The organism is Streptomyces sp. NPDC002324, from assembly GCF_053593335.1.
The window spans coordinates 1-55,399 of sequence record NZ_JBSFCF010000020.1; the positions used below are offsets into that span (position 1 = coordinate 1).

The following is a 55,399-nucleotide window of genomic DNA, read 5'->3' on the forward strand; positions in this document are numbered from 1 at the left end:
CCCTCCGGCCTTGGGCCCCCACCGAACCCCACCCGCCCCGCGCGCCCGGGCAACGCGGGGGGCCCCCCCCCCCGGGCCGGCGGCGCCCCCCCTCCACTCTCGTCCCGTGTCTGACGCACGGGACACGGGTGTCGGCTTCGACACCTGTGCAGAGTCGTTACTTCAGGTGGGTCACAGAGCCACGCCGAGCAGCGCGTCCACGGCACGGGACACGATGCCGGGCGCACCCTCGTCCGTACCGCCCCGCTCCTCCTGGAGCGCGGCCCAGCGGTCGACCGCGGTGAGCGCGGTCGGCGCGTCCAGGTCGTGCGCGAGAGCCTCGCGGATCTCCTCGACGAGGGCCTCGGCGGACGGCCCGTCCGGCCGGGAGACGGCGGCGCGCCACCGGCCGAGGCGGTCGACGGCGTACTGGAGCACCTGGTCCGTCCACTCCCAGTCGGCCCGGTAGTGGTGGGCGAGGAGCGCGAGCCGTATCGCGGCCGGGTCGACCCCGTCGCGGCGCAGCCGGGAGACGAAGACCAGGTTGCCCTTGGACTTCGACATCTTCTCGCCGTGCAGCGCCACCATGCCGGCGTGGACGTACGCCTTGGCCATGGGGAACTCGCCGGTCAGGGCCTGCGCGTGCGAGGCGCCCATCTCGTGGTGCGGGAAGGCGAGGTCGGAGCCGCCGCCCTGGACGTCGAAGCCCATGCCCAGGTGGTCGAGGGCGATGGCGACGCACTCGATGTGCCAGCCGGGCCGGCCGCGGCCGAGGGAGCCGCCGTCCCAGCTGGGCTCGCCCTCACGCGCGGCCATCCAGAGCATCGGGTCGAGGGGGTTCTTCTTCCCGGCCCGGTCCGGGTCCCCGCCGCGCTCGGCCGAGAGCAGCCGCATCGTGGCGGCGTCCAGGCGCGAGACCTTGCCGAAGTCGGGGTCGGCCTCGACGGAGAAGTAGATGTCCCCTTCGAGTTCGTACGCGGCACCGGAGTCGAGGAGCCGCTCGACGAGCGGAACGATTCCGGGGATGGCCTCGACCGCGCCGATGTAGTGGCGCGGCGGGAGCATCCGCAGGGCGGTCATGTCCTCGCGGAAGAGGGCGGTCTCCTTCTCGGCGAGGGCCACCCAGTCGATGGCGTCGCGCGCGGCCCGCTCCAGCAGGGGGTCGTCGACGTCCGTGACGTTCTGGACGTAGTGAACCTGCCGCTTGGTGTCGAGCCACACGCGCTGGACGAGGTCGAACGCGTTGTAGGTCGCCGCGTGACCCATGTGGGTGGCGTCGTACGGGGTGATACCGCAGACGTAGATACGGGCGACGGGACCGGGGTCAAGGGTGATGAGCCCATCGGTCGCGGTGTCGTGGATCCGAAGGTCGCGGCCCTTGCCGGGCAGGGCGGGGACCTCAGAAGCGGGCCAGGCATGCATGCCACGAGCCTAACCCGATCGTTGCGCGGTCATGCGGGGTCCCTCCGGGGGATCGGCCGGGGCGCCTTCCAGTTCGGGGGTACAGGCTGTCCTGCGGCTGCGCCGGCCGTGGCTGGTCTCGCGGTTCCCCGCGCCCCTGACGGGGCGTACTCCGCGGCAGGGGTGGGCCCCAGCGGTGCCCTCAGACCGGGGGCCAGGGGATCGCCGGCCACTCGCCGCTCGGCTCCGGGTGGCGTCCGCTCCTCAGCAACGCGGCCACCCGCTCCCGTGTGGCATCCAGCTCGGCCGGTGTGATCAACGCGACCAGCTTCGCGGCCAGCGGTCCGCCCTCGGCCAGTGCGCCCCGCAGCCGGCTCAGCACCTCGACGGCCTCCTCGGTGAGCGGTTCCCCCGCCCACCCCCACAGCAGTGTCCGCAGCTTGTTCTCGACGTTGAAGGTCACCCCGTGGTCGATGCCGTACAACCGCTCCCCGGCGGGCAGAAGATGCCCGCCCTTGCGGTCGGCGTTGTTGACGACCGCGTCGAGCACGGCGAGCCGTCGCAGCCGCCGGTCGTCGGCGTGCACGAGGAGCGCGGTCTCGCCGTTCCCGACCTCCGCGAAGCCGACGGCCTTCCAGCCCTCCCCCGCCTCCTCGCCCTCCACGAGGGCCAGCAGTTCGGAACCGGCCTCGCCCTCGATCCACAGCTGGCACATGCCCTGGCCGTAGGGCCCGTCGCGCAGCACGGTGGGCGGGACCAGCCCCCAGCCGGTCGCCTCGGACACCTCGTACGCGGCGACCTCCCGCTGCGCGAGCGTGCCGTCGGGGAAGTCCCACAGGGGCCGCTCCCCGGCGACGGGCTTGTAGACGCAGGCGGCCTCCCGGCCGTCGTGGGAGACCGTGCAGTACAGCACCGCGTTGGACGCCTCCCGCACCCGCCCCCGCACGGTCAACTCGCCCTCGGCGAGCAGCTCGACCGACGGCAGGTCGGGCGACGACGAGCCGGCGGAGGCAGCGGAGGCGGAGGAGGTCACGCCCCCCGCCGGTATCCGTTCTGGCGCGGACATACGTGTCCCTCCGGATCGAGCGGCAGACTGCACAGCGGGCACGGCGGCCGCCCCGCGTTGACGACGTCGAGGGCACGCTTGGCGAAGGCACGGGCCTGGGAACCGGTGAGGCGGACCCGGAGCATCGGCGGGCCGTTCTCCTCGTCCTGGAGCATCCGCTCCTCCGCCTCGGCCAGGTCCTCCTCGGAGTCGGCGTCCAGCTCGACCAGGGCCTGGGCCTCGACGATCATCCGCTCCTCGTCGCCGTCCCAGGCCAGCGCCATGGTGCCGACCCGGAACTCCTCCTCGACGGGGGCCTCCAGCGGCGCCGTGTCCGACACCTCGGTGGGGGCGACGGCCGGCACCGCGGCGCTTCCGCCGCTGCGCCGCACGACCTCGTCGAGCAGCTCGTCCATGCGCTCGGCGAGCGCGGCGACCTGGGTCTTCTCCAGGGCGACACTGGTGACACGCTGCCCGGAGGAGGCCTGCAGGAAGAAGGTCCGGCGCCCGGGCAGCCCGACCGTACCGGCCACGAAGCGGTCCGGGGGGTCGTAGAGGAACACCTGACGGGACACGTCCTGTCTCCATTGGAATCGACGTCGGGACCGGTCGCGCCGGCTGCTGACTGGTTCAGCGCCGCCGCGACCGCTTCACCCTACTGCGGTTGACGATCACGGTGCCCCCGCACCGCCCCCGACGGTCGCGTCACCGCTCGGGGGCTGCTCGCGCGGCGCCAGGGACGTGAAGTCCCCGGTGTCGCCGAGACGGACGAGAAACGGCCTGAGTCGGGTGTAACGGATCGCGGTGATGGAACACGGTTCGACAGAGATCCGCTGGAAGAGGTCCAGATGAAGTCCGAGTGCGTCCGCGACGAGCGACTTGATGATGTCGCCGTGCGAGCACATCACATACACGGCGTCGGCCCCGTGCTCGCGCTCCACGCGCGCGTTCCACTCCCGCACCGCCTCGGCGGCCCGGTGCTGCATGGCCCGCATCGACTCGCCGCCCGGGAACTCGGCCGCCGTCGGGTACGTCTGGACGACCTGCATCAGCGGCTCGTCCATCAGTTCGGCGAGCTTGCGGCCGGACCAGTCACCGTAGTGGCACTCACCGATGCGGTCGTCGGTGTGCGGGCTGAGGCCGGGCCGGGCGTCGAGGAGGGGGCGGATCGTCTCCTGGCAGCGCTGGAGCGGACTCGTGACGATCTCGGCGATCGGCAGTCCGTCGAGGCGGCCGGGCAGCGCCGCGGCCTGCGCCGCCCCCCGCTCGTCGAGCGCGATCCCGGGCGTCCACCCGGCGAGCACGCCCTCGGTGTTGGCGGTGGAACGTCCGTGCCGGACAAGGATCAACGTGGGCATGCGTCCCAGCGTAGACGCCCGCCCGACCGCCCCCTCCGGCCCTGTGGACAAAGCCTCCGCGAACGAGACGGCTGTGGACACAGCCCCCGAGAAAGGAACTCCCCGTGATCGTCGACTGTGCCGTCTACCACGACGGGCACCGCACCGAGGGCCCCGAGGACCTCTCCGACGCCCTGGCCGCGGCCCGTGCCTCGGGCGGCTTCGTGTGGATCGGCCTGCACGAGCCGTCGGAGAAGGAGTTCGCCCTGGTCACAGAGGAGTTCGCGCTGCATCCGCTGGCCGTCGAGGACGCGCTGAAGGCGCACCAGCGGCCCAAGCTGGAGGTGTACGACGATTCGCTGTTCATGGTCCTCAAGCCGGTCGGGTACGAGCCCGCCACCGACACGGTGACCACCGGGGAGGTGATGGTCTTCCTCGGCCACGCCTTCGTGGTGACCGTCCGCCACGGCGAGGGCTCGCCCCTGGGCGTCGTCCGCAGCCGGCTGGAGCGGGAGCCCGAACTGCTCGGCAAGGGGCCCACCTCCGTGCTGTACGCGATCACGGACGCCACCGTCGACCACTATCTGGACGTGGCGACCGAACTCCAGACGGACCTGGAGGAGCTGGAGGCGGAGGTCTTCTCGCCCGATGTCGGCGGCTCCCGGAACACCGCCTCCCGGATCTACACCTTCAAGCGTCAGGTCCTGGAGTTCCGCCGGGCGACCGGCCCTCTCGCCGCGCCGCTCAACCGGCTCTCCTCCACCGGCAACGCCGCGGCCGCGGTGCCCTTCGTCGACGAGAAGGCCCAGCCCTTCTTCCGTGACGTCAACGACCACCTCACCCGCGTCAACGAGTCCGTCGAGGGACTGGACCGGCTGGTCTCCGACATCCTCTCCGCGCACCTGGCGCAGATGAGCGTCCGCCAGAACGACGACATGCGGAAGATCTCGGCCTGGGCGGCCATGGCCGCGATCCCGACCATGGCCGCCGGTGTCTACGGCATGAACTTCGAGCACATGCCGGAACTGCACTGGACGTGGTCGTATCCGGCACTGATGGCGCTGATGGTCGTGACGGAGGTGCTGGTGTTCCGCCTCTTCAAGCGCCGGGGCTGGCTGTAGACCTCCCCGTGTCGCCGAGGACCGCCTCGCGCACGCGCGCGTGGGCCCGAGAACCGGCTCCACGCGCGCGTGCGGGTCGTGGCTTCAGGCGAACTCCGGGGCCGCCGTGGCCGGGCCGCCCAGGGCGTCGCGGCGGGTCGGCATCTCCAGGGTGACCATGCGGCGCCAGCCGAGGGCCCGCTCGTACGCGTACACCGCGCGGATGCCCGCGGCGAGGACGGCCGCCTTGGCCTTCGGCCAGCCCAGGATGCGCCCCATGCGGTCCATCACGGCGAGGCTGACGTCCCGGTAGACGGCGATCTCGGCGAGGGCGCACTCACGCAGGGTCCGCTGGATGAAGCGCCCGTGTCCGGCGGCCGCGTAGCGCAGCAGTTCCTCGTGGGTGTAGGCGAGGTGGTTGTCCTCGTCGTCGGAGATCATCCGCACGGCCCTGCCGATCTCGGGGTGACTGCCGAAGTGCTTGCGGAGCATCACCATCTGGTCGGCGGCCCGCTGTTCGGTGACCCGGCTGTGGCACAGGTAGACGATGACGTCCCGCACCGAGAGGGCCTCGTCGGCGTTGAGCTTCTCGTGCGCGAGACCGATCCCGCCCCGCTCCAGGAGCATGGTGTAGTCGGTGTCGGCCGGGACCTCCACGGGCTGGAGGCCGCGTTTCCTCATGAGGGCGTTGAAGATGCGCCCGTGCTTGTCCTCGTCGGCGCCATGGCGGGTGATCTTGGGTGCGAGCGCCCGCTCGCTCGGCGGGACCAGCGCGGCGATGCGCGCGTTCTCCCAGCCGCCCTGGGTCTCCCCGCCGGCGGCGATGGAGCAGAACAGCCGGAACGACTCGTCGTTGTCGACGATCTCCTGGAACAGACTCTTGGCCGAAAGCATCGAAGGACACCTCTCTGCAGGGGCCTGGCAGGGTCCTGCAGAAAACGAGTCAAATGGGGTACCGGGAGCCGGGCAACAGCTGTGTCGGACAAATGCGCCGAACGAATGACGCCGGGGCGGCGATGGGGCGTAACCGAGCGGGGTGATGCCGCGTTGTCCCGGGTGCCGGCCGTGGCGGGGAAGACCCCCGAGCCCCCACCACGGCCGTAGTGCTTGCCGACCGGACCGCCGGGGCCGACTCCCGCCGGTTCCCGGCTCTCGTCGGCCGCTGCGCCGTTCGGGTTACGCGAGACCGGCCAGCTCCATGGCCTGCGAGCCGGCCCGCAGCGAGGCGATCCGCTCGTCGAGGGTGAAGCCCGCCGGCGCGAGCGTGAGGGTGGTGACCCCGGCCGCGGCGTAGGCCGTCATCCGGTCGGCGATGCGTTCCACGGAGCCGAGCAGCGTCGTCTGGTCGATCAGCTCGTGCGGGATGGCGGCCGCGGCCCCGGTCTTGTCGCCGGCCAGGTACTTGTCCTGGATCTCGACGGCCTCCTTCTCGTACCCCATGCGCCGGGCGAGCTGGTTGTAGAAGTTCTGCTTGCGGCTGCCCATGCCGCCCACGTACAGCGCGGTGTAGGGGCGGAAGGTGTCGGCGAGCGTCGTCACGTCCTTGTCGTCGCCGACGGCCAGCGGCACGGTCGGGCAGATGTCGAAGCCGTCGAGGGTCTTGCCGGCCTTCTCCCGTCCCGCCCGCAGGTACGTGACGGCCGTGTCCTCCAGGTGCGCCGCCGAGGGGAAGATCAGCAGGGCGCCGTCGGCGATCTCGCCGGTCTGCTCCAGGTTCTTCGGGCCGATCGCGGCGATGTACAGCGGGATGTGCTCGCGGGTGGGGTGCACGGTCAGCTTCAGCGGCTTGCCGGGGCCGCCGGGAAGGGGCAGCGTCCAGTGCTCGCCGTCGTGCGACAGGCGCTCGCGGGTCATCGCCTTGCGGACGATCTCGACGTACTCGCGGGTGCGGGCGAGCGGCTTGTCGAACTTGACGCCGTACCAGCCCTCGGAGACCTGCGGTCCCGAGACGCCGAGGCCGAGCCGGAAGCGGCCGCCGGACAGCGAGTCCAGCGTCGCGGCGGTCATCGCGGTCATCGCGGGCTGGCGGGCCGGGATCTGGAAGATGGCAGAGCCCACGTCGATGCGTTCGGTCTTGGCGGCGACCCAGCTGAGCACGGTGGCGGCGTCCGAGCCGTACGCCTCCGCCGCCCAGCACACCGCGTAACCCAGCCGGTCGGCCTCCTGGGCCACGGCCAGGTTGTCCCCGTCCATTCCGGCGCCCCAGTAGCCGAGGTTGATCCCGAGCTTCATATAGACCAGCCTTCCCCTTACCGATCAGTAACGTCTTTGTCGCGCCGACCCTACCGGGCCGCCGCCCTCCCGAGCCCGCGAGGCGGGGGTTCGGTGGGACCGGAAAGGGGCGGGCCCAGGGCCTCCGCCTCCGGAAATCGGTTGTCCACAGGCCCCCACGTGGGGAACTCCGGCCAGTAATGTCGCCGTTCATGGAGCAGAGGCATCTCGGCCGTACCGGCCTGCGTGTGTCCCGGATCGGGCTCGGCACCCTGACATGGGGCCGCGACACGGACGAGCACGACGCCGCGGACATGTTGAAGCTGTTCTGGGAGGCGGGCGGCACCCTGGTCGACACCGCCGACGTGTACGGGGACGGCGAGGCGGAGTACCTGCTGGGTCAGTTGATGGACGGGCTGGTGCCCCGCCGCGACCTCGTCATCTCCACGAAGGCCGGCAGCGTCCCGGACCCCGACCGCCGCTTCGACGGCTCGCGCGGCCATCTTCTCGCCGCCCTCGACGCCTCCCTCGCCCGTCTCGGCACCGACTACGTCGACGTCTGGCACATCCACGCCTACGACCCCGAAACCCCGCTGGACGAAACGCTCCAGGCCCTCGACCTGGCCGTCAGCAGCGGCCGGGCCCGTTACGCCGGGGTCTCCAACTTCTGCGGCTGGCAGCTCGCGAAGGCCGCCACCTGGCAGCTCGCGGCCCCCGGCATACGCACGCGCCTGGCCAGTACGCAGTTGGAGTACTCCCTGCTGCAGCGCGGCGTCGAGCGTGAGGTGCTGCCCGCCGCACTGGACCTGGGCATCGGCCTGCTCCCGTCCTCCCCCCTGGGCCGGGGGGTGCTGACCGCCAAGTACCGCCACATCACGCCTCCGGACTCACGGGGCGGCTCGGAGCACATGGCCCCGTTCGTCGCGCCCTACCTCGACGACACGGCGACCAGCATCGTGGACGCGGTGCAGACGGCCGCGGACGGCCTCGCGGTGACCCCGATCCAGGTGGCCCTCGCCTGGGTCCGCGACCGGCCCGGCGTGGCCGCGCCCATCGTCGGCGCGCGCAACGCGCTGCAGCTCACGGGGGCACTGTCAGTGGAGAGCCTTAGTCTTCCTGACGAGATCTGCCGGGCTCTCGACGACGTGTCGGCGCCCGTGCACCGCTATCCCGATCACGACTGGAGCACGCTGTGAGCACGGAGCCCGCGACCACGGAGCCGGACGAGCCGGGGGGACGGGGCGACGGGACGCCCGCCGACGGCACCGACGCGCCCGGCGGCACGTCCGACGACCGGGACGCCGCGGTCACGGCGACGCCGCAGGAGGGGGACGACGGCTCCGGCGACGGCGAGGGCGAGGGCGAGGGCGAGGGTTCCGCCGAGGCCGTGGCCGGCGACGGTGGCGAAGCCACACCCGAAAATTCCGAGGCGCAGGCCGAGTTGGCGGCCCAGCGGCTGGAGCGGGAGCGGATCGAGCGACGCAAGGCGGAGAAGAAGGCGCCGATCACGAGCGGGGCCAAGCTCAGTGGGTCGGCCGCCGATCTGCTGGCCGCCGTACGGGCGGTGGAGGGCGGGCAGAAGCCCACGGCCACCGCCTTCGCCGAGCCCGCCCCAGCTCCGCGCCGGCCGGCGCCGGAGCCCGTGCGGCGACCGGAGCCGATGGCGTCCTCGGGGGGTGCGCCGGCTCCTTCGGGCGAGACCGTCGAGGACGTGCGCGCGGTGCTGGCCGCGGGCGGTGCCCCCGAAGCGCTGGCGGCGCCGGTCGCCGAGGCACTCGGCGAGGGCGCCGGCGCTCGACTGCGCGAGGACCCCTGGCAGTTGCTGCGGGTCGCGGGGGTGCGGCCGGAGCAGGCCGACGGTTTCGCGCGGGCGCTGCTCGGCGCCGAGTGCGGCCCGGACGACGAGCGGCGGGGCCGGGCGGTCACCGTGTGGCTGCTGGAGCAGGCGGCCGTCGCCGGGCACACGGCGCTGGAGGCCCCGGCGCTGGCCGCCGCGCTCGCCCGGTGTTCCGTGCCCGACCCCGACGAGGCCGTCCAGAGCACGGTCGCCGAGGGCGAGGCCCTGGTCTTCCAGGACGCCCTCGACGACACCCCGGCAGCGGCCCGGTCCGCGGCCCCGGCCGACGACGCCGAGGGCGACGAGGCTGATCAGGAGCGCCCGGTGCGTGTCCTCATCGGTCTGGAGCGGTACGCCCTCGCCGAGGAGAGCCTCGCCGACGGACTCGCCCGCGTCATGAACTCCCTGGCCAAGGAGGACACGGCGGACTGGGCCTCGGCGGCGGACTCGGCACCGCGGTCGGCGGCGGAGCTGATCCGCGCCGTCGCCGGACACGGGCTGGTGCTCCACACCGGCGGCGAGGCGGCCCGCGCGGAACCGGCGGCCCTGGTCGCGGCCGCCCGGGCACTCGGACTGAAGGCGTACGCGGCGACACACAGCGCGGACGGAAGGCGGCGCCTCGCCTCCGCCCCGGCCGACGGCGAGGGAGCGGCCGTCGAGGGATCGGCCGGGGCCGAGGGAGTCGAGCCCGCCGCCGTGACGACCCTGGCCGGGCTGCTGTCCGGCGCCGAGGGCCCCGGCCGGGACCGGGACGGCGCCCTCGACCTCGACCTGCTCGCGGTGCTGGACGCGCCCCAGCTGGACGTCGAGACCGCCGCGCTGCTCGCCGAGTCGCTGCCCGACGGGGCCCGGCTGGTGCTCAGCGGCGACCCGGGGGTGCTGTGGTCCGCCGGGCCTGGCCGGGTCTTCGCGGATCTGCTCGCCGCCCGTGCCTGCCCGCAGGTCGCCTCGCGGACACCCGACCCCGGGCCCGTCGGCGAGCTGGTCTCGGGGATCGGGATCGGGGAGCTGAACCAGGTCGACGCGCCCGGCAAGGAGGTGGTGATCGTGCCGGTGCGGGACGCGGGCGAGGCGGTGCACAGGACCGCGCAGCTGGTCGTGGACTCGGTACCGAGGGCGTTCGGGATCCCCGCCGAGCAGGTGCAGGTGATCACTCCCGGGCATGGTGGGGCGGCCGGCACGCGCGCGCTCAACACCGCGCTCAAGGAGCGGCTGAACCCGGGGCCGGGCCGCTTCGGCGGGTTCGACCCGGGCGACCGCGTGGCGTACTCCCCCGCTCCGGGCCGTTCGACGCCGGGCCGGGTGGTGCGGGCCGACGCCGAGGGGCTGCATCTGGAGTGCGCGGGCATCGCCGTCGTCGTGCCGAAGGAGCGGGTCGAGCAGAGCGTGCGGCACGGGTGGGCGCTCACCGCGCACCAGGCCGTGGGGCACCGGTGGCCGGCCGCGGTCGTGGTGCTGCCGGGTGACGCGGCGCAGGCGCTGAGCCGGCCCTGGGTCTACACGGCCTTCGGTCGCGCCGAGCGGCATCTGTCGGTGGTGCACGGCGTGGAGCAGGCCCTGCCCCGCGCGGTAGCCGAGGTACCGGCGAAGCCGCGCACGACCCGGCTCCCGGCGCTGCTGAAGGCCCAGGTGCCGGCGGCCGATCGACCGCGCTGACGATGAGGGGCGGGCCGGGACCTGGGCGGGTGCGCGCGCCTGCGCCCGCCTGCCCCGAGCCACCGGGCGCTCGACGGCGGGAGCCCCGCGTCAGCGATCGGCGTCCAGCGGTTCCAGCTCCTCGTCGTCCCCGAGATCCGGTTCCAGCGCGAGGTCGTCGTCCAGGTCGTCGTCGTCCGGCTCGTCGTCGAAGACCGCGCTGACGTCGAAGCGGCAGACGACCCTCTGCGGATCGACCCCTTCGAAGGGCGCCTCCAGCCACTCACCGGGCTCGGCGGTGTCGTCCGCGGCGGTCACCCAGAGCGTGGAGTCGCCCTCCTCCAGGCCGAACTCCTTGTGCCGGGAGGCGATCTCGTCCGGCTCGAACTCGCCGAACAGCAGACCCAGCGCACCGTGCACCGTGCTCGCCGGACCGTCGGAGCCGGGTGGCTCCTCCGCCGCCTCCACCCGCTGGGCCTGGGCCAGCAGCCGCTGCGGCTCGGCCACCGTGTAGTCCCGGCGGATCATCACGCTGAGCGCGCCGGGTTCCCCGGGGCCGGTGTACGGCGGCATGTCCTCGGTGCCGGGGATCTCGAAGGGAGTGACCTCGTCGTAGCGGTCGTAGAGCAGTTCGTCGTACTCCTCGGCGGCCGCGGCCAGCTCGTTGAACGCCTCGTAGACGGCCGGGTCGTCCTCCCCCGACCGGCGTTCGACCGCGGCCAGGTGGCGGTCGAGCGCGGTCTTGACCGCCTCGGCGGCGGCGCGTACCTCGGCAGCGGTGGGCTGCGCAGCATCAGACATAGTGCAGACGCTATCCGTACCGGGCCCCAGCCCGCACAATAGATACCGATGCCGGAATACGAATTTGTCGACGTGTACGTACCGCGCGGGGTTTCCCGCAAGGACGCCACACGTCTGCTGACGGACCATGCCGAGTACGGACACTGGGAGTTGGACCGACTGAGCCTGCTGCGTGACGGCAGCCGCAGGGTGCGGTTGCGCCGACGGATCATCCGCCAGGTTCGCGCCACGTGGTGAGCGGGCGGAGCGAGACGGAGCGGGCCCCGCTGGTGCGGGGCCCGCTCCGTCCGCCGCCGGCCGGGTCGGGTTACAGAGCGGCCGCCCGCGCCTTGCGGTAGATCAGGGCGCCCCCGATCAGTGCGCCCGCGCCCACCGGGAGGACGAGCCCCAGCGGCAGGTCGCCGCCGGTCTGGGCGAGCTGCGCGGCACCGTCGGGCTGGGTGACGGTCTGCGTGCCCGGGTGGTTGGTGTCACCGCCGGGGACCTCGCCACCGGGCTTGCCCGGTCCGCCCGGCTTGCCCGGTGTCTGCGGGGACGCCTCCTCGGAGTCGCCCGGCGGGTTCTGGTGGCCACCGCCCGGGTTCTCGTGCGCCCCTCCGCCGCCCGAGTTCCCGCAGTCGTTGCCCGTGACCCCGTTGCCGATACCGATCACGCCGATGTTGTTGCCGCACAGGTTGACCGGCACGTCGATGGGCACCTGCACGCTGTTGCCGGAGCCCACGCCCGGCGAGCCGCCGGTGTGACCGTCCGCGTGGGAGCCGCCGTGGGACGAACCGGGACCGCCGTGGCCGTGGTCGCCGTAACCGCCGCCGCCACCGCCGTTCGAGCAGTCGTTGCCGGTGGCCGGGTTGCCGATGCCGACCACGTCGACGCTGTTGCCGCACACGTTGACCGGGATGTGCACCGGAGCCTGGACGTGGTTGCCGGAGGCCACGCCCGGCGAGTCACCGGTGTGACCGCCGGCCTGGGAGCCGCCGTACGACGAACCGTGACCGCCGCCGCCCTGGCCGCCGCGTGCGTGGTTGCCGCCTCCGCCGTTGGAACACTTGTTGCCCGCGGCCGGGTTGAGCAGTCCGACCACGCTCACCGTGTTGCCGCAGACGTTGACCTCGGCCTCCACCGGCGCCTGCACGGTGTTGCCGGAGAGCACACCGGGCGAGTGGGTGGCGGAGCCCTGCGCACCGGCGTCGGCGTGCGCGGCACCGCCCGCCGCGGCGAGCACACCGGACGCGGCCGCCACCGTCATGAGGCCTTTGCGGGTGACCTGTCGCATTGCTGAATTACCTGCCTTAGCCCTATGTTCTGATCTTTTACACCTTGCCGGGATACCGGACGGCCCCGGAGTGCATGGCGCGCACTCCGGGGCCGACGGTTATTTCAGACCCTCACGTGGTGAGGCACAACGTCACTTGTTGATGCAGGTGTTGCCGAAGGCGGGGTTCAGCAGCCCGATCACCGAGATCGTGTTGCCGCACACGTTCACGGGGACGTGAACCGGCACCTGGACGACGTTGCCGGACGCGACACCCGGGGAGCCGATCGCGGCACCCTGGGCCCCGGCGTCGGCAACGGCCAGACCCGCGCCCGCGAGAACCAGACCACCGGTGGCTGCCGCAGCGGCGACGACCTTCTTGAGCATTATTCCTCCTTGTAGGCAAAGCGACCCCAAGTAGCGAGTCACATCACCTGTAACGAGGAAGGTCTATTGGAGCTACGAGCTTATGGTCCGATTCACTCGACCCGGTCGGTCTTCGTACGCGCTGCCGAATAACGCGCCCCGTTCACGTCAGGACGCGTCGATGAAACGGTCGAGGACGCGCACCCCGAACTTCAGGCCGTCCACCGGCACCCTCTCGTCGACACCGTGGAACATGCCCGCGAAGTCCAGCTCCGGCGGCAGCTTCAGCGGCGCGAAGCCGAAGCCCCGGATGCCGAGGTCGTCGAAGGACTTGGCGTCCGTACCGCCGGAGAGCATGTAGGGCACGGCCTGCGCGGCCGGGTCCTCGGCGAGCAGCGCCGACTGCATGGCGTCGACGATCGCCCCGTCGAAGGACGTCTCCAGCGCCTTGTCGGAGTGCACGTCCTCGCGCCGCACGTTCGGGCCGAGAATCTTGTCCAGGTCGGCGAGGAACTCCTCCTCGAATCCGGGCAGGAACCGCCCGTCGACGTGCGCGGTGGCCTCGCCCGGGATGACGTTGACCTTGTAGCCGGCGCCGAGCTGGGTGGGGTTGGCGGTGTTGCGCAGGGTCGCGCCGATCAGCTTGGCGATGCCGCCGAGCCTGGCGAGGGTGCCCTCCATGTCCTCCGGGTCGAGTTCGGTGCCGAGCGCGTCGCCGAGTTCGTCGAGGAAGGCCCGGGTGGTCTTGGTGACCCGTACCGGGAACTGGTGGCGGCCGAGCCGCGCGACGGCCTCCGACAGCTCGGTGATGGCGTTGTCCCGGTGGATCATCGAACCGTGCCCGGCCGTGCCGGCCACGGTGAGCTTCATCCAGTGCATGCCCTTCTCGGCCGTCTGGATCAGATAGAGCCGTCGCCGCTCGTTCACGGTGAACGAGAACCCGCCGACCTCGCTGATCGCCTCGGTGACGCCCTCGAAGAGGTCGGCGTGGTTCTTGACGAGGTGCTTCGCCCCGTAGGTGCCGCCCGCCTCCTCGTCCGCGAGGAAGGCGAGCACGATGTCGCGCGGGGGCTTGCGGCCGCTGCGCAGCCGGTCGCGGACGACCGCCAGGGTCATCGCGTCCATGTCCTTCATGTCGACGGCGCCCCGGCCCCAGACACAGCCGTCCGCGACCTCGCCGGAGAACGGGTGGTGGGTCCAGTCCGCGGCGTTGGCCGGAACGACGTCGGTGTGGCCGTGGATGAGCAGCGCGGGCCGCGAGGGGTCCTCGCCCTCGATCCGGGCCACCGTCGACGCGCGGCCCGGGTGCGACTCGAAGATCTGCGGCTCCAGCCCCACCTCGGCCAGCTTCTCGGCGACGTACTCGGCGGCCTTGCGCTCTCCCGGGCCCGAGTGGTCGCCGAAGTTGCTGGTGTCGATCCGGATCAGCTCGCGGCAGAGGTCGACGACCTCGTCCTCGCCGGTCACGTGCCTGCCCGTGTCCGTCTCGTTCACGCTGGTTCCTCCCGCTGTCGCTGCTGGTGGTTCCCCCTCATCCTCCTCCTGCCCCACCACTCGCCCCAAGACCGGGACCGGCCGGGTCACACGCCGTTCACACCCGGCCGCCCCCGGGTACGGGGGTGATCGGGGGCCCCGGAAAGCCTGGTAATGTTTCCTTCGTCGCCACGGGGGGAACCCCGCGCGACAGACACCTTGTCCGGGTGGCGGAATGGCAGACGCGCTAGCTTGAGGTGCTAGTGCCCTTTATCGGGCGTGGGGGTTCAAGTCCCCCCTCGGACACACAGGGGCGAAGGCCGCGACCATCAGGTCGCGGCCTTCGCGCGTTAGGCTGGCCAGATGTGGGCGACATCTCCTCCCACCGGAAAAACCCCAGGTCACGGCCCACCCACGCACCCCGCCGGGTCGCCTGGCGGACGCCCCCGCTTGGCCGCCACGACAGGCCGTAGTCACCCGAGCACTAGAGTATTGGGCTTGTTCGGTGCCGATACGGAAATATCCCCAGGCAGACCTGCGGGCCCGTCGGCGCCCCCGGATGGTCCGGGTTCGAGAGGCGAGGATCCGATGGCCGCCGTGTACGAGAGTCCCGACCTGACGTTGCTCGACGGGGAGCTGGCGGAGGGAGCCGGAGGATTCGGCGGAGCGGCGCTCTTCTCGGCCGGCCCGGCGGCCTCCCCGCGCACCCTCGTGGACGTCTTCGAGGCGTCCGTGCGGTCCTACCCGGACGAGCCGGCGCTGGACGACGGGAAGCGGCGTCTGAGCTACCGTGCGCTGGCGGTCGAGGTGGAGCACCTGCGGCAGCGTCTGGGAGCGGCCGGGGTCGGGCTCGGTGACCGGGTCGGGGTGCGGGTGCCGTCGGGCACGAACGACCTGTACGTCGCGATCCTCGCGGTGCTCGCGGCCGGGGCCGCCTACGTGCCCGTCGACGCCGAGGACCCCGACGAGCGGGCCGAGCTGGTGTTCGGCGAGGCGGAGGTGCGGGCCGTCGTCGGGGCCGGGCACGAGCTGACCGTGACCGGCGCGTCCGACTCCCCCGCCGCCCGGCCCGGGGTCGAGCACGACGCGTGGATCATCTTCACCTCCGGGTCGACCGGCAAGCCCAAGGGCGTGGCCGTGAGCCATCGCAGCGCCGCCGCGTTCGTGGACGCCGAGGCGGCGCTGTTCCTGGCCGAGGAGCCGATCGGGCCCGGGGACCGGGTGATGGCCGGGCTGTCCGTGGCCTTCGACGCGTCCTGCGAGGAGATGTGGCTGGCCTGGCGGTACGGGGCCTGTCTGGTGCCGGTGCCGCGCTCGCAGGTCAGGAGCGGTGCCGATCTGGGGCCGTGGCTGGTCGAGCAGGAGATCACGGTCGTCTCCACCGTGCCGACCCTGGCCGCGCTGTGGGAGTCCGAGACACTGAACGACGTACGCCTGCTGATCTTCGGCGGTGAGGCCTGCCCGCCGGAGCTGGCGCAGCGGCTGGTGACGGAGGGCCGCGAGGTCTGGAACACCTACGGGCCGACCGAGGCCACCGTCGTCGCCTGCGCCTCGCTGATGTCCGGCGAGGAGCCGATCCGGATCGGGCTGCCGCTCGACGGATGGGAACTGGCCGTCGTCGACGAGGCCGGGGAGCCCGTGCCGATGGGCGGCAGCGGGCAGCTCGTGATCGGTGGCGTGGGGCTCGCGCGGTATCTCGACGCCGAGAAGGACGCGGAGAAGTACGCGCCGCTCGCGTCGCTGGGCTGGGAGCGCGCCTATCGCAGCGGCGACCTGGTGAAGGCCGAACCGGAGGGGCTGGTCTTCCTCGGGCGGGCGGACGAGCAGATCAAGCTCGGCGGGCGGCGGATCGAGCTGGGCGAGGTCGACGCCGCGCTCCAGGCGCTGCCCGGCGTCGCGGGCGCCGCGGCGGCCGTACGGACCGCGCGGAGCGGGAACCAGCTGCTGGTCGGCTATGTGGTCACCCAGGACGGGTGGGACCAGGGGGCGGCCGTGGAGAAGCTGCGGGCGGAGCTGCCGGCCGCGTTGGTGCCGCTGTTGGCGCCGGTGGCGGAGCTGCCGACCCGGACGTCGGGGAAGGTGGACCGCGACGCCCTGCCGTGGCCGCTCGCGGAGCTGGAGGGCGCCGGGCCGGCCGAGGACCTGTACGGGACCGAGGCGTGGCTCGCCGAGCAGTGGACGCAGGTGCTGGGCATCCCGGTCGGCGGCGCGGGCGACGACTTCTTCGCGATCGGCGGTGGCAGCCTGGCCGCCGCGCAGCTGACGACCCGGTTGCGGACCCGGTACCCGAGCGTCGCCGTGGTGGACATCTACCAGCGGCCGACTTTGCGGAAACTGGCCCGGTATCTGGAGGCGTCGGGCGAGGAGGAGGGTCCGCGCCGGGCGGTGGAGCCCGTGCCCGTGCGGGCGCGGCTCGTCCAGCTCCTGCTGCTCGTGCCGCTGTTCACGCTCCTCGGGCTGCGGTGGGTCGTCCCGCTGACCGCGCTCGGGAACCTGCTCGGGCCGTACGCCTGGCTGCCGACCGCGCCCTGGTGGGCCGTGGCGGTGGGGGCGGTGCTGTTGTACACCCCGCCGGGGCGGCTGGCGGTCGCGGCGGGCGGGGCGCGGCTGCTGCTGCGCGGGGTGGCGCCCGGGCGGTACGCGCGCGGCGGGAGCGTGCACCTGCGGCTGTGGGCGGCCGAGCGGCTGGCCGAGTTCAGCGGGGCGACCTCGCTGACGGGGGTGTGGCTGGAGCGGTACGCGCGGGCGCTGGGTGCCAGGGTCGGGACCGATGTCGACCTGCACGCGCTGCCGCCGGTGACCGGGCTGCTGAAGCTCGGGCGGGGTGCGGCCGTGGAGTCCGAGGTGGATCTCTCCGGGTACTGGCTCGACGGGGACCGGCTGGAGATCGGGGCCGTCAAGGTGGGTGCCGGAGCGGTCGTCGGGACGCGGAGCATGCTGCTGCCGGGGGCCAGGGTCGGCAAGCGGGCCGAGGTGGCGCCGGGGTCGGCGGTGGCCGGGCAGGTCCCCACCGGGCAGCGCTGGGCCGGCGCGCCGGCGGTGAAGCTGGGCAAGGCGAAGCGGAACTGGCCCAAGGAGCGGCCGCAGCGGGGCCTGTTCTGGCGGGTGTCGTACGGCGTGACGGGGTTCGGGCTGACGGCGCTGCCGGTGCTCTCCGGGGTCGCCGCGCTGGCCGTGCTGGGTCTGTTCGTGGCGCCGGACGCGGGGCTCGGCGCGGCGCTGCGGGGCGGGGCGCTGGGGCTGGTGCCGGCCACGCTCGCGTTCGGGGCGGCGTACGCGCTGCTGCTGCTCGTGGCCGTGCGGCTGCTGAGCCTCGGTCTGCGGGAGGGCACGCATCCCACGCACAGCCGGGTCGGGTGGCAGGCGTGGACGGTCACGCAGCTCATGGACCGGTCGCGGCAGACGCTGTTCCCGCTGTACGCGGGGCTGGTGACGCCGGTGTGGCTGCGGCTGCTGGGGATGCGGATCGGCAAGGGCGCCGAGGTGTCCACCGTCCTGGCGCTGCCGAGTCTGACGACGGTCGGCGACGGGGCGTTCCTCGCGGACGACACGTTGACCGCGCCGTACGAGCTGGGTGGCGGGTGGCTGCGGATCGGGCGGGCGGAGATCGGGCGGCGGGCGTTCCTCGGGAACTCCGGGATGACCGCGCCGGGACGGTCCGTGCCGGACGGCGGTCTGGTGGGTGTGCTGTCGGCGACGCCGAAGAAGGCCAAGAAGGGCAGCTCGTATCTGGGGCTGCCGCCGGTCAGGCTGCCCCGGTCGGCCGCGGACGGTGACCAGAGCCTGACGTACGAGCCGCCCGCGCGGCTGCTGTGGGCGCGGGCGCTGGTGGAGCTGTGCCGGATCGTGCCGGTGTTCTGCTCGGCGGGTCTCGCGCTGCTGACGGTGGCGGCGCTGAGCGCGCTGGGCGGCTGGGCGTGGCCGCTGGGCGGGGTCGTGCTGCTGGCGGCCGGGGCCCTCGGATGTGTGCTCTCGGTCCTCGCGAAGTGGCTGCTCGTGGGGCGGCACCGCACCGGTGAGCATCCGTTGTGGAGCGGTTTCGTGTGGCGCAACGAGCTGGCGGACACTTTCGTGGAGGTGCTGGCCGTGCCGTGGCTGGCCGGGTCGGTGCCGGGCACGCCGGTGCTGAACGTATGGCTGCGCGGGCTCGGGGCGACCATCGGCAGGGGGGTGTGGGTGGAGAGTTACTGGCTACCCGAGACCGACCTCGTCACGCTCGGCGACGGGGCGACGGTGAACCGGGGGTGTGTGCTCCAGACCCACCTCTTCCACGACCGGATCTTGCGGACGGATACTGTTGAGCTCCGTGAGGGCGCCACTCTGGGCCCGGGCGGAATCGTCCTGCCCGGCAGCGTGGTCGGGGCCCGCACCACGCTGGGGCCGGCGTCGCTGGTCATGGCCGCGGAGTCCGTTCCCGACGACACCCGGTGGCTGGGCAACCCGATCGAGGCATGGCGCCGCTGAGTGCGGCTCGTGCGGCGTCGGGAGACTCGGGAGACGATGGACGTCGTACGAATGCGGAGCGGGGAGCAGAAGCGGCAGTGGCGGTTCAGCAGTCAGTGGGTCCGGACCCGTACTTCCCGGCGAACGGTGATTCCCGTTACCGGGTGCATCGGTACGAGCTGGCTGTGGACTACCGGCCGGGGCCGAACCGGCTGTCGGGCACGGCGCGGCTCAACGCCATAGCGGGCCGGTCCGCGCTCGCCGAGTTCCAGCTGAACCTCGCCGACTTCAAGATCGGCCGGGTACGGGTGGACGGCCGGGCGCCGCACTACACGCACCGGGGCGGCCGGCTGCGTCTGAGGCCCGCCAAGCCGATCCGGCCGGGGGCCGCGTTCACGGTCGAGGTCCACTGGTCGGGCAATCCCAAGCCGGTGAACAGCCCCTGGGGCGGGCTCGGTTGGGAGGAGCTGACGGACGGGGCGCTGGTGGCGAGCCAGCCGGTCGGGGCGCCGTCCTGGTATCCGTGCAACGACCGGCCCGCCGACAAGGCCTCGTACCAGATCTCGGTCACGACGCCGTCCGCCTACCAGGTGGTGGCGGGCGGGCGGCTGCTCACCCGGACGGCGAAGGCGTCCACGACGACGTGGGTGTACGAGCAGTCGGCTCCGACGTCGAGCTATCTGGTCGGCCTGTCGATCGGCCGGTACCAGACGGTGCTGCTCGGCGACCCGAGGCCCGGCGGGGTGCCGCAGCACGGGCACATCCCGGCCCAGCTCCTCACGGAGTTCTCGCGGGACTTCGCGCGGCAGCCCGCCATGATGGAGCTGTTCGAGGAGCTGTTCGGGCCCTACCCGTTCGGGGAGTACGCGGTCGTGGTGACCGAGGAGGAGCTCGATGTCCCGGTCGAGGCACAGGGGTTGTCGCTGTTCGGCGCCAACCACGTGGACGGGGCCCGGGGTTCGGAGCGGCTGGTCGCGCACGAGCTGGCGCACCAGTGGTTCGGCAACAGTGTGTCCATCGCCGACTGGCGGCACATCTGGCTGAACGAGGGGTTCGCCAAGTACGCGGAGTGGTTGTGGTCGGAGCGCTCCGGCGGGCGTACGGCGCATCAACTGGCGCGTGCGGCGCACCAGAAGCTCGCCGCGCTCCCCCAGGATCTGCGGCTGGCGGACCCGGGCCGCAAGCTGATGTTCGACGACCGGCTCTACGAGCGCGGCGGTCTCACCGTCCACGCGGTGCGCTGCGCGCTCGGCGACGACGCGTTCTTCCGGATGCTGCGCGGCTGGGCGACCGTCCATCGCGGTGGCGCGGTCACGACGGCCGGGTTCGTCGCACACGTCGGCCGGTACGCGGACGGACCACTGGACTCGCTGTTCCGGGCGTGGCTCCAGGAACCGGCACTGCCGCCCCTGCCGTCTCCGCCGCCCTCTCCGTCCGCCCGGAGCCCCGAGGTCCCGGCGCGGCCGCAGTATCCGCCGACGAACGCGGGGCCGGCGTAGGGCGGGCACAATGGCTGCCATGTCGTCGCGCCGCAGTGGTTCCAGGGCCGGTTCGAAGAGTGCCGCACGGGTCCCTTCGCCGGTCCCCCGCACCTGCCCCTGTGGGCTGCCCGCGGCGTACGAGGCCTGTTGCGGGCGGTATCACTCCGGCGGCGCGGCCGCTCCGACCGCCGAGGCGCTGATGCGGTCGCGGTACAGCGCGTTCGTCGTGCGGGACGGGGCGTACCTGCTGCGCAGCTGGCATCCCCGGACGCGGCCCACCGGGGTCGACTTCGACACGACCATGCGCTGGACCGGTCTGGAGATTCTGGGCACCCAGGACGGCTCGGCCTTCCACACCACCGGCACGGTGACCTTCCGCGCCTCGTTCCGGGGTGGCTCGATGCACGAGCGGAGCCGGTTCGAGCGGGTGGACGGGGCCTGGATGTATGTGGACGGGGAGTTCCCGGAGTAGGCCCCTGGGTCAACCGGCGGCCGGAGAACGGCCGTTGGGTGCCAGGATGTCGAGTTCCTGGAGGGCGCCCGCGGTGATCTCCCGGGTGAGCCGCTCGGCTCGGGGGGCGTCGTGTTCGCGGATGGCCTCGGCGACCTGGACGTGGAGGGTGACGGCCGCCGGGTCGGGGTCGTGGAACATGACGGCGTGATGGGTGCGGCCGGCGAGGACCTCCTCGACGACGTCGCCGAGGCGGGCGAACATCTCGTTGCCGGAGGCGTCCAGGATCAGGCGGTGGAAGGCCACGTCGTGATGGAGGTAGCCCTCCAGCTTGTGGCCGCGTGAGTGGGCGACCATGCCGATGGCGCACTCGGTGATCGCGGCGCACTGCTCGTCCGTGGCGTGGCGCGCGGCGAGGCCCGCGGCGATCGGTTCGACGGCGCCGCGCAGCACGGTCAGCGAGCGCAGCTGGCGGGGGCGGTCCGCGCCGGCCAGGCGCCAGCGGATGACCTGCGGGTCGTAGACGTTCCACTCGGCGGACGGGCGGACGATCACGCCGACCCGGCGGCGGGACTCGACCAGGTGCATGGACTCCAGGACGCGGACCGCCTCCCGCATCACCGAGCGGGACACCTCGAAGGCCTGGGCGAGTTCGTCCGTGCGCAGCACGCTCCCGGGCGGGTACTCGCCCGCTGTGATCGCCGGTCCGAGGGTGTCCAGTACTCGGCCGTGCAGCCCCCGGCCCGGTGTGGTCATGGGGATCAGGGTACGAGGAGGGGAGCGCGGAGAAAAAGTCAGACTTATTTGGGTCGAGGACTTGAATTCGTCGTACCTAATGGGCTTCAGTGTCGTCGACGTCGGGTGACGTCACAGATGTCGACGAAGACAGCGAGGTAGTGATGCGTACCCCTCATGTCGTCGTGGTGATGGGCGTGGCAGGGACCGGGAAGACCACGATCGGTCCCCTGCTCGCGGCCCGGCTCGGCGTTCCCTACGCCGAGGGCGACGACTTCCACCCCGAGGCCAACATCGCCAAGATGTCGGCCGGGACGCCGCTGGACGACGCGGACCGGGGGCCCTGGCTGGACGCCATCGGCGCGTGGGCCCACGGCCGGGACGGGCTCGGCGGGGTGGTGAGCTGTTCCGCGTTGAAGCGCGCGTACCGGGACCGGTTGAGGGCCGCCGCGCCCGGTGTGGTCTTCCTGCACCTCTCCGGTGACCGGGCGCTCATCGAGGACCGCATGTCCCACCGGCAGGGGCACTTCATGCCGACGGCGCTGCTCGACTCGCAGTTCGCCACGCTGCAGCCGCTGGAGGCGGACGAGGCGGGTGTCGCGGTCGACGTGTCGGGCTCGCCCGAGGAGATCGCCGAGCGGGCGGTCACCGCGCTGCGGGAGACCGGCCCGGCCGGTTCGTAGGGCCGCCGCGGCCCGGCCTCCTCCTCCGCCTCCTTCTTCGCCTTGCTCCCCTCCCCCCTCCCCTCACCCTCTCCACTCAAGGACTCACCGTGACCGGACTCAACGTCGAGTTGCTGGCAGCGGACCCCGTCGAGCCGATCACCTCGGCGGGACACGCGCATCTGGGCATAGCCGTACTGGCGGGCATCGCCGTGATCGTCGTGCTCATCACCAGGTTCAAGGTGCACGCCTTCCTGGCGCTGACCATCGGCTCGCTCGCGCTGGGCGCGTTCGCCGGGGCGCCGCTGGACAAGGCGATCGCGAGCTTCACCACCGGGCTCGGGGCGACCGTGGCCGGGGTGGGCGTGCTCATCGCGCTCGGTGCCATTCTCGGCAAGCTGCTGGCGGACTCGGGCGGCGCCGACCAGATCGTCGACACGATCCTCGCGAAGGCCGGCGGGCGGGCGATGCCGTGGGCGATGGTGCTGATCGCCTCCGTGATCGGGCTGCCGCTGTTCTTCGAGGTCGGGATCGTGCTGCTGATCCCGGTGGTGCTGATGGTCGCCAAGCGCGGCAACTACTCGCTGATGCGCATCGGCATCCCGGCCCTCGCCGGTCTGTCCGTCATGCACGGACTGATCCCGCCGCACCCCGGTCCGCTGGTCGCCATCGACGCGGTACAGGCCGATCTGGGCGTCACGCTGGCGCTGGGGCTGCTGGTGGCGATACCGACCGTGATCATCGCCGGGCCGCTGTTCTCGAAGTACGCCGCGCGCTGGGTGGACGTGCCCGTCCCCGAGCGCATGATCCCCGCGCGCGCCTCGGAGGAGCTGGAGAAGCGGCCGGGGTTCGGCGCGACCATCGCGACCATGCTGCTGCCGGTGGTGCTGATGCTGGCCAAGGCGCTGGTGGACATCGTCGTGGACGATCCCGAGCAGATGGTCCAGCGGGTCTTCGACGTGGCCGGCTCGCCGCTGATCGCGCTGCTCGCGTCCGTGATCGTGGGCATGTTCACGCTGGGGCGGGCGGCCGGGTTCACCAAGGAGCGGCTCGGGTCGACGGTCGAGAAGTCCTTCGCGCCCATCGCGGGCATCCTGCTGATCGTCGGCGCCGGCGGCGGGTTCAAGCAGACGCTCATCGACTCCGGGGTCGGGCGGATGATCCTGGAGATCTCCGAGGACTGGTCGATCCCCGCGCTCGTCCTGGCCTGGCTGATCGCGGTGGCGATCCGGCTGGCCACCGGCTCGGCCACGGTGGCCACGATCTCGGCGGCGGGGCTGGTGGCCCCGCTCGCCGCGGACATGTCGACCACGCACACGGCCCTGCTGGTCCTCGCGATCGGCGCCGGCTCCCTCTTCTTCAGCCATGTCAACGACGCCGGGTTCTGGATGGTGAAGGAGTACTTCGGGATGACCGTCGGCCAGACCATCAAGACCTGGTCGGTGATGGAGACGATCATCTCGGTGGTGGCGGGGGCGATCGTGCTGCTGCTGTCACTGCTGATCTAGGCGTATCACCCGTATCACCCGTACCACCCGTACGACAGACGCCGGTGTCGCCGGTGATCCGGGTGATACGGGTGTACGGGTGCGGGGGACCGGGGGCTCTCGGCCGTGTGCGGCGCTACGGCCGCCACAGCGGGTGTTCCCGGTCCGCCCATTCCCGGCTCACCGAGCCCGTGCGCAGGCCCCGGCGGGCCTCCGGGTCACCCAGGGCCATGCCGATGTGGCCCGCCAGGACGATCCCGATGGTCAGGGCCAGCCAGTCGTGGACGAAGGTCGCGCTGGTGCGCCACATCAGCGGGGTGAGGTGGGTGAACCACATCATCAGGCCCGTGGCGAGCATGACGAGGGTGGCGCCGGCGATCCAGGAGGCGTAGAGCTTCTGGCCCGCGTTGAACTTGGCGGCGGGGCGTGCGCCGGGGGTGCGGCGGCGGGCGGCACGGAGCCAGACGCGGTCGTGCGGGCTCCAGCGGTTCAGCCGGCCGAGGTCCGCGCGGAACGCGCGGGAGGCCAGGCCCGCGAGCACGGGGAGGGGCAGCAGCAGGCCGGCCCACTGGTGGACGGTCACCACGAGCGCCCGGCGGCCGACCAGTTCGGCGAGTGCGGGCACGTAGAGGCAGGCGGCCGTCGCCACGCAGATGCCCATCAAAGCGGCCGTGGTGCGGTGGATCCGGCGTTCGGCGGCCGTGAAGCGGGCTACGCGGGCCTCCGCCAGGACGGGGGGTTCCTCAAGTCGTCGGTTCATCGTCCCGCCCGTTCGATCGGCCGACCCACGCGTCGATGTCGTAGCCCCGCTCCTCCCAGTAGCCCGGCTCGACCTTCTCGGTGACCTCGATGCCGGAGAGCCATTTGGCGGACTTGTAGAAGTACATGGGGGCGACGTACAGGCGGACGGGGCCGCCGTGGTTGTGGCTGATGTCCTTGTCCTGCATACGCAGGGCGACGAGGACGTCCGCGCGGCGGGCCTGTTCGAGGGTGAGGCTCTCGGTGTACGCCCCGTCGAAGCAGGTGAAACGGATCGCGCCCGCCGAGGAGCGCACCCCGGCCGCGTCCAGCAGCGCGGAGAGCCGTACGCCCTCGAACGGGGTGTCCGGGACGCGCCAGCCGGTGACGCACTGGACGTCCTCGACCATCCGGGTCTGCGGGAGGGCGCGCAGGTCGGCGAGGGTGTACGAGGTGGGTCTGTCGACCAGTCCGCCGACGGTGAGGCGGTAGTCCTTCGCGGTCCTGCGGGGGACGGACGCCGTCACCGAGTAGTAGCGGAAGCCGCCGCCGTTGGGGAGCAGACCGGTCAGGCCGGTGGGGTCCTTCTGGGCCGCCTCGCCGAGGAACGCCTCCATGCCGCGCTGGAGGACGGGGGCCGCGGCCACGCCGAGGGCGCCGAGTCCGAGGGTGCCGAGGAGGACACGGCGGCCGACGGGCGCGCCGCGCCCCGGTTCCCTGTCCTCGTCTCCGGGGGGTTCCGCCGGCGCCTGCCGCGCCGTGGGCTGTTCGGGGTTCACTCACTGATTCGAACATCCGCCGCCCCCGTGGGGCCAGCGACGGCGGAGATTCGTCAGGATTCCGTAAGGCTCGGCGGGCCGGTTTCGGCTCAGCCCGTCGCCTTCGCCGCCGCCCGGCCCGCCGTGCGGCCGGAGAACAGGCAGCCGCCGAGGAACGTGCCCTCCAGGGAGCGGTAACCGTGCACACCGCCGCCGCCGAAGCCCGCGGCCTCGCCCGCCGCGTACACGCCCTCCAGCGGGTCGCCGCCCTCGGTGAGGACGCGGGAGGAGAGGTCGGTCTCCAGGCCGCCGAGGGTCTTGCGGGTCAGGATGTTCAGCCGGACGGCGATCAGCGGACCCGCCTTGGGGTCGAGGATGCGGTGCGGGGTGGCGGTGCGGATGAGCTTGTCGCCGAGGTAGTTGCGGGCCCCTCGGATCGCCATCACCTGGAGGTCCTTGGTGAAGGGGTTGGCGACCTCCCGGTCCCGGGAGACGATCTCGCGGCGCAGTTCGGCCTCGTCGATCAGCGGTTCCTTCGTGAGCGCGTTCATGCCGCGGACGAGGGAGCCGAGGTCCTTCTCGACGACGAAGTCGACGCCCTTTTCCATGAAGGCCTTGACCGGCGCGGGCACGTCCGCGCGGGCCCGGATGAAGACGTCCTTGACGGACTTGCCGGTCAGGTCGGGGTTCTGCTCGGAGCCGGAGAGGGCGAACTCCTTGCCGATGATCTTCTGGTCGAGCACGAACCAGGTGTAGTCGTACCCGGTCTTCATGATGTGCTCCAGCGTGCCCAGGGTGTCGAAGCCGGGGAACAGCGGGACCGGGAGCCGCTTGCCGCGGGCGTCCAGCCAGAGCGAGGACGGGCCGGGCAGGACGCGGATGCCGTGGTTCTCCCAGATGGGGTTCCAGTTCTCGATGCCCTCGGTGTAGTGCCACATCCGGTCACGGTTGATGAGGTGGGCGCCCGCCTCCTCGGCGATGCCGAGCATCCGGCCGTCGACGTGCGCCGGCACGCCGGAGATCATCTTCTCCGGGGCCTTGCCGAGGCGCTCGGGCCAGTTGGCGCGGACGAGGTCGTGGTTGCCGCCGATGCCGCCGGAGGTGACGATCACCGCCTGGGCCTTCAGTTCGAAGGCGCCGGTGACGTCGCGGTTGCTGGGCCGGCCCCGCTCGATGGTCGACGGCTCCAGGATCTCGCCGGTGACGGTGTCGACGGCGCCCGCGCTGCGCGCGAGGCCGGTCACCCGGTGCCGGAACTTCAGCTGGACGAGCCCCCGGGCCACGCCCTCGCGCACCCGGCGCTCGAAGGGCTCCACGAGGCCGGGGCCGGTGCCCCAGGTGATGTGGAAGCGGGGGACGGAGTTGCCGTGGCCGTTGGCGTCGTACCCGCCGCGCTCGGCCCAGCCGACCACCGGGAAGAACCGGACGCCCTGGCGGTGCAGCCAGGACCGCTTCTCGCCGGCCGCGAAGTCGACGTACGCCTCGGCCCACTTGCGCGGCCAGTGGTCCTCCTCGCGGTCGAAGGCGGCCGTGCCCATCCAGTCCTGGAGGGCGAGCGCGTGGCTGTCCTTGATACGCAGGCGGCGCTGCTCGGGCGAGTCGACGAAGAAGAGTCCGCCGAAGGACCAGTGCGCCTGGCCGCCGATCGACTGCTCCGGCTCCTGGTCGAGGAGGATCACCTTGCGGCCCGCGTCGACGAGCTCCGCGGTCGCCGCGAGCCCCGCGAGGCCTGCCCCGATCACGATCACATCTGCGTCGTACGACATTCGAGGACGTCCTCTCGGGAACGGGTCGGGCGGAGGGTGGGCCAGGGAAGGCAGGCCGAAGCAGGCCGGGCACGGCCCTGCGCCTTGTTACTGACCGGTCAGCAGCTCTGGCATCAGATCCTTCGGCAGAAGGAGTGACCTAGTCAACTGCCAAGGTGTGTCTCCTCCCACGGACAGGTTCCGGCGGGGGCGACTACAGTCGGTCGAATACGTATCGGGCCACCCGTCGGGGCACAAATCACCCTCCGGCCGGGATGCCTGGCGGATGCCCCCGGGGGTACCCGCCGTGGTCCGTCCGACGACCCGAGGTTTTCCGCGTGTCGGTACTTGTTCTTCTTCTCGCCGTGGGCGCCGCCTGCTGTCTGGGCTTCGGCTTCGTTCTCCAGCAGCAGGCCGCCTCGCACGCCCCGCTGGGCGACTTCCTCTCGCCCCGGCTGCTGCTCGACCTGATCCGGGTGCCGCGCTGGCTCGGCGGCATCGGACTGATGGTGTGCGGAATGGCACTGGGCGCGGTCGCGCTCGGCCGGGGTGAGGTCACCCTCGTGGAACCGCTCCTCGCGACCAACCTCCTCTTCGCGCTCGGCCTCTCCCGCCGGCAGACCCGTCAGCCGCTGGGCCGCCAGGGCTGGGCGGGGCTGGTGCTGCTCGCGGGCGGGGTCACCGCGTTCATCGTCGCCGGGCGGCCGGAGGGCGGGGCGGCGGTCGGCGGCCCCTTCCGGCAGTGGCTGATCATCGGCGTCATGGTGGGGCTCGCGCTGTTGCTCACGGCCTACGCGAAGCGGTCCCGGCTGAGTGCCGCGCCGGTCCTCCTCGCGGTCGCCGCCGGGCTGCTCTACGGCGTCCAGGACGCGCTCACCCGGGTCAGCGGGCAGCTGTTCGGCGAGGGCGGCTGGGGCGGGCTGCTCACCTCGTGGCAGCCGTACGGGGTCGCGCTGCTCGGGGTGACCGGGCTCCTCCTCGTGCAGAGCGCGTTCGAGACGGGGCCGCTGCGGATGTCGCTGCCCGCGCTGACCGCCGCGCAGCCGCTGGCGGGGATCGCGTGCGGGGTGGGGTTCCTGGGGGACCGGCTGCGGATGGACGCGGGCGCTCTCGCGTGGGAGGCGGCGGGGTTGGCGGGGGTTGTGGTGGGGGTGGTGCTTCTCGGGATGCATCCGGCGATGCCGTGCGGCTCCGCCGGGGGGCGGGAGGGTGGGGTGCGGATGGATGCGGGTGCCTCATAGGTCGGGGGTGCGGGTGGGGTGGCGGGTGCGGGTGGGCGCCTTATGGGTCGGGGGTGCGGGTTGTGTGGCGGGTGCGGGTGGGTGGGGGTTGTTCGCGCAGTTCCCCGCGCCCCTGAAAAGCGGCGGGCTCGGGCTATGCCGTCGACGGGCGTCAGAGTGTGGGGTGCGGGTGGGCGCCTTATGGGTCGGGGGTGCGGGTTGTGTGGCGGGTGCGGGTGGGTGGGGGTTGTTCGCGCAGTTCCCCGCGCCCCTGAAAAGCGGCGGGCTCGGGCCATGCCGTTGATGGTCGCGTAGATCCTGGCGCGCCTGAAAAGCGGCGGGCTGAGGCCATGCCGTTGATGGTCGCGTAGATCCTGGCGCGCCTGAAAAGCGCCGGGCTCGGGCCATGCCCTTGATAGTCGTGCAGAGCCTCGCGGCCCTGAAAAGCGGCGGGGTCGGGCCATGTCGTCGGCCGGGGCCTCGTGGCCGGTGCGGCAGCGTTCACAATGAGGGCATGAGTGCCGCCGACGAGATTCTTGACATCGTGGATGAGGGCGACCGCGTCATCGGGCAGGTTCCGCGGGGGGAGGCGTATGCCCGGGGGTTGCGGCATCGGGCCGTGTTCGTGCTGGTCAGGGACGGGGACGGGCGGGTGTTCGTGCATCGCCGGACGGACACGAAGCTGATCTTCCCCTCGCTGTACGACATGTTCGTGGGCGGCGTCGTCGGGGCGGGCGAGTCCTACGACGACGCGGCCCTGCGCGAGGCCGAGGAGGAGCTGGGGGTCTCCGGGCTGCCCCGGCCCGACCCGCTGTTCAGGTTCCTCTACGACGACGGGGCCGGGCGTACCTGGTGGTCGGCGGTGTACGAGGTCCGCTGCGAGCTGCCGGTGGACCCGCAGGCGGAGGAGGTCGCCTGGCACGGGTTCCTGACGGAGGCCGAGGTGGAGCGGCGGCTGGGCGAGTGGGAGTGGGTGCCGGACGGGGTGGCGGCGTACGAGCGGCTGAGGGCGAGAGGAAGCCGGGAGGCCGGTCTGGGCCCGGAAGTCGACCGGTAATGTCCTACACGTGATCGAATTTGCACGGAACGTCCGCCTCTGGTTCGTCCCCGGGGACATCCGGGAGGAAGGCCGTACCCCGGACTACCGGTTCTCCCTGGCCAACGAGCGGACGTTCCTCGCCTGGCTGCGCACCTCGCTCGCCCTGATCGGCGGCGGTTTCGCGGTGGACCAGTTCCTGCCGGACCTGCGCTGGGGCTGGCGCGTCGGGCTCGCGCTGGTCCTGCTGGGCGCCGGGGTGCTGTGCGCGTTGCGGGCGGTCAACCACTGGGTGCGCTGCGAGCGGGCGATGCGGCGCGGGGAGGATCTGCCGGTGTCCCGTTTCCCGGCGGTGCTCGGCATCCTCGTCGCCGTGGTGGCGGTCGCCATGGTCGCCGTGGTCCTGCTCCGGTGGGAGGGGTGAGCCCGTCCTCCGCCGCGCCGGAGCCCGCCGATCGCGACCCCGGCCTCCAGCCCGAGCGCACCCGGCTCGCCTGGCGGCGTACGACCCTCGCGGGTGCCGTGGCCGCCGTACTCGCGGCGAAGTCCGCTCTGCACGGCGGTCCGTCGACAGCCGGAGTGCTGGCCGCGGCCCTGTCCGCGGTGCTGTGGCTGGGCTTCCTGACGCTCGCCCATCGCCGTATCCACATCCTGGCGGCCTCCCGCCCGCCCGTCCTGTCGCCCCGGGTCGCCACGACGGCCGTCCTGTGCGTGATCGCCCTCGCGGTGTGCGGCGCGGCCCTGGTGTTCTGACCTCACGGACCGCGAAGGAGAGCTATCGGGCAAACCGAAGACAGGGCAGGTCTTGGCCTGTGCATGGGGTTTCCAAAGGGAGAAATGGGGCTTGTGTGCCTAGCCTGGACAGGTCACCCCCCGTCCCACCGAAGGTGAGCGCGATGACCACCCTGCATCAGGAGCACCCGGTCCACGACCACGACCACAGCCCCACCTGCGGGCACACCGCCGTGTCGCACGGTGACCACACCGACTACGCGCACGACGGACATCTGCACCGCGAGCACTCCGGCCACTGGGACGAGTGCGAGCCGAACGGGCACACCGCCCACGACGGGCACGCCCACGAGCACGGTGAGGACTGCGGGCACCAGGCGGTCACGCACGGCGACCACGTGGACTACGTGCACGACGGACACCGGCACGCCGCCCACGACGGGCACTGGGACGACCACTGACGGTACCGACGGTACCGACGGCGACAACGGCCGGGCACGGACGCCGGCACCGGCATCGTCGCCCCGCGCCGAATCCATACCCCCCGGTTTCCCCCGGATCGTCGCCGACTGGCAGGCTCTGACCACCAGTTGGCGATCGATCCGGGGGGACGAAGGGGGTCACCATGACCGCGGAAGAGCCGTACACCGTCGAGCTCGCGAGCGACGTGTACGCGTATGTGCAGCCGGACGGCGGATGGTGTCTGAACAACTCGGGTTTCGTGAGTGACGGGACCACCACTCTGCTCGTGGACACGGCGGCGACCGAGCGCCGCACCCGTGCCCTCGGCGCCGCGCTCGACGCGACCGGCGTCCCGAAACCCCGTCTCCTGGTCAACACCCACCACCACGGGGACCACACCTACGGCAACGGCTTCTTCACGCCGTCCGCCACCCTCGTCTCGCACTCGGCCTGCCGCCGCGAGGCCCTCGCCAGCGGGCAGCACCTTCATCTGCTGTGGCCGGAGACCGACTTCGGCGCGGTCGACATCCGGGGCGCGGACATCACGTACGACGACCGTCTGACGCTGCACGTCGGCGACATCGAGGCCCAGGTCATCCACCCCGGCGTCTCCCACACGGTCGGCGACTCCGTCGTCTGGCTGCCGCACCGGCGGGTGCTGTTCGCGGGGGACCTGGTCTTCGAGGGCGGGACGCCGTTCTTCCTGATGGGCTCGCTCAGCGGTTCGCTGCGCGCGCTGGCCCTGCTGCGCGAGCTGGGCGCCGAGACCGTCGTACCGGGGCACGGGCCCGTCACGGACCCCTCCGCGTTCGACCGGGCGGAGCGGTACACGCGGTTCGTGGCCGAGGTTGCCGAGAAGTCGCACGCGGCGGGGCTGACACCGCTGGAGGCGGCGCGGAACACGGATCTCGGGCAGTACGCCGAGCTGCCCGAGAGCGAGCGGCTGGTGGCGAACCTGCACCGGGCCTACGCCGAGCTGGAGGGGAAGCCCGAGGGCGAGGGCGTCGACCCGTTCGCCGGGTTCATGGACATGGCCACCGTCAACGGCGGGGAGATGATGACCTGCCACGCCTGACGGCGCCGCACGGGATCCGGCCGCGCTCGGCCGGATCCCGTCGGTACGTCGACGGACGCCGTCGGGACGCGTCGGGATCCCGTCGAGACTCCGATCACTTTCGTGTCACCCACTGGACGACATACCGACCGGTCGGCATCATGAGACGAGTCCCGTTCACCGTGTGTAGGAGCGATGATGCACCCAGACCACCCGCCAGGTCTCGATCCCGATCGGCTCCGCGTCCTGCTCGACGCCGAGCGGCCCGGACTCGTGGGCGGCCCGCTCACCGGCCGGCTGATCGAGGGCGGACGGTCGAACCTGACGTACGAGGTCACCGACGGCACCGCGAAGTGGGTCGTACGGCGCCCTCCGCTGGGCCATGTGCTGGCGACCGCGCACGACATGAGGCGCGAGCACCGCGTGATCAGCGCGCTGCACACCACCGACGTGCCGGTGCCGCGTCCCGTGCTGTTCTGCGACGACGAGGACGTGCTCGGCGCGCCCTTCTACGTCATGGACTTCGTCGAGGGCACCCCCTACCGCACCGCCGGGCAGCTGGCGCCGCTGGGCGCGGAGCGCACCCGGGCCGCCGTGCTGGGCCTGGTCGACACCCTCGTCGAACTGCACGCGGTGGACCCCGCCGAGGTGGGCCTCGCCGACTTCGGACGCCCGGAGGGCTTCCTCGACCGGCAGCTGCGGCGCTGGGGCAAGCAGTTGGACGCGTCCCGCAACCGTGAACTGGCCGGCATCGACGAACTGCACGCGGCCCTGGGACGCCGGCTGCCCCACTCCCCCGCGCCGGCCGTCGTACACGGCGACTACCGCCTGGACAACGTGCTGCTCGGCGACGACGACCGGATCAGGGCCATCCTCGACTGGGAGATGTCCACCCTCGGCGATCCGCTCACCGACCTGGGCCTGCTGGTGATGTACAGCGTGCCGCTCGCCCTGCCCGACTCGCCGGTCTCCACGACCGCGGCGGCCGCCGGGCACCCGGATCCGGCCGAGATCGTCGAACGGTACGCGGCCCGTTCGGGCCGCGACGTCTCCTCGGTGTCCTGGTACACGGCCTTCGCGTGGTTCAAGCTCGCCGTGATCCTGGAGGGCATCCACTACCGGTACACACTCGGCCAGACGGTCGGCCGCGGCTTCGACCGCATCGGCGACCTGGTCCCCGTCTTCATCGAACACGGCCTGACGACTCTCCGCGCCGGCACCCAGGAAGGCTGACCCGCCATGGACTTCGCATTCGACGCCCGCACGGAGGAGCTGCGCAGCAGGCTCCTCGCCTTCATGGACGCGTACGTGTACCCGGCGGAAGCCGTGGCCGAGGAGCAGCGGGCCGGGCTCGCCTCTCCGTGGGACACGCCCGCCGTGGTGGAGGACCTGAAGGCCGAGGCACGCCGGCAGGGCCTGTGGAACCTCTTCCTGCCCGACTCCGAGTACGGCGCGGGGCTCACCAACCTGCAGTACGCTCCGCTCGCCGAGATCACGGGCCGCTCCCCGCAGTTGGCGCCGACCGCGCTGAACTGCGCCGCGCCCGACACGGGCAACATGGAGGTGCTGAGCCAGTTCGGCGACGAGGCGCAGAAGAAGCAGTGGCTGGAGCCGCTGCTCGCCGGTGAGATCCGGTCGGCGTTCGCGATGACCGAACCGGAGGTGGCCTCCTCGGACGCCACCAACATCACCACGCTGATCGAGCGAGCCTCCGACGGCACGGACGACTATGTCGTCAACGGCCGCAAGTGGTACATCTCCGGGGCCATGAACCCCGACTGCCGGATCTTCATCGTGATGGGCAAGACGGACCCGGACGGGGCCGACATCCGCCGCCAGCAGTCGATGATCCTGGTCCCGCGTGACACTCCGGGTGTCACGGTACGACGGGCCATGCAGGTGTTCGGATACGAGGACCACTCCCACGGCGGCCACGCCGAGGTGGTCTTCGACAACGCGCGGGTGCCGGCCGCCAACCTGATCGGCGAGGAGGGCGGCGGTTTCGCCATCGCGCAGGCGCGGCTCGGACCGGGGCGCATCCACCACTGCATGCGGCTGATCGGGATGGCCGAGCGGGCCATCGAGCTGATGTGCCGGCGTGCGGTGGCCCGGGAGGCCTTCGGCAAGGCGCTGGCGCAGCAGGGGGTCGTGCACAACTGGATCGCCGACGCCCGGGTGGCGGTGGAGCAGCTGCGGCTGCTGGTGCTGAAGACGGCGTGGATGATGGACACGGTGGGCAACAAAGGGGCTCACGCGGAGATCCAGGCGATCAAGATCGCTACGCCTCGGACGGTCGTGGACATCATCGACCGGGCCATCCAGCTGCACGGCGCCGGGGGTGTCAGTCAGGACTTCCCGCTGGCCGAGCTGTACGCGGGGGCGCGGACGCTGATGATCGCGGACGGGCCGGACGAGGTGCACCAGCGGTCGCTGGCACGGCGGGAGCTCAAGCGGTACGTGTGAGCGGGGGGGTGCGCTCTCGGGTGCGGGTGCGGGTGCCTGGCCCGCACCCGACGGCGCTCCCCTACGGCCGCAGCGCGCGCAGCAGCAGGTCCGCCAGGTGGTCCGCGAGCTCCTGCGGGCCCATCGGACCGTCGGGGCGGTACCACGTCGACAGGTGGTGGACCGAGCCGAAGTGGTAGTCGACGACCAGGTCCGCCGGGGTCGCCTTCGAGAAGACGCCGGCCTCCTGGCCCTCCTCCACGAGCGCGCGGAAACGCTCGTGGTACCGACGGCGTTCCGCGCGGACCTGCTTGTTCTTCTCCGGACTCAGATGGTGCATGGACCGGAAGAAGATCATCGCGTCGTCGAGGTTGTCGATGGTGGTCACCACGACATCGGCGGCGGCACCCCGCAACCGCTCCTCGACCGGCGCGTCGGCCCCCGCGAACGCGTCGAGCCGCTCCTGCTGGATGCGCAGGACGCGCGCGTACACCTCGTGCAGCAGGTCGTCCTTGGAACCGAAGTAGTGGTACAGCGCGCCCTTGGTGACACCGGCCGCCTCGACGATCTCCTGCACGGAGGTGCGGTCGTAGCCCCGCTCGGCGAAGAGCCGGGTGGCGGCGGCGAGCAACCGCTGCGGGACGGGCGTACCGTCTCCGTCCGTCGTCCTGGGCACTGCCGCCACCTGCCTTCCGAGGTTCTGTCGTCGCCTGCCGGTCGCCTGTCGGCCGGTTCCCCACCGGCCGGAACCGGGCGCTCCCACCGGAGGATCATCCCACCCTCCGGCAGGCGTCCGCCGGGCAGGGCGGTCAGCCTGTCGTCTCCCACTTCTGCTGGATGTGGTTCATGTTCGTCAGCCAGCGGTCCGGGTCGGCGGCCCTGGCCTGGTAGAAACCGGCCACCTCGGGGTGCGGCAGGATCAGGAAGCGGTCCTTGTCGATGCCCTCGAAGAGCGCGTCGGCCACGTCCTCGGGCTCGATCGCGGTCGGTGTGAGCACCAGGTCGCCCGCGCTGCCGGAGGCGGTCAGCATGTCGGTGCGCACGCCCTGCGGGCAGATCGCGTGAACCTTGACGCCCCGGTGCCGGTAGGTGAGGGACAGCCATTCGGCGAAGGCGTACGCCCCGTGCTTGGTGACGCTGTAGGGCGCCGCGCCGATCATCGTGAGCAGCCCGGCCGCCGAGACGGTCGAGACGAAACGCCCGCTGCCCCGCTCCAGCCACGCCGGCAGCAGCTCGTGGGCCGCCCGGACGTGGGCCATGACGTTGACGTCCCAGGCGAGCGCCCAGACCTTCTCGTCGGCCGCTTCCGTCCCACCGGAGGCGAGTCCGGCATTCGCGCAGTAGACGTCCACGGTGCCGCCGAGCGCGTCCCGTGCCGCCGGGACGATCACGGACGCGTCCCCGGGGATCGCGGTCCCGCCGATCTCGTCGGCCACGGCCTTCGCCCGGTCGCCGTCCAGGTCGTTCACGACGACCCGCGCGCCCTCGGCCGCGAACCGGCGGGCCAGAGCGGCCCCGATCCCGCCACCGGCTCCGGTGACGACCACACCCGCACCCCGCACGCTTCCCACGACCGGACTCCTTTGGACGCGACTTGTCTGACCGGCCGCGAACGGCCCGTCCGACTCTTCGGACAGTCAGACTAACCGGTCGGTATGTCGTGGAGAAAGGGCTCCGCCGGGCGCACCCGCCCGGGGGCGCGGGAAGCGCGCGACCCGCCGGGCACGGCCCGCGCGGTGACGAACCGCCCGCGGAAGCGCTTAGCTTGCCTGTACGCCCCTCCCCCGCCCCTTCCCGACCGCGACCCGGAGGTCACCCCCATGCGCCTCTCCCGCCGCACGTTCCTCGCCGCCTCCACGGCGGCCACCGCCTCCTCGGCGGCCTCGGCCGGCCTCGCCGCTCCCCCGGCCGGAGCGACCGGCCCACGGCTGCGCACCGGCTTCGAGCGCCTGGCCGCCGACGGCTACCGGACCCTCGACGGCCAGAAGGCCGGCATCGTCACCAACCCCACCGGCGTCACCCGGGACGCCCGCCACATCGTCGACGTGATGCACGCCGACGACCGCGTGGACCTCAGGGCCGTCTTCGGCCCGGAGCACGGCTTCCGGGGCACCGCCCAGGCCGGCGGCTCCGAGGGCCGGCACGACGACCCGGCGACCGGGCTGCCGGTCTACGACACGTACCTCAAGAGCGGCCGCCCCCTCGCGGACATCTTCACCGCCTCCGGCGTGGACACGGTCGTCTTCGACATCCAGGACGTGGGCGCCCGCTTCTACACCTACATCTGGACGCTGTACGACTGCATGGAGGCGGCCCGGCTGGCGGGGAAGCGTTTCGTCGTCCTGGACCGGCCGAACCCGGTGACCGGGCGGAGCGCCCAGGGGCCCGTGCTGCACAAGGAGTTCGCGACGTTCGTCGGGCGCCAGCCCATCGCGCAGGCGCACGGGATGACGGTGGCGGAGCTGGCCCGGCTGTTCAACGGGGAGTTCCTCACCGAGCCCGTACCGCTGGAGACCGTACTGATGTCGGGGTGGAAGCGGTCGTGGTTCCACGAGGACTCCGGGCTGCCCTGGGTGCCGCCGAGCCCGAACATGCCGACACCGGACACCGCCCTCGTGTACGCGGGGACGTGTCTCTTCGAGGGGACGAACCTGTCGGAGGGGCGCGGCACCACGCGGCCGTTCGAGCTGCTCGGCGCGGAGGGCGTCGACCGGCGGTGGGCGGCCGCCGCGAACGAACTCGGCCTGCCCGGCGCGCACTTCAGGGAGGCGTACTTCGCGCCGACGTTCTCCAAGTTCCAGGGGAAGACCATCGGGGGCGTACAGATCCATGTCCACGACCGGGCCGCGTACGACCCCGTGCGCACCGGGATCGGCCTGCTCGTGACCGCCAGGAAGGTGTGGAGCGGGTTCGCGTGGCGTCCGGACAACTGGATCGACAAGCTGACCGGTTCGGCGCGGGTGCGGACGATGATCGACGCGGGGGCGGACACCGGCGAGGTCGTGGCGGGCTGGCGGGAGGAGCTGGCGGCGTTCCGCAGGGTGCGCAGGGAGTATCTGCTCTACCGGTAGCGGGGGCGTCGAAAGCCGTGCGTACCTGACGTATGGCCATCCTTCGCCGTTGGCAGGACCATGCGCGTGAGCGCACCACCAGCGGGGCCGAAGGGGGCTCGTCGTGGCGGATCCGGAAATGAGCGTGACTCCCTACTGGGAACTGACCTTCGACGCCGACGGTGACGTCGACACCGGTCAGCGGGACCGGCTGCTCGGCGGGGTTCGCCGGCGCGGGGTCGTGGATCTGGTCGTCTTCGCGCACGGCTGGAACAGCGACCGGTCCGGCGCGAGGGAGCTCTACAGCCGCTTCCTCGCCCCGTTCCCGGGGCTGGCGCCGCACGCGAAGCTCGGATACGTGGGCGTGCTGTGGCCCTCGATGCGGTTCTCGGACGAGCCGATCCCGGATCTCGAACCGGCCCCGGCCGTGGCGCCCCGCCGCCCCGCGCTCGACAAGAAGACCCGGCTCGCGCTGTCGGAGGTCTTCCCCGGGCGGGCCGTCGTCGTCGAGCGGATCGCCCGGCTGCTGGAGGAGCGTGCGGACGACGGCCCCTCGCTGGAGGAGTTCGGGCGGCTCGTGCGGCTGCTGGTGGAGGTGCCGGCCCAGGGGCCGCAGGACGCGTGCGCGGCGGACACGGTCGCGGCGGGGGTGCCGGAGGGCGTGCCCGGGATGCTGTGCGGGGACACGGCGGCCGTCTGCGCGGACTTCGCGGCGGCGCTGGCGGAGGTCGAGACCTCGGGGGTGATGACGGGGGCCGTGCCCACCCCGCCGCAGGCGTGGGACGGCGCCCATGAACTCCTGCGCCAGGCCACGTACTTCGCGATGAAACGGCGTGCGGGGACGGTCGGCGAGCGGGGGCTCGGGCGACTGCTCGGCGGGCTCGCGCGGACGGCACCGGAGGTGCGGGTGCACCTCGTCGGGCACAGCTTCGGTGCGCGTCTGGTGTCGTTCGCGCTGCGGGGGCTGCCCGAGGGTGTGCGGACGGTGAAGTCGGTGACGCTTCTCCAGGCGGCCTTCTCACACTACGCGTTCGCGGCGCGGCTGCCCCACGACCACCGCGCGAGCGGGGTGCTCGACGGACGGCACAGGCGCATCGACGGGCCGTTGGTGTGCTGCCACTCCAGACACGACTCGGCGCTCGGGACCATCTACCCGCTCGCCTCCCGGATGGCGGGCGACGCGCGGACGGTGCTGGGCCTGAGCGTGAACAGCCTCCTCGGCACCAAGTGGGGAGCCCTCGGGTACGGCGGGGTGCGGGCTGTCGAGGGCACCCGGTCGTTCAAGCTGGCCGACGTCCTGCGGGCCCAGTTGCCGGCCTCGGGCTGCGTGAACGTGGACGCGGCGGCGGTGGTGCGGCGCGGCGGGGCACCGTCCGGGGCGCACAGTGACATCTGCCACCGGGAGTTGGCGCGGGTGGTGCTGGCGGCGGGCCGTATCGTCTGATCCCGGCCCGCCGCCGTCCTGCTCGTTCACTCACACCGGTGCGCTCACCGGTGCGAGGTGAACTCCACGACCTGCTGGTAGGTCGGCCGGTTCTGCCAGCTGATCTTGTTGTGCTTGATGCCTCCCAGGGGCTGCTGGATGATCGAGTCGGCGCACCACTGGTCGCCGGCCGAGCAGTACGCGTCGCCGGGGTAGACCTGTGCGGCGGTCTTGCCCGCCGCCTCCTTGAGGGTGTTGATCAGGATCGTGCGGCAGGCTGCGAGATCGCCGCCGCCGCAGTACCGGTTGGCGAGTGGGCCCCGCACCGTCTCGCCCAGCACCGAGCGGATGTCCTTGTCGACGTAGCTCCACCAGCCGTACTGGAAGGAGCTGCCGGCGTGGGAGCCGGTGGGTCCGTGCGCGGCCGACGGGGACTCGTCGATGGGGAGGTTGGCGGTCATGGCGGTGTACAGGCCGGTGCCGAGGCCGGGTTCGAACTCGGCCTTCACCAGCAGCGGCCACCAGGCGTCCAGGATGCGGATCGCCTCGGCGTTGGCGTAGGTCTTGGAGCCGGCGGAGGTCTCCGTGCGCTTCGAACCGGAGGTGACCCAGGTCTGGAGCTTGGTGACCGCGGCGGCGGCCGCGGAGTCCGTGACCGTGCTGCTGTTGATGACCTTGAGCAGGTCCGGGACGACGTCCTCGGCCCGTAGGTCGGCGAGGCCCGCCTCGGCCATCGCCTTGGTCAGCGAGGCCCGGGTGACCCCGCCCGCCGCGACCAGTTTCCTCACCCGGTCGTCGAGGAGGTTGCCGCGGTGGACGGAGCCGTCGCCCCAGGAGGCCGTGGTGTAGTCCGCGGCCTGCTTGTTGTTCCAGGAGATGTAGTAGTCCTGGTCGACGGAGTTGGGGTGGGCGGAGGGCGCGGTGTAGTCGGCGGTGTTGGTGGTGGGGTTCCAGTTCCGCCACTCGTAGGCCGACTGCGCCCAGGCCGGGAACTCGGGGTCGACGGCCGCCGCGCGCACCGGGTTGTCACCGCTGTTGTAGTACGCGGTGCGCGTGGAGTCGGCGTAGAACCAGTTGAAGGTGTAGTTGATGTTCTGGACGGCCTTCTGGAAGGTCTCCGGGCCCTTGACGTAGTCCGGGTCGTTCAGCATCTGGAAGCCGATGATCGACTCGGCCTCGTTCAGGTACGAGGAGCGCAGGGTGGTGTAGGCGACCCTCTTGCCGTCGACCGTGGCGCGGTGCGTCACGGGGCCGTACTTGGTGCGCCAGACCTGCATGCGGTAGGAGCCGGCCGGGGTGGAGTCGGCGGTGGTGGGCTTCCAGGAGTTGGTCTGCTCGATCTTCTCCATCGCCGTGCAGGTGCCGTGGTAGAGGTAGTGGACGTCGTCCTGGCACAGCTCGACCGCGTACGCGTCGATGATGTCCTGGCCGGAGGTGGTGGCGCTCCAGGCGTAGTCCTGGCCGCGGCCGAGTTCGACGTACATGCTCAGGCCGGCGAAGGAGGCGCCTCGGGCGCTGATGCCGGGGCCCTGGATCTCCTGGAGCATGAGCAACTGCGGGGCGAAGTAACCGGTCTGCGGGCCGAAGACGGCGACGGGATGTCCGCTCGCGGTGTGCTCGCCGCCGACGACGAGGGCGTTGGACATGCCGCGCCGGGCGGAGCTGAGGGCACTGTCGGTGGCGGCGGAGGACAGGGTGGTGGAGGCCTCCGTGGCCGCGCTGCCGGTGCGGTCGTACACGAGGGGTTCCTCGGCCACCGTGCCGTCGTCGGGGAGGGCCATGCCCTGCGGGTTCGCGGGTTTGGTGGCGTACGGGAAGCTGCCGTCGTGGACGGTGAGGGCGGCCTCGGGGTCGTTGCGCTCGCGGAAGGACTCCCAGACCTTGGTGCCGTCGGTGACGCCGTACTTCTCCTGGGCGGCCAGCAGGGAGAGGGCGTTGTTGACCTCGCCGCCGCCTCCGGAGCCGAAGAGGGCGCCGATGACGGAGGCCAGGGCGACCAGGTCGGTGGGCTTGAACTTCTCGATGGTGCCGGCGTTGGTGACGGAGTCCTTGTGGCCGGTCAGGACGTACTCGCCGGGGTAGTTGCGGGCGCTGTCGGAGGCGTCGATGTAGGCGTTGATGCCGGCGACGTAGGCGTTGACGTCGGCGAGGGCCAGCTGCCCGCGCTCACCGTTGGTGGCCACCGCCTTGTCGATCTGGGCCTGGAGGTCGGCCTCGGTGTAGGGGGCGTGGCGCCAGAACTCCTGTTCGAGGCCCTGGTTGGAGGGGGCGCCGCCCGCGAACGGGGTCAGCTTGCCGCGGCCGACGTGACGGAAGACGTCCATCAGCCACAGCCGGTCCTGGGCGGCGGCATAGCCCGCGCCGAACTCGGTGCCGTAGCGGGTGGTGCCCGTGATGTGCGGCACACCGGTCTTCTTGTCCCGGACGATCGTGACGTCCGTGCGGCCCGCCGGGCTCAGGGTGGAGGCGACCTGGCCGGAGGGCACGCCGAAGGAGGCGTCGTTGAAGAAGGTGTTGATGGTGGAGTTGGTGAGGCCCGGGTAGCCGGTGGCCAGGTTGCTGTACGGGCCGAGCTGGTTGCTCGCGTTCTCCGGCGTGGAGCCGAAAGCCTGGTTGAGGAGGATCTGGGCGAGGGTGGCGTTGCCGTTCTGACCGGGCGGCAGGATGTCCGAACACTGTCCGCCGCAGTGGTCGGTGACCGCTGCCGAGGCGGCTGTGTCTGCCGCCGCCGCGGGGGCGGCAGGGGAAAGAGGCGACAAAAGACCGGCAACGAGTGCGCATATCGAAGCGGCCTTGAGGAACTCCGGGAATCGACGGGGAGTTCTCAGTCTGTCGAGTGCGGTGCGTGAGGGGCGTGGGGTGCGCCAGGGCATGGCAGCTCCTACCGACGGGGGTGGGCCGGATGTTACCGCCGGTATCCCCGGCTTTGAAGATGAACATGCGTCACGTTTTTTGGATCACCGCGCAGCGGACAGATGACGGACAGCGTGAACAGGTACTCAGAAGTAGTCGTAAGCAGACGAGAAGAAGTCAGAGACAGTCAGACGTAGGTAGGAACGGTTCGTGAACGGCTCAGTAGACGACTTATGGAGGTCATCGGAAATCGGATGGAGCCGAATCGCGTGTCGATACGTCTATTCGGCGACGTCCCGACGACGACGCCGAAGTGACCGAAGTACAGGTGCAGGTGTGACGGAGGTGCAGGGCGATGGCTGGTTTCCGGAGTCTGGCAAGACAGGTGCGAGATCCCAGGTGCGATCTGGCACTGCGGCGTTATTCGCTGCGCAAGTGCCTTGAGCGCTTCGCCCCCTATGGACATCGGGCGACCTGGGACCACCTGTGCTCACGGGCCGGGTTCGGACCCGAGGACCGCAACCCCGACCCGGCGCGGCTCGTGGCCGCACTGGAGGAGTTGGAGGAGGCCCGCTCCGTGTGGCTCGACTACGAAGTGCAGTTCGCGCGGCGCCGCAAGAAGGAGAAGCACGACGGGCTGCGCCGGCCCGGCAGTGTCGACGACTGGCACCGGCTGACCTGGGGAGGCTTCGGAGTCGCCTGGTGCGACGACCCGAAGGTCCATCCCCGTGAACCGATGGCGGAGGTGCTGCGCCGGCTCATCGCCGCGCTGGAGCGCGAGCCGGGCTCGACCTGCCCGGTGTGCGAGGGCGACGGGCTCGTCTGGAGGTACGACCTGGCCCACGAACCGTCCTCGGGCCCGGTCTGCACGGAGTGCGGAATCGTGGTGCCACGACCGGTGCTCACGCCCGAGGCCCTGGCGGAGTCCAGGCGCGGACGGCTGCTGATCTCGGCGTAGCACGACGGGGGTGCGCCGGGGATGCCGCACCCCCGTGCATGTGCGCAACGGCCGTGGCGGACAAGCCGTGTTGCGGTACGGCCGGGTGCGGGTGCGGCCGTGTTGCGGGTATGACACCGAACGCCCGTACGGCGGCGTGAGGCCTACGGCTCCTTGACGTCCGTGTGGATGGCGAGCTTGAACTCGGCGAGGGTGATCGCCGTGGCCCGCCTGGTGTCCCCCGACCCACGCGCGGATATCTTCAGCCCGAGCGGCATGCCCTGGTGCACGAACATCTGCCACAGGAAGGTGCGGTACTGCCCGCCCCGGGTGGACATGCTGTCCGTCGTGCCCGTCGAGTCGTACTTCTTCTTCGTCAGGCTCAGCGGATCGCGTACGAAGCGGGCCCGGTACTCCACTGTCCTCGGGTCCGCCTCCCAGAACACCATCGCAGAGAGCACGCCCCAGCCGTCGTGGCTGGGCCAGATCAGGCCGGAGCGCGGATCGGGGAACCTCGACGCGGTGCCGCCGCCGTTCGCCGGATCGTGCATCTTCCAGGGGTCATAGGACTCCTGGGTCTTGTCGTACGGGAAGCGCACCAGGTGGTAGCCGTCGGGATCGTAGGTGATCCGCTGGACGCCCGAGTGCGCCTCCTCCCACTTCAGCGAACATATGACGACGCTCATCGGCGCCCCTTTGCTCTTGCCGGAGGGTGCCGTTCCACCCTCTCCGTGTCCATGACAGAGTTTCGGGGCAAGCGGTTGCGGCGCAGGGGGAGAACGCGCCGGGGAGCGCGGATTCACAGGTTCGCGCGCGGTCGGGTCGGCGCCTCGCGCGGACGCGCTCCCTCCCGTGCCCGGCGGTCGAACGCGGCCGGGACCTTACCGGCGGGGCCGGGACCCTACCAGCGCCAAATCCCCTGGCTCCACCCCTTTCCCATGACGACAGTGGGAAGTGATGACACAGCCCTGAGCGACCCAGGAACCGAGGGAGAGCCCCCTATGTCGACGCTGCGCGTCACCGCCGAAGTGCTGACGATCCACGAACACCCGAACGCCGACGCGCTCGAACTGGCCCAGGTCGGCCTGTATCGAGCCGTCGTGGCGAAGGGGGCGTACCGCACCGGTGACACCGCCGTCTACATCCCCGAGCAGTCCGTGCTCCCGGCCGAACTGATCGAGGAACTGGGGCTGACGGGGCGGCTCGCGGGGAGCGGGGCGGACCGGGTGAAGGCCGTGCGGCTGCGCGGCGAGCTGTCCCAGGGCATCGTCTGCCTGCCCCGGGCGCTCGCGGACCTGGACCTGGCCGCCGCCGCCACGGACGGCACGGACTTCGCGGAGCGGCTCGGCATCGTCAAATGGGTGCCGCCGATCCCGCCGACGATGAGCGGCGAGGTCGATTCGGCGCCGGATCTGCTGCCCTGGGTCGACATCGAGAACATCCAGCGCTATCCGGACATCTTCACGCCCGGCGAACAGGTCGTCCTGACGGAGAAACTGCACGGCACGGCCTGCCTGGTGACGTACTTCGCCGAGGACGGCCGCGTCCAGGTGTCCTCGAAGGGCTTCGGCGCGAAGGCCCTCGCCCTGAGGGAGGACCCGCGCAACCTGTACTGGCGTGCCGTCCACGGCCACGAGGTGGCCGAGGCCGCGTCCCGGCTCGCCGAGCGGCTGGGAGCCCGCCGCGTCGGGATCTTCGGCGAGGTCTACGGCGCCGGGGTGCAGGATCTGACGTACGGCGCCGACGGCCGTCGCGCCACCCTCGGGTACGCCGTGTTCGACGTCTCCGCCGACATCGACGGCCGGATCCGCTGGCTCGACCCGGCCGAGCTGTCCGACCTGCTCGACGGTGAACTGCCGCTCGTACCGAGGCTCTACGAGGGGCCGTACGCCATCGACCGGGTGCTGGAGGTGGCCACCGGCCGGGAGACGGTCTCCGGGCGTGATCTGCATCTGCGTGAGGGCGTCGTGATCCGGCCGGTCACCGAGCGGTACAGCCCGGTGACCGGCGGGCGGGCCATCGCCAAGGCGGTCAGCCCGGCGTACCTGACCCGCAAGGGCGGCACCGAGTACGAATAAGAGGACGAGGGGGCCGGGGCCCGGGAGTCGCCACTCAGCGGCAACTCCCGGGCTCCTCCTCCCGTTCGTCCTTCAGCTCCGCTCTCCGGCGCTCGACCAGCAGACGGGAGCCGCTGCGGCTCTGGCCGAAGGCGTCGTCGGGGTTGGACAGCACACAGGTGGCCAGGGACAGACAGCCGCAGCCGATGCAGTCGGTGAGGTGGTCGCGCAGCCGGTTGAGCTGCTTGATCCGTTCGTCCAGTTCGGATCGCCAGACCTCGGAGAGGTGGGCCCAGTCCTCGCGGGTCGGCGTCCGCTCCTCGGGCAGCTCGGCGAGCGCCTCGCGGATCGTGGCGAGCGGGATGCCGACGCGCTGCGCGGCGCGGACGAAGGCGACCCGGCGCAGGGTGTCCCGGCTGTAGCGGCGTTGGTTGCCCGTCGTGCGGCGGCTGCTGATCAGCCCCTTGGACTCGTAGAAGTGCAGCGCGGAGACGGCGGCACCGCTACGGGCCGACAGCTGGCCGACGGTCAACTCGTGGATCTTCTCAGGGATCTGGGGCACCCCTCCGAGCCTACCCACACCCGAAAGGGTCACCGCCCGTTGACAGGGGCCCTGCGGCCGACCATGCTAAGCAGTCGCTTAGAGATTTGGGACCAGGGAGGCCGGGACATGGCAGAGCCGAGGATCTTCACGTCCGCCGAGGAGCTGAAGGCGGCGGTGGGTGAGCAGCTGGGGCACAGCGACTGGCTGGAGGTCGACCAGAAGCGGATCGATCTCTTCGCCGAGGCCACCGGTGACCACCAGTGGATCCACGTGGACCCGGAGAAGGCGGCGGCCGGTCCCTTCGGCACGACCATCGCCCACGGCTATCTGACCCTGTCGCTGCTCCCGTTGCTGGTGCCGCAGATCCTCAAGGTCGAGAACGTGAGGATGGGCGTCAACTACGGCACGAACAAGGTCCGTTTCCCGGCACCGGTTCCGGTCGGTTCACGGCTGCGCGCCACGGCGACCCTCCAGGAGGTCACGGAGGTCGGCGGCGGCGTGCAGGTCACGGCCGCGGTCGTGGTGGAACGCGAGGGTGGGGACAAGCCGGTGTGTGTCGCGGAGTCGGTGTCCCGGTACTACTTCTGAGCCGGACCGCTTCTGAACCGGACCGCTTCTGAACTGGACTGCTTCTGAGCCTGTGCCGCGCCGCCGGTGCGGTGACGTGGCGCGGCGGTCGCGGCCGTCGCGCCACCGCACCGCGCCACCACCGGGATCCGGCGGGTGCCGCGGCCGCGCCCCTACGCGGGTGCCACGGCACGACCTGTCTGCGGTGAGATCATCCCGGCGCACAGGCCCCGGCCGGCCAGCCCCCGCGCGATGCGCGGGACGGCCGCGAGGGTGTTCGCGGACCAGTCGTGCATGAGGATGACCTGACCGTTGGTGAGCCTGGCGGCGGCCTGCACGATCGCGTCCGTGCCGGCCCCGTTCCAGTCCTGCGAGTCGACGTTCCAGATGATCTCGGTCAGCCCGTACCGGGCGGCGACCGATCGCACCGTCGCGTTGGTCTCGCCGTACGGCGGCCGGAACAGCCTGGGCGTGCCACCGCCCGCCGCCGCGATGGCCTGCTGGGTGCGGGAGATCTCCGAGTCGATCTGCGCCTGGCCCAGCTGGGTCAGGTGCGGATGGGTGTAGCTGTGGTTGGCCACCCACATGCCGGCGGCGACCTGGGCCCGGACCTGGGCGGGGTTGGCGGCGGCGTACTGGCCCTGGTTGAACATCGTGGCCCGCAGCCCGTTCTGGCGGAGCGCGTTGAGCAGGGCCGGGGTGTTGCCGGACGGGCCGTCGTCGAAGGTGAGGCCGACGTACCCGGTGCAGGCGGCGGCTCGCGCCGGGGCCGCCTCGGCGGCCGTGAGCGCGAGGGTGACGGTACTCGCGAGGGCCGTCGCGACGACCAGGGTCCGCTTCCCCAGGTGACGGAGCGCGCGGCGTGGTCCGGTGGTCACGGGGCCACCGTGATGGAGGAGTTGCCGCTGCTCCGGTATCCCTCGGTGGCCATGATCATGTAGTACCGGAAGCTGCCGAGGGGCATCCCCGCCCGGGCCCAGGCGTCGAAGTGGTTGCCGGTGGTGATGTTCCCGCCCGTCCGCCTCGACTGACGGACGCTCCAGTACTGGTCGAAGGTGCGGTTGCCCTCGACGGACGGGGCGTTGTAGCGCGTCGTCCGGTAGATGTCGTACGTGCCGCCGTCGCTGCTGACCGTGCCACGGTAGGTTCCCGTGGGCCGGTAGGTGCCCCAGTTGTCGACGATGTAGTACTCGACGAGCGGACTGGCCGTCCAGCCGTAGAGGGTCAGGTAGGCGTTGCCGGACGGATTGAACGAGCCCGAGTAGCTCACGGTCCTGCGGGAGCCGTTGCTCCAGCCCTTGCCGGCGACGAAGTTCCCGGTGTTGCTCCAGGAGGTGCGGTAGTTGCCGCCGGAGGCCAGGGTCATGGAGACCGTGCCCGGGGCGTCGGTCCAGAACGAGTAGTAGAACCCGTTGTCGGTGCCGGTCCGGTTGCCGGTGATGACCGTGTCCGCGTGGGCGGTGCCGGGCAGGGCCACCGCGGTCGCGGCGGCCAGCGCGGTGGTGCAGAGCCCGCCGATGAAGAGCCTGCGGCTCGGGGGCGGGGTGGGAGTGGGTGCGGATGCGTCGTTCATGCGCGCGTCCTCCTCGGGCTGTCGGGGGTTCGCCCTGTCACCCCGGGAGTGTTGGCCTGCCCCTGTCAACTGTCAATACTTTCGGCAGTGATCCCGAAACATTCGTCTGCTGTACCAGCCATGATCCACCACCGACCGCAATCACCGATCGCCTCCCCGTCCTGGATCCTCGAATGTTTCGAAGATGCCGCCGACCGAGCAGGCCGTGGTGGGCCGCAACGGGGCACGGAGTCGCGCGCCGGAGCGCGAGGGGCTCGGCCGCAGGCGGTTCGGGCCGCAGGGTCCGGGCCGCAAGGGGGTCCGGGCCGCAGGGGGTCCGGGCCGCTCCCGGCTACTTGGGCGCGGCCACCATGCGCAGGACGAGGTCCGCGTAGAGGGAGCCGACCTCGTCGGGGGTGCGCGGGCCGTTGACGTTGAACCAGCGGGCGACGTCGATGCAGAGGGAGAGGATGGCGACGGTGGTGCCCCGCACGTCGGGGACGTCGAAGTCGCCGGCGGCGACGCCGTCCTCGATGATGCCGCGCACGGCCGCGTCGTTCTCGCGGCGCAGGGTGACGATCTCGGCGCGGGCGTCGGGGCCGAGGGCGTCCAGCTCGTACTGGACGACTCGGGCCACCGTGTGCTGCCCGGCGTGCCAGCGGACGAAGGAGCGGACGGCCTCCGCGAGACGGTCGGCCGGGCTGCCGTCACCCTCGGCCGCCGTGCGCAGCACGTCGAGGGCCTTCTCGTGCCCGATGCGGCTGATCCGGTGGAGCAGCTCTTCCTTCGTCTTGTAGTGGATGTACAACGCGGCGGGGCTCATGCCCGCGCGGCCCGCGATGTCCCGGGTCGTCGTCGCGTGGTAGCCGCGCTCGGCGAAGGCCTCCACGGCGGCCACCAGCAGCCGCCGGGCCGCGTCCGGGTTGACCTCGCCCCACGGCTGCGGCTCGCCGCCCGCCGTGTCCTCCGCCGTACTCATCGCTCGTTCGCCCCTTCCTGTGGCCGGGCACCACCATACCGCCGAAAGGTGAGCGGGCGCTTAGAAGGCCCGCTCAGGGCTGTGGCGTACGGGCCGTGGCACACCGGGACGGGGCTCGTCAGAGCTTTTCGAAGGGGTCGTGCTCCGCGAGGAGCTTCTCCAGTCTGGCCTGGTCGACCCGGCTGACGATGCGCCCGGCCTCCTGACGGTCGCGGATCACCTTGGCCAGGGTGAAGGCCGAGGTGACGAGGTAGAGGACCGCGACGGCGAGGAAGGCGCGGACCCAGGTGTCGGCGTCGAGGTTGTAGATACCGACGGTGGTGGCCGCCATGGCGACGGCGAAGGACGCGACGGACTGGCCGTAGAAGGCCGCCGTGTTCTGCTGCTTGACCGGTGTCTCACTCATGGGGACATGGTTCGCCGGCTGTGGCCCGGACCACATCCGTCGGAATACTCAGGCGGCGGCCCCCGGGTACTCAGTCCGGCTCGTCCGACCGGCCATCCGAACGGTCGTCCGTCCGGCTCGTCCGAGTCCCGCCCGTCCGCCCGTCCGTCCGTCCGCCCATCCGTCCGTCCATCTGCGGCTCAGAACGCCGAAACGCCCGTCAGCGCCCGCCCGATGAGCAGTTTCTGTATCTGGCTGGTGCCCTCGTAGAGGGTCATCACGCGGGCGTCGCGCAGGAGTTTTCCGGCCGGGTACTCGTCGATGTAGCCGTAACCGCCGAAGACCTGGAGGGCGTTGTTCGCGGCGCGGACGGCGGCCTCGGAGGCGAAGAGCTTGGCCTTGCTGGCCTCGGTCGCGAAGGGCTGCCCCCGGTCGACGAGGTCGGCGACGCGCCAGGTCAGGAGCCGGGCGGCGTCGACGTCGACCGCGATGTCGGTGATCAGCTCCTGCACGAGCTGGTGGTGGGCGATGGTCCTGCCGAACTGCTCGCGCTCGCCGGCGTGGCGGACCGCCGCGTCCAGGGCGGCCTGGGCGATACCGACGCATCCGGCGGCGACCGACATCCGGCCCTTGGCGAGCGCGGACATGGCGACGGTGAAGCCCTTGCCCTCCGGGCCGAGCAGGGCGGAGGCGGGAACGCGGACCTCCTCCAGGACCAGTTCGGCGGTGGCCTGGCCGCGCAGACCGAGCTTGCCGTGGATGGGGCGGCGGGTCAGGCCGGGGGTGTCGGTGGGGACGAGGAAGGCGGAGACGCCCTTGTGTCCGGGGGCGTCGGTGGAGCGGGCGAAGAGGAGGACGACATCGGCCCAGGTGCCGTTCGTGATGAACATCTTGGTGCCGCTGATGACGAAGTCGTCGCCGTCCCGGACCGCGCGCGTGGCGAGGTTGCCCGCGTCGGAGCCGGTGCCCGGTTCGGTGAGGCCGAAGCAGCCGACGTACTCCCCCGACGTGAGCCCCGGCAGCCAGCGGCGCTTCTGCGCCTCGTCACCCCAGACCGCGACGGTCTTCGCGACCAGACCGAGGGAGACGGAGACGATGCCGCGCACGGAGGAGTCGCCCCGGCCCAGCTCCTCGGTGACCAGGCAGTACGCGAGGTGGTCGCCACCGGAGCCGCCGTACTCCTCGTCGACGGTGAGCCCCAGGAAGCCCACCTCGCCGAGCTTCCTCACGATGGCCCGGTCGACCTCCTCCGCCCGGTCCCAGGCGATGACGTGCGGGGCGATCTCGCGCTCCACGAAGTCCCGCGCGAGCCGGCGCACGGCGGTCTGTTCCTCGCTCAGCTCCAGGTTCACGCGACCCGCCTCTCGTCCGTTCTCCATTTAATTACCACTGCTAGTTTTAGGGGCGCAGCCCCTACTATGTGCGCCATGGCCAGACCGCGCAAGCCCCTGCTGAGCACCGACCGCATCGTGGAGACGGCCCGGGCGCTGGTGGACACGGAGGGACTGGCGGCGGTCTCCACGCGACGGCTCGCGGCCGAGCTGGGCGTGAGCGGGCCCTCGCTCTACAACCACTTCCGCACCATGGACCAGATCCTGGAGGCCGTGGCCGACTCGGTGAGCGCGCAGGTCGACCTGTCGATGTTCGAGGACGGGCGGCCCTGGCGAACCGCGCTGCACGACTGGGCGGTCTCGTACCGGGCCGCGCTGCGCGACCACCCCCACATCGTGCCGGTCCTCGCGCGGGGGCCCGGCCGGCGGCCCGCCGGGCTGAAGGTCGCCGACGTCGTGTTCGGGGCCATGGTCGAGGCGGGATGGCCCGCGGCGCAGGCCACGTCCATCGGGGCGTTGATGCGGTACTTCATCATGGGGTCCGCGGTCGGGTCCTTCGCCGGGGGCTTCGTGGACGACGAGAGCGCGTACGACCCGGCCGACTATCCCCATCTCGGGCAGGCTCACCTGCTGGCCGAGCAGCAGGAGAAGGTCGACGAGCGCGCGTTCGAGGTGGGGTTGCGGGCGTTACTGGACGGGCTGGAGCAGCAGTACGCGCGGGCCGGGCGGCGGGATCCCTAGGCACCGACCGGCGTCGACGCCGAGGCCCGCGTCCGAAAACCGCGAGCCCGGACGGCGTCGCGGCGCCTGGCCTCGGCCCCATGCCGAACACCTCCCGCGCCGAACCCACCCGCGAGGTCGAACTTCTCGCGGCGGGGGCGGCGACCGTCACCGTCGTGCTGTGGGCGTCGGCGTTCGTGTCGATCCGGAGCGCCGGAGAGGCGTACTCCCCCGGCGCTCTGGCGCTCGGACGGCTGCTGGCCGGGGTGATGGCGCTGGGGGCGATCTGGCTGTGGCGCGGTGAGGGGCTGCCGCCGAGGGGCGCGTGGCGGGGCATCGCGGTGTCCGGGGTGCTCTGGGGTGTCCGGGGTGCTCTGGTTCGGGTTCTACATGGTCGCGCTGAACTGGGGCGAGCAGCAGGTCGACGCGGGTACGGCGGCGCTGGTCGTGAACATCGGGCCGCTTCTCATCGCCCTGCTCGGCGCCCGGCTGCTGGGTGACCCGGTGCCGCCCCGGCTGCTGGCCGGGATGGCGGTGTCGTTCGCGGGCGCGGTCGCCGTGGGGCTGTCGATGTCCGGCGAGGGCGGGGCCTCGGTGCTGGGCGTCGTCCTCTGTGTGCTCGCGGCCGTCGCCTATGCGGGCGGGGTCGTCGCACAGAAGCCCGCGCTGGGTGCGGCGAACCCGCTGCAGGTGACCACCTTCGGCTGCCTCGCGGGAGCCGTGGTGTGTCTGCCGTTCGCCGGGCAGCTGGTGCGGGGGACCGCCGCCGCGCCCGTCCAGGCGACCCTCACCATGGTGTACCTGGGCGTCTTCCCGACCGCGCTGGCCTTCACCACCTGGGCGTACGCCCTCGCCCGTACGACCGCGAGCCGGATGGGCGCGACCACGTACGCCGTGCCCGCGCTGGTCGTGCTGATGTCGTGGCTGGCGCTGGGCGAGGTGCCGGGGCCGCTCACGCTGGCCGGTGGCGCGCTGTGCCTGGCGGGGGTGGCGGTGTCCCGGTCCCGGGCGCGTACGCGGGAGGCGGTGCCCGGCGCCGGTGCCGCGGCCCCGGATGCCGTTCCGGGACCGCGGCCCGGGCCGGGCGCGCGTGGTCGGTCCTGCGGCTCGGACCGGGTGCGCGAGGTCAGTCCTCCGGCCGTGAACCCGCCCTCCCCGCCAGGATTTTGATCGACACCAGGGCAATGACCGAGAGCCCGATGATGTACGCGGAGACCGCCATGGAGGTGCCGGTGGCCTCCAGGAGCAGGACCATCAGGAACGGGGCGAGACCGCCGCCGAGGACGGCGGCGATCTGGTAGCCGAGGGAGGCGCCCGTGTAGCGCATCTCGGGGGTGAACAGCTCGGCGAACAGGGCAGCCTGCGGCCCGTACATGATGCTGAGGAAACAGCTGGCGACGAAGGTGCCGACGGCCAGCCACAGCAGGGAGCCCGTGTCGATGAGCAGGAACAGCGGGACGGCCCACAGGGCGATGCCGGCGGCGCCGAACGCGTAGATCCGGATACGGCCGACGCGGTCGGAGAGGGCCGCGGCGGCGGGGATCAGCACCAGCTGGGTGAGGCTGACGCAGAGGGAGACCGCGAGCACCGCGCCGCGCTTCATGTCGAGTTCGCGGGTGGTGTAGTCGAGGACGCCGGTGATGAGGATGTAGAAGGTCGCGGTGTTCACGGCGAAGGAGCCGCCGGCCAGGAAGACCGTGCCGAGATGACCGCGCAGGATCGTCCTGAGCGGGGAACTCCGCTCCCCTTTCTCCTTCTCCGCCAGTTTCCGTTCCGCCGCCCGGAATTCGGGGGTCTCCTCGACATGGCGGTGGATGTACCAGGCGAGGCCGAGGACGAACAGGCCGACCAGGAAGGGCACGCGCCAGCCCCAGGCGGTGAACGCCGAGTCGTCGGTGGTCGCGCCCACGACGAGGAACATCGTGTTGGCGCTCACCACGCCGATGGGGACGCCGAGCTGCACGAAGCTGCCGTACACCCCGCGTTTGCCCTCGGGGGCGTACTCGGTGGCCAGCAGCATCGCGCCGCCCCACTGGGCGCCGACGGCGACGCCCTGGGCGACCCGGAGGAGGACGAGCAGGATCGGAGCGGCGATGCCGATCGTCTCGTACGTGGGCAGGAGGCCGATGGCGGTGGTGGACAGGCCCATCAGTGTGAGGGCGAGGACCAGCATGGGCTTGCGGCCTCGTTGGTCGCCGAGGTGACCGGCGACGATGCCGCCGAGGGGGCGGGCGAGGAAGCCGACGGCGAAGGCGGCGAACGCGGCGAGGACTCCCGCGGAGGAACTGCCGGCCGGGAAGTAGAGATCGCCCAGGACCAGGGCGGCGGCTATGCCGAAGACGAAGTAGTCGTACCACTCCACGGCCGAGGCGAGCGCCGCGGCGGTGGCGACCTTGCGATGGCTCTGGGGGCGGGAGGTGGTGACGGGGGAGGAAACGGGAGCGGTGTCCATACGAGCACACTCCGGTGGGTGCGGGGACGTTCCGGGGAACGTACTGACCGGACGGTATGGAGGTCAACGGTCGTGCACGGGTCGCTTCGCGTGGGGTGGGTGTTCGGGTGCCGGTGAGCGGGGGCGACCGGCCCCCGCTCGGTGGCACCCGGATCAGAACGTCACCAAGGCCCTGCCGCCTTTGCCGGCCCGCATGTTGTCGAAGGCCGCCGGGATGTCGGCGAGGGAGATGCGGTCGGTCACGAGGACCGACAGGTCCAGACGGCCGGCCCGGATGTGGTCCGCGAGGACGGGGACGTCACGGGCCGGGTCGGAGTTGCCGTAGACGCAGCCGGAGAGGGTGCGGCCCCAGTGGAAGAGTTCCAGCGCGTTGAAGGTGACCTGCTGGTCCTTGCCGCCGATGCCGACGACCGTGGTGCGGCCGCCGCGCCGGGTCGACTCCCAGGCCGTCCGGATGGTGACCGCGCGGCCGACGCACTCCACGGCGACGTCCACTCCCTGCTTGCCGGTCAGGCCACGGATCTCGCGGGCGGTGTTCTCGGAGGCGACGACATAGTCGGTGGCCCCCGCCGCGCGGGCCAGTTCCTCCTTCGCCGGGGAGACGTCCACGGCGACGATCCGGGACGCGCCCGCGATCCGCGCGGCCTGGAGGGCGGCCAGCCCGACACCGCCCACCCCGAACACGGCGACGGTCTCACCCTCCCGGACCCGGGCCGAGTGGTGGACCGCGCCGTATCCGGTGAGGACGGCACATCCGAGCAGGGCCGCGTCGGTGAGCGGAACGCCGTCCGGGGCGGGCAGCACACACCCGGCGGCCACGACCGTCTCCTCCGCGAAGGCGGCCACGTTCAGCCCGGGGTGCAGGTCGGCGCCGTCGGAGACCCGCCGGGCGTGCACGTCGCCGGCGCCGACCAGCGCGTTCGCGCACAGCCACACCTCGCCGAGCGAGCAGGCGTGGCAACTCCCGCAGGACGGTGCCCAGTTGAGGACGACGCCGTCGCCGGGTGCCACATGCGTGACTCCGTCGCCGACCGCGAGGACCGTGCCCGCGCCCTCGTGGCCGAGCACGGCGGGCACGGGCACCCGCATGGTGCCGTCGGACAGCGACAGGTCGGAGTGGCAGACCCCGGCGGCGGCCAGCCGCACCCGGACCCGACCGGGCCCGGGGTCCGGCAGTTCGATCCCGGTGATCTCCAACGGGGCACCGACGGCGGGCAGTACGGCGGCTCGGACAGCCATGGGGGACGCTCTCCTACGTTCGCTGGGAAACGGCTCGCTCAGAACTGCATGGACTTGGTCTGCAGGAACTCGGCCAGGCCGTGGGGACCGAGTTCGCGGCCCACGCCCGACTGCTTGTAACCGCCGAACGGGGCCAACGGGTTGAAACGGCCGCCGTTGATGTCGACCTGACCGGTGTCCATGCGGCGGGCGAAGGCCACGGCCTCGGTGTCGTCACCGGCCCAGACGGCACCGGCCAGCCCGTAGACCGTGCCGTTGGCGATCCGCAGGGCGTCCTCCTCGTCCTCGTAGCGCAGGATCGACAGGACCGGGCCGAAGATCTCCTCCTGGGCGACGGTCATCTGCGGGGTCACGTCGGCGAGGACGGTGGGGCTGACGAAGTAGCCCTGCTCACGCGGGGGTTCGGCCCCGCCGGCGATCAGGCGGGCGCCCTCGGCCACGCCCTGCTCGATGTACCCCCGCACCCGCTCCCGCTGCTTGGCGTTGACCAGCGGGCCGATGCGGTCGCCGTACTTCGCGGCGGCTTCGGCGGCCAGCCCGACGGCCTCGTCGTACTGGGAGGTGTGGACGAGCATGCGGGTCCAGGCGCTGCACGTCTGGCCGGAGTTGGACATGACGTTGGCGACGCCGGTGGCGACCGCCTTGCCCAGGTCCGCGCTCGGCAGGATGACGTTGGCGGACTTGCCGCCGAGTTCCAGCGCCACCTTCTTGACGGCGGCCCCGGCGGTCGCGGCGATGCGCCGGCCGACGGCCGTGGAGCCGGTGAAGGAGACCAGGTCGACGCCGTCGTGCTCGGCCAGCGCCTGCCCGGCTACCGGGCCGAGACCGGTGACCAGGTTGAACACCCCGGCGGGTACGCCCGCCTCGTGGACGGCCTCGGCGAAGAGCTGGGCGATCAGCGGGGTGTCCTCGGCAGGCTTCAGGACGACCGTGCAGCCGGCGGCCAGGGCCGGGGCGACCTTGGCCACGATCTGGTGGAGCGGGTAGTTCCAGGGCGTGATCGCGCCGACGACGCCGATGGGCTCGTGATAGACGGTCGAGTTGCCGATGCGTTCCTCGAAAAGGTGTTTCGCGGCCAGCTCGGCGTACGACCCTGCGACCGCGACCGGCAGGTCCGCGTGCACCCGCTGGGAGAACGGCAGCGGCGCGCCCAGCTCGGCCGTGACCGTCTCGGCGATCTCCTGCCGGCGCGCGGCGAGCGCGTCGCGCAACGCGCCGATGAGCGCGCCCCGTTCGGCGGGCGGGGTCGCGGCCCAGCCGGGGAGAGCGGCCCGCGCGGCGCGCACGGCGGCGTCGACGTCCTCGGCGGTGCCCGCCGGGACCCGGTCGATCACCTGCTCGTCGGCCGGGTTCACGACCTCGATCGCGCCGGTCCCGGCGGCGGGCCGCCAGCTACCACCGATGTACATACCGTCGTGTGCCTTCAT

Annotated in this window: 50 protein-coding genes, 1 tRNA gene and 1 pseudogene; 25 read left to right on the plus strand and 27 right to left on the minus strand. The window is 72.0% G+C overall.

Annotated features, from left to right (window positions below):
• Positions 1-171: 171 nt before the first annotated feature.
• The 4 genes from mshC to ACWCRJ_RS24640 form a co-directional block, all read right to left on the minus strand.
• Entirely contained in the window at positions 172-1,401 is a 1,230-nt protein-coding gene (gene mshC / locus ACWCRJ_RS24625; protein ID WP_450941311.1) for a cysteine--1-D-myo-inosityl 2-amino-2-deoxy-alpha-D-glucopyranoside ligase, read from the minus strand.
• Positions 1,402-1,582: 181 nt separating this feature from the next.
• Positions 1,583-2,446, minus strand: a complete 864-nt coding sequence (locus ACWCRJ_RS24630) for an SCO1664 family protein (protein ID WP_450941312.1) — start codon at positions 2,444-2,446, stop codon at positions 1,583-1,585.
• On the minus strand, positions 2,410-3,000 hold the full coding sequence (locus ACWCRJ_RS24635; protein WP_037701872.1) for a DUF3090 domain-containing protein: 591 nt from the start codon (positions 2,998-3,000) through the stop codon (positions 2,410-2,412). Before ACWCRJ_RS24635 ends, ACWCRJ_RS24630 begins: the two co-directional genes overlap by 37 nt.
• 96 nt (positions 3,001-3,096) lie before the next feature.
• Entirely contained in the window at positions 3,097-3,783 is a 687-nt protein-coding gene (locus ACWCRJ_RS24640; protein ID WP_450941313.1) for a histidine phosphatase family protein, read from the minus strand.
• A 104-nt stretch (positions 3,784-3,887) separates the two neighbouring features.
• Here ACWCRJ_RS24640 and corA point away from each other — a divergent pair, with 104 nt between their 5' ends.
• Entirely contained in the window at positions 3,888-4,883 is a 996-nt protein-coding gene (gene corA / locus ACWCRJ_RS24645; protein ID WP_450941314.1) for a magnesium/cobalt transporter CorA, read from the plus strand.
• An 84-nt stretch (positions 4,884-4,967) separates the two neighbouring features.
• Here the strand turns inward: corA and ACWCRJ_RS24650 are convergent, their stop codons facing one another.
• Both ACWCRJ_RS24650 and ACWCRJ_RS24655 read right to left on the minus strand, forming a co-directional pair.
• Positions 4,968-5,756 carry a ferritin-like domain-containing protein gene (locus ACWCRJ_RS24650; protein ID WP_450941315.1) on the minus strand — a complete coding sequence of 263 codons (789 nt, stop codon included), beginning with the start codon at positions 5,754-5,756 and terminating at the stop codon, positions 4,968-4,970.
• Between the two features lie 282 nt (positions 5,757-6,038).
• Positions 6,039-7,094, minus strand: a complete 1,056-nt coding sequence (locus ACWCRJ_RS24655; RefSeq protein ID WP_450941316.1) for an LLM class F420-dependent oxidoreductase — start codon at positions 7,092-7,094, stop codon at positions 6,039-6,041.
• A gap of 191 nt (positions 7,095-7,285) precedes the next feature.
• Here ACWCRJ_RS24655 and ACWCRJ_RS24660 point away from each other — a divergent pair, with 191 nt between their 5' ends.
• Both ACWCRJ_RS24660 and ACWCRJ_RS24665 read left to right on the plus strand, forming a co-directional pair.
• On the plus strand, positions 7,286-8,269 hold the full coding sequence (locus tag ACWCRJ_RS24660) for an aldo/keto reductase (protein ID WP_450941317.1): 984 nt from the start codon (positions 7,286-7,288) through the stop codon (positions 8,267-8,269).
• Positions 8,266-10,566: a helix-hairpin-helix domain-containing protein gene (locus ACWCRJ_RS24665; protein ID WP_450941318.1), complete on the plus strand. Its 2,301-nt coding sequence runs from the start codon at positions 8,266-8,268 to the stop codon at positions 10,564-10,566. Before ACWCRJ_RS24660 ends, ACWCRJ_RS24665 begins: the two co-directional genes overlap by 4 nt.
• A gap of 90 nt (positions 10,567-10,656) precedes the next feature.
• On the opposite strand, the gene ACWCRJ_RS24670 is transcribed toward ACWCRJ_RS24665, so the two are convergent.
• Positions 10,657-11,346, minus strand: coding sequence for a hypothetical protein (locus tag ACWCRJ_RS24670; RefSeq protein WP_450941319.1), 690 nt, complete (start codon positions 11,344-11,346; stop codon positions 10,657-10,659).
• Positions 11,347-11,394: 48 nt separating this feature from the next.
• Between ACWCRJ_RS24670 and ACWCRJ_RS24675 the strand changes: the two genes are divergently transcribed.
• Complete coding sequence (locus tag ACWCRJ_RS24675) at positions 11,395-11,583, plus strand: DUF5703 family protein (protein ID WP_005485166.1); 189 nt, start codon at positions 11,395-11,397, stop codon at positions 11,581-11,583.
• Between the two features lie 70 nt (positions 11,584-11,653).
• On the opposite strand, the gene ACWCRJ_RS24680 is transcribed toward ACWCRJ_RS24675, so the two are convergent.
• The 3 genes from ACWCRJ_RS24680 to ACWCRJ_RS24690 all read right to left on the minus strand — a co-directional run bounded on the left by ACWCRJ_RS24680 (position 11,654) and on the right by ACWCRJ_RS24690 (position 14,458).
• On the minus strand, positions 11,654-12,619 hold the full coding sequence (locus ACWCRJ_RS24680) for a chaplin (RefSeq protein ID WP_450941320.1): 966 nt from the start codon (positions 12,617-12,619) through the stop codon (positions 11,654-11,656).
• Between the two features lie 132 nt (positions 12,620-12,751).
• Complete coding sequence (gene chpH, locus ACWCRJ_RS24685) at positions 12,752-12,985, minus strand: chaplin ChpH (protein WP_005485162.1); 234 nt, start codon at positions 12,983-12,985, stop codon at positions 12,752-12,754.
• A gap of 147 nt (positions 12,986-13,132) precedes the next feature.
• Positions 13,133-14,458, minus strand: coding sequence for a M20/M25/M40 family metallo-hydrolase (locus ACWCRJ_RS24690; RefSeq protein ID WP_450941321.1), 1,326 nt, complete (start codon positions 14,456-14,458; stop codon positions 13,133-13,135).
• Between the two features lie 200 nt (positions 14,459-14,658).
• Between ACWCRJ_RS24690 and ACWCRJ_RS24695 the strand changes: the two genes are divergently transcribed.
• From ACWCRJ_RS24695 to ACWCRJ_RS24710, 4 genes are all read left to right on the plus strand, one after another.
• A tRNA-Leu gene (locus ACWCRJ_RS24695) sits at positions 14,659-14,743 on the plus strand.
• Between the two features lie 282 nt (positions 14,744-15,025).
• On the plus strand, positions 15,026-18,901 hold the full coding sequence (locus ACWCRJ_RS24700; RefSeq protein WP_450941322.1) for a Pls/PosA family non-ribosomal peptide synthetase: 3,876 nt from the start codon (positions 15,026-15,028) through the stop codon (positions 18,899-18,901).
• Positions 18,902-18,978: 77 nt separating this feature from the next.
• Complete coding sequence (locus ACWCRJ_RS24705; RefSeq protein ID WP_450941323.1) at positions 18,979-20,379, plus strand: M1 family metallopeptidase; 1,401 nt, start codon at positions 18,979-18,981, stop codon at positions 20,377-20,379.
• A gap of 10 nt (positions 20,380-20,389) precedes the next feature.
• On the plus strand, positions 20,390-20,833 hold the full coding sequence (locus tag ACWCRJ_RS24710) for a YchJ family protein (protein ID WP_450941324.1): 444 nt from the start codon (positions 20,390-20,392) through the stop codon (positions 20,831-20,833).
• 9 nt (positions 20,834-20,842) lie between these two features.
• Here the strand turns inward: ACWCRJ_RS24710 and ACWCRJ_RS24715 are convergent, their stop codons facing one another.
• Positions 20,843-21,568, minus strand: coding sequence for a FadR/GntR family transcriptional regulator (locus ACWCRJ_RS24715; protein ID WP_450941325.1), 726 nt, complete (start codon positions 21,566-21,568; stop codon positions 20,843-20,845).
• Positions 21,569-21,711: 143 nt separating this feature from the next.
• On the opposite strand from ACWCRJ_RS24715, the gene ACWCRJ_RS24720 reads away from it, so the two are divergent.
• Together ACWCRJ_RS24720 and ACWCRJ_RS24725 are read left to right on the plus strand one after the other, a co-directional pair.
• A complete protein-coding gene (locus tag ACWCRJ_RS24720) occupies positions 21,712-22,230 on the plus strand; it encodes a gluconokinase (protein ID WP_450941326.1) in 519 nt (172 codons plus the stop codon).
• An 89-nt stretch (positions 22,231-22,319) separates the two neighbouring features.
• The gene (locus ACWCRJ_RS24725) at positions 22,320-23,717 is read left to right on the plus strand and encodes a GntP family permease (RefSeq protein ID WP_450941327.1); all 1,398 of its coding nucleotides are present in this window, start codon (positions 22,320-22,322) and stop codon (positions 23,715-23,717) included.
• A 115-nt stretch (positions 23,718-23,832) separates the two neighbouring features.
• Here ACWCRJ_RS24725 and ACWCRJ_RS24730 read toward each other — a convergent pair whose 3' ends face one another.
• From ACWCRJ_RS24730 to ACWCRJ_RS24740, 3 genes are all read right to left on the minus strand, one after another.
• Complete coding sequence (locus ACWCRJ_RS24730) at positions 23,833-24,456, minus strand: cytochrome b/b6 domain-containing protein (protein ID WP_450941328.1); 624 nt, start codon at positions 24,454-24,456, stop codon at positions 23,833-23,835.
• Positions 24,440-25,213, minus strand: coding sequence for a molybdopterin-dependent oxidoreductase (locus ACWCRJ_RS24735; protein WP_450941329.1), 774 nt, complete (start codon positions 25,211-25,213; stop codon positions 24,440-24,442). The genes ACWCRJ_RS24730 and ACWCRJ_RS24735 overlap by 17 nt, the downstream gene beginning before the upstream one ends.
• 89 nt (positions 25,214-25,302) lie before the next feature.
• Complete coding sequence (locus ACWCRJ_RS24740; protein WP_450941330.1) at positions 25,303-26,958, minus strand: FAD-binding dehydrogenase; 1,656 nt, start codon at positions 26,956-26,958, stop codon at positions 25,303-25,305.
• A 317-nt stretch (positions 26,959-27,275) separates the two neighbouring features.
• Here ACWCRJ_RS24740 and ACWCRJ_RS24745 point away from each other — a divergent pair, with 317 nt between their 5' ends.
• The 8 genes from ACWCRJ_RS24745 (at position 27,276) to ACWCRJ_RS24780 (ending at position 33,904) form a co-directional block, all read left to right on the plus strand.
• The gene (locus ACWCRJ_RS24745) at positions 27,276-28,178 is read left to right on the plus strand and encodes a DMT family transporter (RefSeq protein ID WP_450941331.1); all 903 of its coding nucleotides are present in this window, start codon (positions 27,276-27,278) and stop codon (positions 28,176-28,178) included.
• 493 nt (positions 28,179-28,671) lie between these two features.
• A complete protein-coding gene (locus ACWCRJ_RS24750) occupies positions 28,672-29,214 on the plus strand; it encodes an NUDIX hydrolase (protein WP_450941332.1) in 543 nt (180 codons plus the stop codon).
• 10 nt (positions 29,215-29,224) lie between these two features.
• Entirely contained in the window at positions 29,225-29,617 is a 393-nt protein-coding gene (locus ACWCRJ_RS24755; protein ID WP_450941333.1) for a YidH family protein, read from the plus strand.
• Positions 29,614-29,946 (plus strand): DUF202 domain-containing protein, encoded by a 333-nt coding sequence (locus ACWCRJ_RS24760; RefSeq protein WP_450941334.1) that lies wholly within the window; start codon positions 29,614-29,616, stop codon positions 29,944-29,946. Before ACWCRJ_RS24755 ends, ACWCRJ_RS24760 begins: the two co-directional genes overlap by 4 nt.
• A 143-nt stretch (positions 29,947-30,089) precedes the next feature.
• Positions 30,090-30,386, plus strand: a complete 297-nt coding sequence (locus ACWCRJ_RS24765; protein ID WP_450941335.1) for a hypothetical protein — start codon at positions 30,090-30,092, stop codon at positions 30,384-30,386.
• A 164-nt stretch (positions 30,387-30,550) separates the two neighbouring features.
• Entirely contained in the window at positions 30,551-31,462 is a 912-nt protein-coding gene (locus ACWCRJ_RS24770; RefSeq protein ID WP_450941336.1) for an MBL fold metallo-hydrolase, read from the plus strand.
• 177 nt (positions 31,463-31,639) lie between these two features.
• Positions 31,640-32,674 carry a phosphotransferase family protein gene (locus ACWCRJ_RS24775; protein WP_450941432.1) on the plus strand — a complete coding sequence of 345 codons (1,035 nt, stop codon included), beginning with the start codon at positions 31,640-31,642 and terminating at the stop codon, positions 32,672-32,674.
• 6 nt (positions 32,675-32,680) lie between these two features.
• Entirely contained in the window at positions 32,681-33,904 is a 1,224-nt protein-coding gene (locus tag ACWCRJ_RS24780; protein ID WP_450941337.1) for an acyl-CoA dehydrogenase family protein, read from the plus strand.
• 61 nt (positions 33,905-33,965) lie between these two features.
• Here the strand turns inward: ACWCRJ_RS24780 and ACWCRJ_RS24785 are convergent, their stop codons facing one another.
• The gene (locus ACWCRJ_RS24785) at positions 33,966-34,559 is read right to left on the minus strand and encodes a TetR/AcrR family transcriptional regulator (RefSeq protein WP_450941338.1); all 594 of its coding nucleotides are present in this window, start codon (positions 34,557-34,559) and stop codon (positions 33,966-33,968) included.
• Positions 34,560-34,692: 133 nt separating this feature from the next.
• Complete coding sequence (locus ACWCRJ_RS24790; protein ID WP_450941433.1) at positions 34,693-35,445, minus strand: SDR family oxidoreductase; 753 nt, start codon at positions 35,443-35,445, stop codon at positions 34,693-34,695.
• A 258-nt stretch (positions 35,446-35,703) separates the two neighbouring features.
• Between ACWCRJ_RS24790 and ACWCRJ_RS24795 the strand changes: the two genes are divergently transcribed.
• Together ACWCRJ_RS24795 and ACWCRJ_RS24800 are read left to right on the plus strand one after the other, a co-directional pair.
• Complete coding sequence (locus ACWCRJ_RS24795) at positions 35,704-36,954, plus strand: exo-beta-N-acetylmuramidase NamZ family protein (RefSeq protein WP_450941339.1); 1,251 nt, start codon at positions 35,704-35,706, stop codon at positions 36,952-36,954.
• Positions 36,955-37,072: 118 nt separating this feature from the next.
• The gene (locus tag ACWCRJ_RS24800; RefSeq protein ID WP_450941340.1) at positions 37,073-38,377 is read left to right on the plus strand and encodes a serine-threonine protein kinase; all 1,305 of its coding nucleotides are present in this window, start codon (positions 37,073-37,075) and stop codon (positions 38,375-38,377) included.
• A gap of 44 nt (positions 38,378-38,421) precedes the next feature.
• Here the strand turns inward: ACWCRJ_RS24800 and ACWCRJ_RS24805 are convergent, their stop codons facing one another.
• Complete coding sequence (locus ACWCRJ_RS24805; RefSeq protein ID WP_450941341.1) at positions 38,422-41,229, minus strand: penicillin acylase family protein; 2,808 nt, start codon at positions 41,227-41,229, stop codon at positions 38,422-38,424.
• Positions 41,230-41,564: 335 nt separating this feature from the next.
• On the opposite strand from ACWCRJ_RS24805, the gene ACWCRJ_RS24810 reads away from it, so the two are divergent.
• Complete coding sequence (locus ACWCRJ_RS24810) at positions 41,565-42,167, plus strand: hypothetical protein (protein ID WP_450941342.1); 603 nt, start codon at positions 41,565-41,567, stop codon at positions 42,165-42,167.
• 143 nt (positions 42,168-42,310) lie between these two features.
• Here the strand turns inward: ACWCRJ_RS24810 and ACWCRJ_RS24815 are convergent, their stop codons facing one another.
• Entirely contained in the window at positions 42,311-42,832 is a 522-nt protein-coding gene (locus ACWCRJ_RS24815) for a hypothetical protein (RefSeq protein ID WP_450941343.1), read from the minus strand.
• A gap of 315 nt (positions 42,833-43,147) precedes the next feature.
• Between ACWCRJ_RS24815 and ACWCRJ_RS24820 the strand changes: the two genes are divergently transcribed.
• Positions 43,148-44,224: an RNA ligase (ATP) gene (locus ACWCRJ_RS24820; RefSeq protein ID WP_450941344.1), complete on the plus strand. Its 1,077-nt coding sequence runs from the start codon at positions 43,148-43,150 to the stop codon at positions 44,222-44,224.
• 34 nt (positions 44,225-44,258) lie between these two features.
• Here the strand turns inward: ACWCRJ_RS24820 and soxR are convergent, their stop codons facing one another.
• Positions 44,259-44,765 carry a redox-sensitive transcriptional activator SoxR gene (gene soxR / locus ACWCRJ_RS24825; RefSeq protein ID WP_450941345.1) on the minus strand — a complete coding sequence of 169 codons (507 nt, stop codon included), beginning with the start codon at positions 44,763-44,765 and terminating at the stop codon, positions 44,259-44,261.
• A gap of 108 nt (positions 44,766-44,873) precedes the next feature.
• On the opposite strand from soxR, the gene ACWCRJ_RS24830 reads away from it, so the two are divergent.
• Positions 44,874-45,335: a MaoC family dehydratase gene (locus ACWCRJ_RS24830; protein ID WP_450941346.1), complete on the plus strand. Its 462-nt coding sequence runs from the start codon at positions 44,874-44,876 to the stop codon at positions 45,333-45,335.
• Positions 45,336-45,487: 152 nt separating this feature from the next.
• Here the strand turns inward: ACWCRJ_RS24830 and ACWCRJ_RS24835 are convergent, their stop codons facing one another.
• From ACWCRJ_RS24835 to ACWCRJ_RS24855, 5 genes are all read right to left on the minus strand, one after another.
• Complete coding sequence (locus ACWCRJ_RS24835) at positions 45,488-46,192, minus strand: polysaccharide deacetylase family protein (protein ID WP_450941347.1); 705 nt, start codon at positions 46,190-46,192, stop codon at positions 45,488-45,490.
• Positions 46,189-46,887: a glycoside hydrolase family 11 protein gene (locus ACWCRJ_RS24840; RefSeq protein ID WP_450941348.1), complete on the minus strand. Its 699-nt coding sequence runs from the start codon at positions 46,885-46,887 to the stop codon at positions 46,189-46,191. The genes ACWCRJ_RS24835 and ACWCRJ_RS24840 overlap by 4 nt, the downstream gene beginning before the upstream one ends.
• 331 nt (positions 46,888-47,218) lie before the next feature.
• A complete protein-coding gene (locus tag ACWCRJ_RS24845) occupies positions 47,219-47,845 on the minus strand; it encodes a TetR/AcrR family transcriptional regulator (RefSeq protein ID WP_005485102.1) in 627 nt (208 codons plus the stop codon).
• A 118-nt stretch (positions 47,846-47,963) separates the two neighbouring features.
• Complete coding sequence (locus tag ACWCRJ_RS24850; RefSeq protein WP_005485101.1) at positions 47,964-48,251, minus strand: YiaA/YiaB family inner membrane protein; 288 nt, start codon at positions 48,249-48,251, stop codon at positions 47,964-47,966.
• 179 nt (positions 48,252-48,430) lie between these two features.
• Complete coding sequence (locus tag ACWCRJ_RS24855) at positions 48,431-49,582, minus strand: acyl-CoA dehydrogenase family protein (protein ID WP_450941434.1); 1,152 nt, start codon at positions 49,580-49,582, stop codon at positions 48,431-48,433.
• 75 nt (positions 49,583-49,657) lie between these two features.
• On the opposite strand from ACWCRJ_RS24855, the gene ACWCRJ_RS24860 reads away from it, so the two are divergent.
• Positions 49,658-50,302 carry a TetR/AcrR family transcriptional regulator gene (locus ACWCRJ_RS24860; RefSeq protein WP_450941349.1) on the plus strand — a complete coding sequence of 215 codons (645 nt, stop codon included), beginning with the start codon at positions 49,658-49,660 and terminating at the stop codon, positions 50,300-50,302.
• Between the two features lie 80 nt (positions 50,303-50,382).
• Positions 50,383-51,451 (plus strand): annotated as a pseudogene (locus tag ACWCRJ_RS24865) (DMT family transporter).
• Here the strand turns inward: ACWCRJ_RS24865 and ACWCRJ_RS24870 are convergent.
• The 3 genes from ACWCRJ_RS24870 to ACWCRJ_RS24880 form a co-directional block, all read right to left on the minus strand.
• Positions 51,408-52,733, minus strand: coding sequence for an MFS transporter (locus ACWCRJ_RS24870; RefSeq protein ID WP_450941350.1), 1,326 nt, complete (start codon positions 52,731-52,733; stop codon positions 51,408-51,410). The pseudogene ACWCRJ_RS24865 and the gene ACWCRJ_RS24870 sit on opposite strands and share 44 nt — an antisense overlap.
• A 153-nt stretch (positions 52,734-52,886) precedes the next feature.
• Positions 52,887-53,972 carry a Zn-dependent alcohol dehydrogenase gene (locus tag ACWCRJ_RS24875; RefSeq protein WP_450941351.1) on the minus strand — a complete coding sequence of 362 codons (1,086 nt, stop codon included), beginning with the start codon at positions 53,970-53,972 and terminating at the stop codon, positions 52,887-52,889.
• A 38-nt stretch (positions 53,973-54,010) separates the two neighbouring features.
• Positions 54,011-55,399, minus strand: a complete 1,389-nt coding sequence (locus ACWCRJ_RS24880; RefSeq protein ID WP_450941352.1) for an aldehyde dehydrogenase family protein — start codon at positions 55,397-55,399, stop codon at positions 54,011-54,013.

Excerpts from the sequence above, each read along its gene's own strand:
- mshC (WP_450941311.1), bottom strand. The coding sequence starts at position 1,401 with ATGCATGCCTGGCCCGCTTCTGAGGTCCCCGCCCTGCCCGGCAAGGGC.
- ACWCRJ_RS24630 (WP_450941312.1), bottom strand. The coding sequence starts at position 2,446 with ATGTCCGCGCCAGAACGGATACCGGCGGGGGGCGTGACCTCCTCCGCC.
- ACWCRJ_RS24640 (WP_450941313.1), bottom strand. The coding sequence starts at position 3,783 with ATGCCCACGTTGATCCTTGTCCGGCACGGACGTTCCACCGCCAACACC.
- ACWCRJ_RS24650 (WP_450941315.1), bottom strand. The coding sequence starts at position 5,756 with ATGCTTTCGGCCAAGAGTCTGTTCCAGGAGATCGTCGACAACGACGAG.
- ACWCRJ_RS24655 (WP_450941316.1), bottom strand. The coding sequence starts at position 7,094 with ATGAAGCTCGGGATCAACCTCGGCTACTGGGGCGCCGGAATGGACGGG.
- ACWCRJ_RS24660 (WP_450941317.1), top strand. The coding sequence starts at position 7,286 with ATGGAGCAGAGGCATCTCGGCCGTACCGGCCTGCGTGTGTCCCGGATC.
- ACWCRJ_RS24670 (WP_450941319.1), bottom strand. The coding sequence starts at position 11,346 with ATGTCTGATGCTGCGCAGCCCACCGCTGCCGAGGTACGCGCCGCCGCC.
- ACWCRJ_RS24675 (WP_005485166.1), top strand. The coding sequence starts at position 11,395 with ATGCCGGAATACGAATTTGTCGACGTGTACGTACCGCGCGGGGTTTCC.
- ACWCRJ_RS24680 (WP_450941320.1), bottom strand. The coding sequence starts at position 12,619 with ATGCGACAGGTCACCCGCAAAGGCCTCATGACGGTGGCGGCCGCGTCC.
- chpH (WP_005485162.1), bottom strand. The coding sequence starts at position 12,985 with ATGCTCAAGAAGGTCGTCGCCGCTGCGGCAGCCACCGGTGGTCTGGTT.
- ACWCRJ_RS24700 (WP_450941322.1), top strand. The coding sequence starts at position 15,026 with ATGGCCGCCGTGTACGAGAGTCCCGACCTGACGTTGCTCGACGGGGAG.
- ACWCRJ_RS24710 (WP_450941324.1), top strand. The coding sequence starts at position 20,390 with ATGGCTGCCATGTCGTCGCGCCGCAGTGGTTCCAGGGCCGGTTCGAAG.
- ACWCRJ_RS24715 (WP_450941325.1), bottom strand. The coding sequence starts at position 21,568 with ATGACCACACCGGGCCGGGGGCTGCACGGCCGAGTACTGGACACCCTC.
- ACWCRJ_RS24720 (WP_450941326.1), top strand. The coding sequence starts at position 21,712 with ATGCGTACCCCTCATGTCGTCGTGGTGATGGGCGTGGCAGGGACCGGG.
- ACWCRJ_RS24730 (WP_450941328.1), bottom strand. The coding sequence starts at position 24,456 with ATGAACCGACGACTTGAGGAACCCCCCGTCCTGGCGGAGGCCCGCGTA.
- ACWCRJ_RS24740 (WP_450941330.1), bottom strand. The coding sequence starts at position 26,958 with ATGTCGTACGACGCAGATGTGATCGTGATCGGGGCAGGCCTCGCGGGG.
- ACWCRJ_RS24750 (WP_450941332.1), top strand. The coding sequence starts at position 28,672 with ATGAGTGCCGCCGACGAGATTCTTGACATCGTGGATGAGGGCGACCGC.
- ACWCRJ_RS24765 (WP_450941335.1), top strand. The coding sequence starts at position 30,090 with ATGACCACCCTGCATCAGGAGCACCCGGTCCACGACCACGACCACAGC.
- ACWCRJ_RS24770 (WP_450941336.1), top strand. The coding sequence starts at position 30,551 with ATGACCGCGGAAGAGCCGTACACCGTCGAGCTCGCGAGCGACGTGTAC.
- ACWCRJ_RS24775 (WP_450941432.1), top strand. The coding sequence starts at position 31,640 with ATGCACCCAGACCACCCGCCAGGTCTCGATCCCGATCGGCTCCGCGTC.
- ACWCRJ_RS24780 (WP_450941337.1), top strand. The coding sequence starts at position 32,681 with ATGGACTTCGCATTCGACGCCCGCACGGAGGAGCTGCGCAGCAGGCTC.
- ACWCRJ_RS24795 (WP_450941339.1), top strand. The coding sequence starts at position 35,704 with ATGCGCCTCTCCCGCCGCACGTTCCTCGCCGCCTCCACGGCGGCCACC.
- ACWCRJ_RS24800 (WP_450941340.1), top strand. The coding sequence starts at position 37,073 with ATGAGCGTGACTCCCTACTGGGAACTGACCTTCGACGCCGACGGTGAC.
- ACWCRJ_RS24805 (WP_450941341.1), bottom strand. The coding sequence starts at position 41,229 with ATGCCCTGGCGCACCCCACGCCCCTCACGCACCGCACTCGACAGACTG.
- ACWCRJ_RS24810 (WP_450941342.1), top strand. The coding sequence starts at position 41,565 with ATGGCTGGTTTCCGGAGTCTGGCAAGACAGGTGCGAGATCCCAGGTGC.
- ACWCRJ_RS24815 (WP_450941343.1), bottom strand. The coding sequence starts at position 42,832 with ATGAGCGTCGTCATATGTTCGCTGAAGTGGGAGGAGGCGCACTCGGGC.
- ACWCRJ_RS24820 (WP_450941344.1), top strand. The coding sequence starts at position 43,148 with ATGTCGACGCTGCGCGTCACCGCCGAAGTGCTGACGATCCACGAACAC.
- ACWCRJ_RS24830 (WP_450941346.1), top strand. The coding sequence starts at position 44,874 with ATGGCAGAGCCGAGGATCTTCACGTCCGCCGAGGAGCTGAAGGCGGCG.
- ACWCRJ_RS24840 (WP_450941348.1), bottom strand. The coding sequence starts at position 46,887 with ATGAACGACGCATCCGCACCCACTCCCACCCCGCCCCCGAGCCGCAGG.
- ACWCRJ_RS24845 (WP_005485102.1), bottom strand. The coding sequence starts at position 47,845 with ATGAGTACGGCGGAGGACACGGCGGGCGGCGAGCCGCAGCCGTGGGGC.
- ACWCRJ_RS24850 (WP_005485101.1), bottom strand. The coding sequence starts at position 48,251 with ATGAGTGAGACACCGGTCAAGCAGCAGAACACGGCGGCCTTCTACGGC.
- ACWCRJ_RS24860 (WP_450941349.1), top strand. The coding sequence starts at position 49,658 with ATGGCCAGACCGCGCAAGCCCCTGCTGAGCACCGACCGCATCGTGGAG.
- ACWCRJ_RS24870 (WP_450941350.1), bottom strand. The coding sequence starts at position 52,733 with ATGGACACCGCTCCCGTTTCCTCCCCCGTCACCACCTCCCGCCCCCAG.
- ACWCRJ_RS24875 (WP_450941351.1), bottom strand. The coding sequence starts at position 53,972 with ATGGCTGTCCGAGCCGCCGTACTGCCCGCCGTCGGTGCCCCGTTGGAG.
- ACWCRJ_RS24880 (WP_450941352.1), bottom strand. The coding sequence starts at position 55,399 with ATGAAGGCACACGACGGTATGTACATCGGTGGTAGCTGGCGGCCCGCC.